Below are 56,732 nucleotides of genomic sequence, written 5' to 3'. Positions count from 1 at the left end.
TCGACCTTGCCATTGAGGTGTGGCGAGCGTGGTGGGATCGGTCGGAATTGGATGCACTCGCTCATCAGGCACCGCTGCACTGACTCGGCGAAGAACTCGCTGCCCCGATCCATCTAGATACGTTGAATCGGAAACGGCATTTCCTCGATGACGCGATCAAGAAAAAGCAACGTATTACGTGCATTTCTGCGCGAATAGACGGCTAGTACACGCAAGCGAGAACACTCGTCGACGGCGGTGTACTGATAGACGCCCCGTGCGATCTTCATCGTGTCCATCTGGACGCAATCGCCCGGAACTGGACGGCTATAACGTTTGGGCTGCGCTGCTCGCCTGGGTCGAATCAATGGCTTCACACGCGCCTGGCACAAGGTCTTGTGAAGGGTCGCGAGGGATAGTTCTCTTGGCTCATGCAATCACAGCTCATTCTGGATCCGCCGCGCGCCTTTGTGCTCGGCACGCAGTCGGAGGATCGTTGCTCGATCGCTCTCAGAAACCTTCTGGTTTGGACTTCGGTGTGGACGGCGGCTTTGGGATTGGAGACCGGCTTCGCCGGCTTACTGATAGCGGCGTAGCCATTTGCGAAGTGTCGGTCGAGAGATGCCACACCGCGCACACACGAGGCCGGCAACGCCGGCCTCGTGATACATGTGCACCCAACGTAATCGCGCGGCGATCTCTCGGTCCATCGTCTCATTTTAGTTGAAACGATGTCTGTGAATCGCACACGTCATGAGACTTTTGCGTGGGAGCGGCCGGCGTTCACCGCGCGCAGGATGCACTCACTCGAACTGCAGGCCAGCATGCCTGCACGCCGCGGCGCTCCGAAAGGCCGGGCAGCGGCCTACAACCTGAAGAACGTGCGTGACCAGGAGCGGGCGATGGTCGAGCAGGCCGAGCGGGCGTATCAGCGCCTGTTCTGCCGCTAGAAACAGACACGACCCGGCAATAAACCCGCCTCAACGCAATGGCCGCCAAGGCAAACCCCATGAAGTCAAAGCAATATCGACCTTCAGGCTTGTCATCCGTCGTGTAGATGAGTCGACGCATGCACGCGGTCAGCGAGGTGCTCGGCGTGGCGCTGATCACCGCCGAGCGCCTCAAAAAGGCATGGCGGAAGTGGGCGCGAGAAAAATCGGCCATCCGGATTTGACCGTGGGCAACCAGACGACAGCTAACGAAACCCGGCTTGGCTCTGGCCAGGCCAAATTCGCGCCTTCCATAGGATGTTCTGTACGTCACCGCAGCCAAGCGCGCGCTTGTGTGGTCAATCAAGCAAAACTGACCCTATGCTGCTAAGCCCTGTATTGACTTATTAGTGACAGATCTGCTTCATATCGGCTTCGGACAAGTCCGTCATACGCTTGACCGTTTCGCGCTCCAAGCCGCTTGCCAGCAGCGTACGCGCAATCTTTAACGCGGCTTCCTTGTGCCCTTCTTCGCGCCCTTCTTCGCGCCCCAACATCCGGCCGCGCTCCAGACCTTTTTGCTCGCCTTTTTGCTCGAGCTTTTGTGCAATCGTCATCAAAACCTCCTCGTGTTGCGGTGAACGGATCGCCAACTCTCGCATAAATCGCTCCGGATCCGTCGTGTCGCCCCACTGCAGCATATAATGCACCAGCGACACCAATTGCTCGTGCGTAGTGTACCCCGCGGTCAACAGAGTTGCCAGTTGCTCCACTAGAGTCGCCAAATCACGTTGCCGGATATGCTTTTGCAGCAACTCCAGCATCGCCATGCGCCGATGCGTGAGAATTTCATCATCCGGAATCACCGTGACATCCACTAACGGAAAGCCTCCCGCATACAGCTGCGACGCCAACTCAGGCGCCTCGAAGCTGTCCAACCACCGCATTGAGTACGGATACGGACTGACTTGCCCGTGATAAAACAGCATCGGAATCACCAGCGGCAACTGGTCATGTCCGGCTTCTAGATGGCGCTGCATGGCGGCTATCGCGTAACGCATGAGTCGAAACGCCATGTGACGTTCCGGCCGGCTTTGATGCTCAATCAGCGCATAGACATACCCCTCGCCCTGCCGGGTCTGCAGCGACCACAGTACATCCGAATAGTAAGCGCGCAGATCTTCTTCCACAAAGCTGCCCGACTCCAGACGCAATGTGTTCAGGTCGCACTGCGCCAACCATGGCGTGGGCAAATGCAGGCTTAAAAAATCCCGCGCAGTGTCCGGATGCGTGAGAAACTGCTTAAAGAGCGCATCGTGCGGCATCATCGTCGATGAACGTTTCATGGCGAGCATGGATCATGAAGTCCGCCTACTTTACCATCGCCCGCGCGTGGCGCCCTCACGGCGGCCCTGCGTCGCAACGATAGACGCTGGCTTCTCGACCCGCTCTTCGGTGCGCATTCTCTTTGTCCTTGCGCGCGTCGAAGGGTTGAGGGAAACAGTCAGCCGACGGTGCCATCGAGCCCGCCACCTTCCGGTGTCCCCTCGAGAGCGCATGACGGTTTAATCTTTTTCTTCACTTGCGTCACGGTATGTATTGGCAAATTGGATCGTTAACGGGAAAAAAAGCCACTCACTCCCTATGGCACCGTGCGCACCAAGAAGGGCGGCTATCAGGGCCTTGAAAATCTCTTATGTAAGGTATACTTTACATGCATGCGCCGCCCAGTGAGCGGCCGGGAGGTTCGCCATGCAATTTTACGAGATAGGATGGGCTGTGGCGAAACGGCGGACAAAACTCGATCTCACTCAGGCGCAACTAGCGAGGCTGGCCGGCTTGTCGCGGTTCACCGTCAATCAGCTTGAGACGGGCATGTGTCGCGCAGCAGCTATACGCGCGTCCTAACCCATGCATAAACGAGCTCTATGCAACCCACAGAAATGGTCCCAATTAGTGCGTGCCTCTAACCCCGTCGGCTCGGGAGCGCACCGAACGCTAACTGAGCAGCTACCAGTTTCGACGCGCACCCGGTTGGCGATAGGGCGGGCGCAGCAAATGTCGGCCTAACAAGATAGCCAGAGCAGTGCAGGAGCGCGAACGGGGCTAACAACGACACACCGGCAGCTGTTTCACCGACCACGAGAACTGCTTCGTCCTGCTGCACTGTCGGTCGCATCGTATTCATCGCTTATGCCTTCCCGTTCAGATAGGCAAAAGCGTCGCCCTCATGACATCTCAGGATCACAGCCGATTAACCCTGCGTGTTTGCCGATGGCATAGTCGATTAAACACGATGTCGGACAAAAGCGTGCTTGCTGCCCATGCAAGATCTCGTGGCTGCGTTAGCGGCTTGGTCTGGCTCGACATCAAGAACCAGCATGACGTTCAGGGTGATCATAGTGTTAGCCTCCCGCACCGCATATCAGCCGCTTAACCTTTTCCATCGCCTTCGTTTTCGCTTTAGTCGAATTCATCGTTTTCCTTACGTTTCTTAAACTGACCGAGCCCCTAGATTTGGAGTCCCGGCGTTAAGTGTTCTGCCGAGTTGATGGGCTGCGCTTGGCGGCTGCCGCCGTTCCCCTGAATTCATCGTCCCGCAACGAAAAGAGTGAAGACTGGCGCCGCGTCAAGGAATCAAGCGTGGGGTGGTGCGGGATTGAGCACAGCAACTGACGCGGCCCCACGCGGCTTGGTGCGGCGCGGGCCCGAGCTACAGTCGCGAAAAATGGACGGCGAACCAGGGGGCAGTAAGTGTCGACAGCAAGTAGCTCACGCGCGAGGCGGAACACCGCGCGGCGAGCGCTTTCTCGCGCAGCAAGCGGCAGCGCCGCGCAGCGACATGCTTCGATGTCGAAACGCAGGGCGACAGCAAAGGGCGCGAGTCCCAAGGGCTAGCGTCGAGGGAAGTCGGTGGGCGGCATCGAGCCGCCTCAACCGCCACGCGCTCCTTCCCCGGACTGAAGGCAGCTTGCCGCGCACCGGGGATCAAACGCCATACCCATCTCGCAGCGCGACACGCAATACCCGTCGCACCGCCCGTGCGAGGCGGATTGCGGTATGGCGGGAAAGCCCCTGCGCGATAGCACAATAGAGCCCGTCGGCCTCGACCACAATGCGCCACTTTGCCAAGTGCCTGCGGTCGGCAAGCCGCCACGGCAAGGCCTGCGGCTCACTGGATGCCGCGCGCCGCGACAGCAGCACAACGCAGCGCCCGCTTGGTGAGACCAAGCAGACGCGACCAATCCGGTGCATCGCGATATAGGTTGGCTCCGACTCCAACCCATACCAAACGATACCTGCTGCGCTGATGCTGAACCGGCTTTCGCTCAGGACCGGTCCCAACCAGCGCAGCAAACATCCGACGATCAACACCTCGCACAGCAACGCTGCAATGCCGAGGTCAAAACGTATGAGGAAGGCGGTGACGGTGGTACCCGCGGCGGCTAGCCCTATTCCCACACTTTTGCGTTCAGAAAGGAAGGCCGGCGGCACGACGAAACGCGCGTGCGCCTGATCCACTGAAATGGCGTAAAAGTCGCGGCCAGCCACGACGTCTCCTAAGTTACCGATATGTCGCTCGGCTAGCACGGTGAAAATTACCCCTTCAGCCATCTCCATCCGATCGACGACTTTACGTCACATTCTACGAATTACGTAGAGAGACGGCAAGTTAAATTCTACGAAAATTGTAGAATGAAACGAAAGGAACCCGCTACGGTCTTGGGCCGACGCTTGCGCAAAGCGAGGCAACGAGCCAACGTACCTCAAGACGAGCTGGGTGTTCAAATCGGGCTGGATGAGGGGACGGCCAGTGCACGCATGAGCCGCTATGAAACGGGCATCCATGCGCCACCGTTTGGTATTGTGGTGAAGTTGGCTCAAGCGTTACAGCTTCCCACCGCGTACTTTTACTGCGAGGAAGACGAACTCGCGGACCTGATAGCGAGTTGGACCCTGCTGACGCACGCTGAACGCGAGCATATTCAGTCGATGATCGAGACGATGCTTGCTGCTAAACGTGACAGGGTATGATGGTTGGCGATTGGTGCAGCATGGCGCGCGGGGCTGGACGAAACGTCAATCGTTTGCCCATACACAGTCGTGTCCACTGTACATGGACTCGCCCCTCACCTTGATGACTTGGTCATGTAACACGCTTAGCACCGCAACCCAGCGCGGCAGCACCAACGTATCCGAGGTATTCAAGCGAGCTTGCATGAAAACTCTCGTTCACACGATGGCACTAGAACCCGCGTTGTGTGAACCCTTATGGCTAAGCTAAGGTGGCGCATCGGCCAGCGCCCCAATGGTAGAAGCCGACGCGCACTCACGTATTTCCAGCGCCTGTCAACGCTGGCGGTCGCTTGATTTACTGCGCCTTGATTTCAAGACTGAGCACTTCAGGATAGGCAACCGTGCGTTTGTGTTCTATACTCGCTTGGCGCGATAATTCCCCTGATAGCAGGATTAGCAAAAACACAATGATTAGACATCCTATCAAAATGGTAAGAATGAAGTAATCAAACTGCGACTCGTCCCGTTGACGGTCCGACCGGTACAGCAGCCAACCAACGGCGATACTGATGCCGATAGGAAAAAGATAAGCGAAAAACATAATATCAATAATATAGGACTTCATAATATTATCCTTATAATAGCTTTCGGATGAATGGGTCACGTACTGTTCCCGTTTGCCGCCAGAGGGCGCGATCAGCGCCCTCTGGCGTGTTAAGGTCACGGGTTTTGCACGTACGTCACCCAGCCCTGTTCGGTTTGGCCGCGATCGCGGGCAGGCGCGCTGTGTGTTAAGGAGCGCCGACGCGCGAGCATCGACATGCCAGCCTCACCGTCCCATTGAGCGCTCAGCACGTAGCCGAGGCGGTGCACGATATCAATGAATATTTGCGCGTTGATGTCCGCCTCCCACAGGGTGCGCAGATATTCGCAGCGCACTTCTCCTGACGCGCGAGGCAAGTCGAACGAAATATCAAGCTGGCCATGACTAAAAAATTGCCATGTCGATCTCCTTTTTGGACACAGCGAGCCCACTCGCGCCATATCGGCACGAGGCAAAACGAAAAAGTAGGAAAGTGTTTAAGCCGCTAGGCGGGTTGCTCGAACAACGGCGTGACGCGTTCGAGCACAGGAGATGACAGCGGCAAGTTCAATGGCCCTTGCCCAGCTTTGGCGCGCATGAGTGCAGCCATGTTGCTGAAGGACGGTGCACAGAACACACACAAACGGGAGAAAGGGAAAAGCATCGCCCGGGAAAAATGCAGACGCCGATATTCGGGCGGACAACCGCCAAGAGATGGGATATTCATGTCTGGTGCCTTGAGTACGGTTTATACTCGCCACCTCCTTTCCACGGGAGGGTGGCGAACCGAACGAGGGTGGAAAACCGGACTCAAGGAAACCGGCCCAGCCGAAGCTGGCCCCGCCCGGCTCGCCATAGACGTGCCAGACGTTACGCAAAAAAAAGCCGCGAATCATAAGATGGCGCGGCTTCTATGCGCCTTGAGTTACCGGATTTCCACACCCGACCGCTGCTGTTTTCAGCGGCAATTGCAGTATAGGATATTCTCTCGACAGGCGGCAACTGAAAATTCAAACTTCCGTTTCCACTCGCCTACTACTGCGGCAGCAGCTGCACTGAGCAGCGGTAATCATTCAGTCCGGCGCATTGGCTCAGGGTTTTTGCTACCGAGCTAGGTCCGTTGTCTCAAGTATTTTGCTATCTGGCAGACGGCTGGCGGGGGCGACTGATGACGAGGCGGCTCAGCATGAGAGCATGACGAGATTCATTGAGGCAGTTGACGATCGGTACCGCGGTTCTGAGCGGAACGAAACGCGGCAGATTCTCGAGGAATTCATTGAATTGACGGGCTATCACCGCAAGCACGCGATCCGAGTGCTGCGCCGAGAGCCGCAGCCGCCGAAGGTGAAGCCAGGCCCGCAGCGACGCTATGACGATCAAATGCGGGCCGCGCTGATCTTGCTATGGGAGGCTTGGTGACCAGATCTGCGGCAAGCGACTGAAGGCGCTCATCCCGACACGGGTCGAGGCGATGACATGGCATGGTCACCTGTCGCTATTCGCTGGATCGCTTCCATGATGTGTTCGAGGTACGCGGACAGGTGCTATTTGTCTTTCTCATACGGGCACTGCCTGAGCCAGAACATCATCTTTGAATTTGATCGAAATAGCGTTCGGTGTCAGAACATCCACCGGCACCCCAAGCAGAGCTTGCAGCTTGTACTGAATTGCGCCGATATCGAGCAGCGATGTATCCGGCGTGGGATCGACAAGGATGTCCAGATCGCTGTCAACCTCGTCTTCGCCACGAGCAACGGAGCCAAATACACGAGGGTTCGTTGCCCGATTAGCGATGACGAGCCTGCGAATCTCCTCGCGATGCCGACCTAATGCTTCGGATGGTTTCACTGGCTTCTCCCAAGCTACGATCATGAAACTAGTCTAGCCTAGTTGCTGGATGACCTTTAGAGAACGGCCGTCACGGTGGAGTTGTACAGCGAAGGTGCGGCGCGCCGCTCAGACGCCCAGTTGTCCAACATCTCGTCGAGCGTGGAGGGCAAAGGCGTCAACCCGTCGCGGGGCAATCCGAGTCTTTTCATCGTGGCCATGGGGTCTTGGGCGTCTGCGGCGCTGCAGCAGCTACCGGCCCGGTTTGTTAACGTTTGCATATGTACGCTCACCTCAGGTTGCGCGTCCTTCCAGGGGTTCAGGAGAGGGACGCCGTTTGGCTTCCTTGGCCCTCTCGAATTTGCTAACGGTAAACCTCGCGTCGGTTACCGATCTGCACTACAAGAACGCATAAAGCGCTATTTTGAATCTTACAAATTACACGGTAATCGCCCACCCGGTAACGCCAAAAGCTACCGAGTGGGCCAGTCAGTATTTTACCGATACTTCGAGGGTCTTCTAGACTGGCTGCCGGCGGTTGATCTGTCGATCGGGCACGCTGCAGCTGAAGCAAAATCACACTGAAGTAGTCGGTCTGCGTGGCACCTCTTGCCAGTGCGTATATGACTGGCTGCCGGCGGTTGATCTGTCGATCGGGCACGCTGCAGCTGAAGCAAAATCACACTGAAGTAGTCGGTCTGCGTGGCACCTCTTGCCAGTGCGTATATTCCGGGAATCCGGGTGTGATGTACTTGCTTCCCAAAATCGTCAGGAAACCTTCAACGCTCCACGCAAGCACGTCGCGCGCGGGCCCTGTAATACGGCGGAGATTCACGTCAAATCAGATAACTGGCGCTCCAGCACGCGACGGGTCTCAGTCCGTGGTTTCTTTCGGCACCCTCACGGCGTCGAAGGAAGCGGCCAGCAGCTCGTCAGGCGAGTCAGGCAACGAACGCGCTCTTCTTTGAGGGGCGGCCAGGCCGCCCCTGCCTCCCCTATACCTTGCCGGTGCATTCTGCCACACCAGGCAGTGGATCGTGTTTGGCGCAGCACGGGCAGCGGCTGATGCCGTAGATGGAGTTGGAAACGAAGCTCCAGCCTGCCGCTTCTGCTGCCTTGCGGATGCAGTCTTCGGGGCCGCAGAACCGCCCCTCAGCGAGGAATTTATTCAGCTTGATTTCTATGAGTTTTTCGCTCGCGTTTTTCCTGAGATTGCCGTGATCGCACGGTCGTAGGCTGTCGAATCAGGGCATCAGGTGGACGGTGCAGCAGCCCCCGCGCGGAGCGGATCAGGATCGCGGGCGCTTAGCGCACCGTCAATGTCCCGGTTGCGTCTTTCGCACGCGGAAGTCAATCGGCGCTAGAAAATGCCGACAAATCCTGTTTTGCGTGTATGCTTCTCGACACCGAGTACAACTCGGTCAGCGCTTTCTTCGGAGACTTCGGCCTTTTCCCAGGAATAGGATCGCCCGCCCGAAGAAAGTCGTACTGAGCACGGACACGTTCTGCGCCAGTTTCGATCTCACGCCATTCATGACATTCTTTAGCTGCCCTTTGGCTTCTTTCAGGTGACGTTCGATAACACATGCGCTTTGATACCACTTGCCGATGTTGACCTTCGACCATACGCCGCTTCCCAAACCAAGCACCGGGACGATGGCACATGACAGTGCCATCCGTGACACTGCGGCATCGGACAGGGTCTCATAAATTAGCATTACTGTAAGTAATAGACTCAGGCCATCCCAATCTGTCGGAGCCGGGGCATCAACCATCCCCTGATAGCGACTTCCTAGAATACTCACCGGCAAGCCGTCCTTGTTTGCGTCATCCACGACCGCCGCCAGTTGCTTGCACAGTGGCGCGCCAAGCCTCACCTATGCGCCGGCGACAACCCGCAACGCCATGACCGGCAGGCCGCCAAAGAAAACCAAAAGCGCAACGATAGGCGCGCCCCGGCCCCAAAACCTCAAGAACGACGCATGACCCTCGGTAATTGTTTTGGAAATGTCATGGCCTAACACGGACTTTCGCATGCAAAAGTCGGGGAATCTGTCCCATAGAAGCAACCTTCGCGTGCGCGCGAGTCGTTCGATTCTAGCGAAAGCTGGCCAATGGATAGAACAGTGTCCGCGGCCGATCCTGGAACGAGATGAACCCATAGCGCCGATAGAACTCCGCCGCGTGATCGTCCTTGGCATCAACGAGCATTACGGCCGCGGAATCTCTGCCATCGCTGCGCGCCGCAAAGCGTTGACCAGCAAGGCTTCGCCCAACCCGGCACCGCGAAACCCCACGTCAACGGCCAAGCGCCCCATGCGAACCGCCGGAATAGATGGATATCGCGGCAGCTTACGCGCAACGTCAAGCGGAAGGTCAGAGAGTGCAGCACTGGCCGCCGCCAGGGTGTAGTACCCAGCTACTTGACCGGCATCGTCAACCGCGACGAAGCACGCCGCGATGCGGCGACGAATGTCCTGCTTAACTTGCTCATGAAAATAGCGATCAAGCGCGGTGGTGCCGAACTCGAACCGCTTTCGGTCGTGCTCGTTAGCAAGCGGAACAATCAGAAACGGCGCTTAACTCATTCGTGATGCACCAACTCATCGTGGCACGCCATTGCCCGCTTGAGCACATCATTGGGCTCAGGCGGAGAAAGAAGTGCGTCGACAAAGCGCTGTTGATCTACCCTCGAAAGTCGGATTATCTCCGCCTCTTCGATAGCGCGTTGCGCCGCGTCTCGCGCGACCGAAATCACAAAATCGCTCATCGAGCGATTTTGGATACCTGCCGCCCGCTTAATCATCGCGTGAAGCTCAGGCTCCATCCGCGCTTCGAATCTAGCCATGATTTAATATCTCCTTACGTAATTGTACGGCAAATTGCCTAGCATAAAAAATCATGTACGGCAATTTTCCGGGTTATCATCGACGAAGTTTCGCACGCGAAAGTGTCGCGCAGCAGCTATCTATACGCGTGTCCTGATCCATACATAAACGAGCCCTATGCAGCCCACAGAAATGGTTCTAATTAGCGCGTACCTGCAATCCTGCCGGCTCGGGAGCGCACCGAAGCGCCGGCCCAAGTGCTGCAAACCAAGGCATGCGCGGTAACCTTGTTCGGGGTGTGGACGATTCTGCATCTGCCAATGCATCACGACGGCACACGACGAGCCGGTACTCTTGCCCAGGCCATGAGCTTGGTCGGAGTCCACTGCCGGTGAGCGCGGTGCGAGGCCGGCATGTGATCGGAATCGGTGGTGAACCCGCCCCTGGCGACGCTCAACAAGTGGATGGCCCGCGCGTGGCGCCGATGCGCAACTGCACGGTGGAGCGCACCAGCCGATGTGGAACGCTGTAATAGTGGCCGTCGAGCTCAACGTGGTAGTCCACATTCACGCGCGCGCTCTTGAAGCGCACGATGACCATGCGGTTGGATGCCAGGGGCTGCAGAGCCGGTTAATCTAAACGCTCGAAGGCCTCACGCCTGTTGCCAGGCGGCTTCTTGAAGGGACGGCAGTTCAGCTCGTGCCGCAGCTCAGCGATTGCCGTGTTCAGTTCGGCCAAGCTAAAGAAGCGGCGATTGCGCAGGCGCGCCAGGATTCAGCGCTCAACCACGAGTACCGTGTTCTCGACCTTCGGTTTGTCCCTCGGGTGAGCAGGCCGAGCTGGCAGTACCGCCACGTGGTAATGGCCGCAGAACTCCTTTACCAGCCGCCCCAGGCCGGGCTCGTAGCGGTCGGGCTGAGCGATCAGGGCGCGCGGCTGGTCTGGCACGATCAGCCTGGGCGTGCCGCCGAAGAACTCCAGCGCGGCAATGAGCGGACGGATCCAGTCCGCCGCCGTTTGTCGCTCAGTGGCACAAGCATAGGTGTAGTTCGATGCCCCCAATAGCGCAACGAAGACCTGTGCAGCGCGGATCTGGCCAGTGACCGCGTCGATGATGGGCACGCTCTGGCCAGCGTAGTCGGCAAACAGCTTGTCGCCGGCGATGTGGGTCTGACGCATTAAGCGCTTCAGGCACGACGCCCACTTGTGGTACGTGACGCAGAAACTTGTATACTTGTACGCCTGCGCGTTGGCCTGGGCGTATTCCTCCCAGAGCAGTTGCAAGGTGACGCCCGGGCGCTTGAGCTCTTGATGGAGGTAGGCAAAGTCAGGCTCCAAGTGCCGAGCCGAGCGGGGCACCGCCGGCTGGTACAGCCTCGCTTCGAGGCTCACGTCATCCAGCCCCTGTACTTCGGCCCAATCAATGCTGGCAACGCGTGCTAGCACGACGATCTTGCCCACTGTCAATTTGGGCACGCCCAAGGCTCGGCCAATCTGGCCGTAGCTCAAACCTGCCTCCAAGTGCAGGCGGAGAACGTTTCATATCTGGCGCATCGTGATCCTGGATGTCGGCATGAGTTGATCCGCAAAAAAGCGATCAGCATATGCCTTGGTCAGATCACTCGCGCTCCCCCTTGGCCGTCCACGATCAGCGTGAAACACTGTCTACGATGGCCTGAAATATGCAGGCTAGTCAATACTTTCCCGATACTTCGGGGGGTTTTCTAGGCTGGCAATACGCTTGTCCATGAAGTCAACGATGCGTCGTGCGACTGGTTTATCGAGCTTACGTAGCTGCCCTTTGGCTGTCTCAGTGTAGTCAATCGTCCAGGCCAAGGTCTCTCCTTACGTCAGCGGCGGAATGCACTTTCTCCTGGCCTTTGCGAGCACGTTCCAACACGTCAGCAGCAAGATAATAGTCCTCCATCTCTGCAATGCCACGATTGATGATTTCACGTAGGTAATACGCCTTCGTTCGCCCAGTATGAGACGCTAGATAGTCAAGTCGTTGCTCGGTTTCAAGAGTAAGACGAACTGAGGTAGACATGTCAAGGACCTCTAAGTAAACACATGTATTTACTGTATCACAACAAACGAAATTACATTAAGGGAACCCGGATTAGGTCAGAATTGACGCCTTCCCTGCTTAAAGTCTGGGGTTCCTACGGCACACCCTGGCATCGAGCCGCTGTATGTCACTTCGGTGGACGGCTGCTGTTGGAGCATTACGTCGGCATCGCGCAGAGATTCGCAGGGTCGTCGTCGCTAATCGGACAACGAATCCTCGCTCGTGTATTTGGCTCTGCTGCTCGTAGCGAAGACAAGGACAGCAGCGATCTGAACATTTTTGTCGATCCGACGCCGGATACTTCGCTGCTCGATATCGGCGCAATTCAGTACAAGCTGCAAGCTCTGCTTGGGGTGCCAGTGGATGCTCTGACGCCAAAGACTATTTCGATCAAATTCAGAGATGATGTTCTGGTCCTGGCAGTGTCCGTATGAGTAAGGACGAATAGCGCCTGTCCGCATACCTCGAACACATCATGGAAGTGATCGAGCGAACTGAGCGCGATTCGGAGAACATGGACAAAACCGTATTCGAAGCAACGGAAAGGGTGCAGGGGGCGATAGTTCGTAATATCGAGATCGTGGGTGAGGCCAGCCACAACCTCCGCAAGCATCATTTCGAGTTTGTAGAAAGGCTTGCTGATCTGCCGTGAGGCAATGCGTGCGAAATGTAAAATACCTTAACGTACGGCTGCTATCGAGTTGACCTCGATGTTGTGCGGAACGTGGCGAAGGGTGATTTGCCGCCGGGTGCAAACCATATCGTAAATGTCGGCGTTCAGGCTTTGCTCGTGCATGCGCTGCATGAGCGTGCGCGTCAGTTTTACGAGCGCTACGGATTTCAGTCCTCAACAGTGCATTCTATGACGTTAATGTTGCGACTACCGCAAGGTAGCCATACGCAAAGGGCCACTGGCGATACGATGTGAACACCGGCGCTTACGCTGGATGGCCGATGCGACGTTGAACCCGTCCAAGCACTCGCCTGTGTTGCGGCGAACGGTGTTTGTCTGTGTTTGATCGCGATTACGCCGAAAATAAGTACGCCGTTGCCCGGCGTTTCAACAGCTCCCGCATTTGCTGCACGTGTGTAAGGGAGCTTGCAACCTGCCCTCCCTCCTCGCTCGTCTTTTCAGATCTCTTGCAGCTTCCCTCAACCGCTTGATGAACAGAATGGCACACCTTTGCGCTGCGCTGTAATCGCCCGCTCACGATGGCGCGTGCAATGTCTAGCATCCGAGTCCCGGCCGCTGATCGCGGCCGCGTTTCGCCAGGGAGATGAAGCAAGGCGCTCGCCCCGTCTTCACCGATTTCGACAGTCAGACCTTTCATTGGATCGACGAATGTCAGACCAGCCGCGTCGTGCAAAGCTTGAGTTAGGCTCCGATGTTCAGCGTCGTGCTGAGTCCGTTGATGGGCTTCGTCGCGACGTTGGCGAGCCTGATAGCTGAAATCGACCGGTTTGCGAAGCAGCGATCGAAGGTATGCAATGGGAGCAACAGCTTTCTTGAGCGAGTGCCAACACGTGTCGACAACATCGGAGAGGCGCTTGCCGCTTTTTCGTGCCTCGACCATGAGTTTGAAGATGAAAAATTTATTAAAGCCCAGCGAAGTGAGGCGTTCGAGGTCTTGGGGCAGGGCGCCTGGTTGTTTCTTTTGAAAAGACTTTGGGTATACCTCCTTATATATAGGACCGTCTGCCACGCTGGCAGACGGTAATTCTGAACTGTGTGCAATATCCGACTGACCGCCGTCGCCCCGCTCTGCACCGATTGCGTTATGAGGCGTGCATGGCGCTTCAACGAAGCCAAGGAGCAGGGCAGCTTTTTGGGTCAGATAGAGATAGGCGCGGCCAAATACCCCCTCTGCCTCGTAGCGTCGCTGCGGGGCGCGGTGAATGAGGCCGGCGGCTTCAAGATCGTCCAGGCTTCGATAGAAGGTGCGCATGGACTGCATGGCGCGGCCAGTCAGAAGCTCGCGGCGGGCGAATATTGCAGCGTACGGACGATGGGAGAGAACGGTTCGTGCGAGAGCCGCGAGGACCGCGCGAGCGCGGGCCGGAAGGCCTTCAATGTGTGAAGCACGGAAAACGGCTCTAAAGGTGACCCACGGCAGGTTCGTTGTGTCGCAGCCGAATTCAGCCAGTGCTTGGTCGTCTGAGACTGAAATTGAAAGGTGACTTGCGTTGGGGTAAGCTTCACCCTCGCAAGCAACTGCAGGTTGCGCGATAGACATGCCCAGCATCCATTTCAAAAAATGGCTGTTTAACGCTTGACTATCGGTCGCGTTCCGCTACACTCGGAGTTGTCAGTGCTCGTCCGGTTCCAGCCGGTGAGTGCAGCGGGCGAGGTTCCAGCCAAGCCCACTTTCGCAAAGGCCTTCGGTTCCAGCCGAAGGCCTTTGTTTTTCTAGGTTAGATAATTCAAGTCGTGTTATCGGACTCCAATAACCTTAAAAATCAAAGACTTAGTTTTCCGTTTCTGCGGACAAAGTCTTAGCCAGCGTCTCTAGGTGCTGCCGAATCGCATCCTGAGCAGCTTGCGCCATTTCTTCCGACTGAAACTCGATCCGCATTACATTTCGCGCTCGCCGAACATCACACCAAGTACTCTTACCTGCCTTGACCTTAAAGGCGCTTGAAGGCGCGGCTGATGATTTGGGAGCGCTGTCTGCCTTAACAAATTTGACAGCCTGTGCTTGATCGAGCTTTCGTTCCGCGAGTCGCTTAACTGCCTCTATCACCCGCTCGCCTTTGCCGGCATCGGTTAGAGCCGCTAGCTCAGCTGCCGCCGTCGCGCCCATGATCGACTGATTTGCGTCTAAGATTGACCGCGCCGCGGCCGGCAATCGGTCAAAGGAAAGCAGCGCGCTCAAATGCGATTGACTAATTCCGGTGCGCTCCGCGACCTCTGTCTGCGTGAGATTAGGGTGCTTTTCATGAAAACGTTTAAGCCCTGCATACTTTTCGTAGTCGGTTAGATCAGACTGCATCAGATTGGCAAAAAACGCTCCGTCATCCGCCTCCAATTCAGTGCTGTCTTCAAGCACGCAACGGATCGTCGGTCTCCCTAATTCACGGAACGCGTCTGTGCGGTGATGCCCAGAGACGATCTCAAAGTCGCCATCTGCTCGTAAGCGCACAGTCACGGGAGTAACAAGTTTGTTGTGGCGCAAGTTCTCGCGCAGCTCCGAAAACTTTGCGGGATCCATGTATCGCCTACGCCCTGGAACTTCATGAAGACGCTCCAGTGGGATCTCCATCGCGCTTGCTGAGACCAGCTGCTCTTCAAGTTCCTTGATTCGAGCCTCAGCCGCTTGAGTCACTGCGCTATCTTTGGCGGCCAACGCGGCCTTTGCTTCGGCAAGTTGCTTGCGCAGTGCTGCGATCTGCATCGTTTGTCCAGGGCCTGTTGTTGGGCCTGGTGGCTTCATTGACGCCGCGACTGCCTCATCTTCTGCTGTCAGCGTGATCGACAGCCCTTTTGACATCCTTTCTTTTAGTGGACTCATCCCTTCACTCCCTTAGCCCACGAGGCGCTGGCCTTTGCATCGACCAAATCGACGAACCGATCAATCGGATTGCGAATCCGTCGCAATGTCTCCAAGCCACCTTCATACTTCTCGAGATCATAAATGGTCTGAAAGTGCATATTTGTGTTGCGCGCGAGGTCAGTTTCAGGAATTTCGACCGGAATTACACGAGCGCCATAAAGGTTTGATATCCACTGCTGAAGCACTCGTGTTGCTGGCTTGTTAGGGGCGACACGGGTTACCAAAACATCCACAAACTCAAAGCGCTTTTTCTCCGCATCGCCAAATTCCTCCATTCCCGTAATGAGATCGGAGAAAAGGTGCCAGAACTGCACCATAGAAGCAAATGAAAGCATGTCCGGAACAACTGGTACGATCACACCATCCGCGGCAAAGACAGCGTTGATGGTCAGGTAGCTCAACGTCGGAGCCGTATCGATGATCACGTAGTCGTACTCTTCAAGTAGCGGCGTAAGGCCCTTGTGAAGGACCTGTTCAAACCGTACGTCGCCTTCTTTTGCCAGATTCGCTCGCGCCGGCAACATAAATTCAGCGTTGAAAAGCTGAGGAGAAGCCGGGATCAGGTCAAGATTTGGCCAATACGTCTTAACAGGCAAAGTACGCATATCGAATGGCTCACCGTCAACGTACGCTTGTATCAGCGGAATAATGGTGTCTTCCGCCTCAATCTCGGCATGTGGGTTGTACCCATATAACGTCGTCGCACTGCCTTGTGGATCGAGATCGATGTGACAAACCCTACGCCCGCGGCGCATCGATAGGCCTTGGGCCAGGAGAGTTGACGTCGTGGTTTTGGTCACGCCTCCCTTAAAATTGGCGACCGTAATGACCTTGCCTCGCCCACTGCGCGGTGTTGGTTGCAGTTCGGCCTTGACCCATTCAATAGTTTCCTCGACCGTGAAAGAGCGCTGGCCACCTGTACGATGCTGCTTGCCTTTGGGAAGAGAGGTGGTCGAAAGCGCATAACTCATGCGCTTGCGGTCGATTCCGCACATCTCTTGAACTCGTGTCGAAGAGACTAGTGGGGCGACTTTGCGAGGCTCAGGCTTCAAAACCTCGTCTCGGATCTTCCGCAGCATTACGGTCGACCTATTGGCGAGGAGCAGGAGATCTTCCGCTGTGGTATCGTCTGGTGCCGACAACAGAACGTCCTCGGCTGGCTGGTTCAGCTGACTTCTAATGCCGGACGCGTCGGAAGGCGTGCCTTTCCCTTCTGCAATTTGTTTCGTCATCGGTCTTTAGCAATATTTTTGGACAGCCATGAGGAAAAAGTCGTGCTGCTGTCGAATTGACCGAAATATAGAACGTGTCCCCAGTAAACGCAAGTTAACTTTCTTAGGGAAGACCTGCCGGCGACGCTCGACGAGCTCGGCCTGAAGCAGCAAACTGACGAAGTAGCGAGCAAAGCAGCGACTTTCCGCCTGCAATAAACCACTTTCGGACGCCCGCGGTCGTTTTGCAGACCAATCGGTCAGGGTTGCAGCGTACCCGTCGTATTATTTTTTTCCCATTTTACATTGTGAGAATAGGCGGAAATGGGCGCATGATTGGCTCATGTTCGAACCGACACCCTTCAAATCACGCCGGAGGTTCTGGGTCTGATTGCCCGGATCGACGAATTCAAAGGTACATGGCGCCCTCTGGGCACGCTTGCGTCAGACCGATCGTTGTTCCTGCGACGAGTGGTGACCATTGAGAGCATCGGCTCGTCAACCCGCATTGAAGGCAGCGGGCTTTTTGACCGGGAAGATGAACGGCACCGGGGCCACTACAAGACAAGTTCCAACAGCGTCGCCGCTTTCGACGAAAATGGCAGGCAGCTCGGCGTCGTGTTCGAAACGGCCACGCCCTTTGACACGCCGCGCCTCATGACCGAACTGGTATCGTGGGTCAGCGACGAGCGCGACAAAGCGCGCCTGCACCCGCTGCTGATCGTTGCCATTTTTGTCGTCGTGTTTTTGAAAATTCATCCATTTCAGGATGGAAATGGGCGGCTCAGTCGCGTGCTGACGACCTTGCTACTGCTTCAGGCTGGCTATGCTTATGTACCGTATAGTTCGCTGGAAAGCGTGATCGAGGCGAACAAAGAGAGCTACTATCTGGCTTTGCGTCAGAGCCAAGGGACAATCCGCAACGATAAGCCGAACTGGCAGCCGTGGCTGTTGTTTTTCCTTTGCTCGTTTGCCGAACAGGTGCGACGGCTTGAGAAGACAGTCGAGCGCGAGAAGATCGTGCTGGCGTGTTTGCCTGCGCTGTCCTTAAAATTGTCGAGTTCGCCCGCGAGCACGGACGAATCACGATGGCCGAGGCGATCAAGCTCACCGGTAGCAGCCGCAATATGTTGAAGCAACACTTTCGCGATCTGGTCGAATGAGGGCATTGGGAGCCGCACGGCAGTGGGCGCGGCGCGTGGTACGGCATGAAATAACGCGCTTGCCATGAGCTGGCATGGCCTTGTGCTCATTGCGAGCCGCGTCAAGTCCGGTGCTCATCTCGCAGTGCAACACGCAACGCCCGTCGCATCGCCCGCGCGAGACGGATTGCGGTATGACGATAAAGCCCCTGCACAATCGCATAATCGAGCTCGTCGGCCTCGACTACGATGCACCACTTCGCCGGGTACCTGGGATCGCAAAGCCGCCGCGGCGAGGCCGGCGGCTCACTGGGTGCTGCGCGTGGCGACAGCAGCATTGCGCGGCGTCCGCTTGGCGAGACCAAGCAAACGCGATCAATTCGATGCATCGCGATATGGATTGGCTCCGATTTCACCCCATACCAAACGATGCCCGCTGGACTAATACTGAACCGGCTTTCGCTCAGGGCCAGCTTCAGCCGACGCAGCCAACACCGGGCGCTCAACATCTCGCACAGCACCACTGCGATGCCCAATTCAAGATGCACGATGAACGCGGTGGTGGTCGTGCCGGCGGCGGCTAGCCATACGCCCATGCTTTTGCTTTCGGAAAAGAAAGCCGGCGGCACGATGAAGCGCATGTGTGCCTGGTCCACTGCATTGACGTGAAATCCTTTCACCACGGTATCCGTTGCCGGGTAGCCCTGCGTCGTGCGGGTAAGGTGTACGTAAGCTTATTTTTTAAATGTAACGTATTCGTTCTTCTGTAAACCGGCCCTTATTCGCACACTGGCGGTTTCGGTTTAACGGGAAGGACAGGTGGCGCAGGACAATGAGTCGCACAGCAAACTCGCGCGAACGATAGGTCAAGCCATCGCGCGACAGCGCAGGCTGTGTGGACTGGTACAGGAACAGCTCTCGGAAGCGGCGGGGTTAGCGCAGGCCTCATCGTCCCAGATGGAGCGCGGCAGGGCGCTGCCCGGTCTTGACCGGCTGGCGCAGCTCGCGCAGTTGCTCGACTGTCGACTCGTGGATTGGGTGGCAGAAGGGGGCACCGGCGCGCTGGACTGCGCTATGCGCATGCACGCAAAGTTGGCGGCGTTATCGCCCTCGCAGCAGGAGGCACTGGAACATCTGCTGGACGAAGCCATTGCGATGATGACTGGCACCCGCTCGGCCGCTCGCAGGCGTGGTCGGAAAGCCGCGAGTTGACATGGCGAGGGTGCTGCGTGGCACCGTATCGCGGTGCGCTACGCTCGCGCGCGTACGCTGCGCTATTCAGAACAAGACTCAGTGTGCTTATCGGCAACACATGGGGCACGTGCACAAAAATGAGCCATGGTAAAACTAAACTCTATGCACGTTCCAGCTACGGACGCGAGCGCCTCCCGTAAAAGCTCACCTCGATGATATGCCACTACAAGTAGACCGGCTGATTTTCAGCCATAGTGGATAGTTTTGCTGTGAGCGCCGGCTGCCCCTTTCAAGCATCAAGCCGCTGCAAACCGCTCAACGCTTGAATCGCGTGGCCGCTGTCCCAGTGAACCCGTGCGCTGTCCAGGAGCACAGGGTACGGCGACAGAGGGGGCCGTCCACCTGAATCCGTTTGCGGGTCGAGGCTAGGGGCTGCCGCAAAATGGACGGCGAATACGGTGGCACGATAAGTCAGCCATACTCGGAACCCGTCTGCGTGAAACAATGGCGATTTAAACACCCTAACCGGGAAACCAATAGCAGCAAGGGAGAGCGCTGTAATAGGGTAATTGTTTCACGGTTTATTAGCGGCAGGGAGGGTGCTTGACAGGTGTATCGACGGCAGTCTGAGGCGCTATTCGGGCAGAACTGCGACGGCACCGTTATTTGTAATATGCGTTACGTAATTTGTAGCATATTGGATGCTGTATCTCCCCGTGTCTTTGGCAAATCTACTTATCGTCACCGGCAAAAGTAGTTGTCGCTAGACAAGAGCGCCTGCAGTGCGACGCACAAGAGCGAGAGTCAACGCTGGCTCAGGCGTGCGCTGATTGCGCCCGCTAACTCGATAAATTGCGGGCCGACACCGCGCGCCTGATTCAAGAACGCGATGCCGCTGTGCGGCGGGTTGAGCAGAATGCGGTGCAGCACCACGCTAAATTGCAGGCGCAACTGGGTGACGCGTGTTAGTAGATCGGCGTCTTTGAAGGCAGCTTGGCGGCGCTGCGTCGCATCAACACCGACACTGAAAAAGCGCGGCGCGCGCAAGCTAAGTCGGCATCGGGTCGGACTGCCGGCCATATTGGGCGGCAATGCCTGGCGACGCATGGGCTAAACCCGTGCGCGAAAAGAAGACTCAGTGACGCAGTCCCCGACACTCGGTAAGGCCTAAGCGAGGCATGGGCGGTAGATGGTGAACTCAATGAGTGCCCTCATGATCCTGTGGCGTAGGTACCGATTACCAAACCAAGAACACCTTGATTGCAAGTTCGGCAATGCGGCTCCTTCAATCGGCGCGTGCTGCACGTGTGGTGCGCCTTTTGACGTGCCTGCCAAAGGGGTCGTAGGCAGTCTGCCCGGCCATCCCTACATCAGCCTGGCCGTCGCGCGCAATACCTATCCTGATCGGGACGCAGGCGTTGGCGTGGATCAAGAAGCATCTGGACGAAGCGCGGCCTCAGTGTCGCTGGCTGTGGATGAAGGCGTGCTGTTCCTGGCGGTAGTGGGAGAGAGCATCGGCACGCGTAGCTTGGGATGGATGGTATCGGACTACATCAAGCGTTTGGGGGCAAGAGCGGTTCGTGTCACCTGTTCCGTTACACAATGCTGATGCTGGAGAACGGAGCGGACATGCGATTCGTACAGGCAATGCTGGGCTACGCGCAGCTGAGTTCCCGTCTGAGGCTCGCCGAGAGGCGGGCTTCCAACTGGGCCGAGTTCAAGTGGGGCTTGATCCTGAAGACTGGAAGCCTTTCGACGATGTGAGCGCAGGGGTACGGGAGATTCGCATCCGGGATGCGAGCGGTATTTATCGGGTAATGTACGTGGCGAAGTTCGAGGAAGCGATCTACGTGTTGCACTGCTTCCAAAAGAAAACACAAGCGACGCCGAAGCCCGACAAAGAGGTCGCAGCGGCTCGCTATCGGGCGATTGTCCGGGAAAGAAAGGGACAAAGATGAGCAAAGTTGATACACGTATCCGGCATGTGACGAAGCCGGGAGCAAACCTGTTTGTAGAACTCGGCTTCGCGCCTGACGAGGCGCAGCGGTATCAAGCCAAGTCGCAAGCGCTCATCAGTCAGACGATGGCGCTCAAAGAGCAACTCATGGGCGAACTCGCGTCGTGGATCGAGGTTCATCACCTCAAGCAAGCGGAGGCTGCGCAGATATTGCATATTACGCGGCCTCGCGTGTCGGACGTGGTCAACAAAAAGGCGGGCAAGTTCACGATCGACACATTAGTAGACATGCTGGCTCGCGTTGGCAAGCCGGTCAAAGTCATGGTGGGCTAAATTTGTTGCGATCAGTGTTAGCGGTAGCGAGCTATCTTTTTAGGCCGTTCTCGATGCTGTATTGAGCGAGGCGCGACGCATAAAAGTCTACGAGACGGAGCTGTCCTCGTTTTGTCCATTGGGTGGTATGGGCGGCGCATCGCGCCAGCGCATTTTGTGACGGGCTGCCGTTTCGCGATGCCGCGTGTCCTCTTTCGCGTGCAGTTATTAGCTCGTATTGGTCAGCGACATGTGACCCAGATTATCCGCGCACCGTGCGCAGCTCGAGGCCGCCATCGGCCTGGTGTGACCCGGTAGTGTGCCTGAGCCAGGGCGCCAACGCACGGTCCAGTTCGTCGGCGCCCTCAGCGAACTCGGGCCCGTGCGTACGCAGCCATGTCGCAGTACGCCTGAATATATCTTTGATCGTGTCATGGAGAGCCGAGCGCGGCAGGCAGCGGCGTTGACCTTTAAAAGGCATGACTAGTGGCGTGGTGTCGGCTTGGTCGGGAAACGAAACAGGCCACATGCTTGGCGATAGCGGGCCAGCACGGCGATCAACTCCGGCAACGCCGGTACGATCCGCGCGCGTTTTCCCTTGCCAACGATCTCGAGCCACTATTAATCGTGCTCCTGCGTGCTCAGACGCTGCGAGGAGTCGCCCATTATTGCGCCGGCGACCTTGGAGATGCGCAGGCCTTGCAGATAGAAAAGCGTTGTCAGCCAACAGCAGCGCGCATAGTACGCTTGCTGTGCCGCCGTCTGCTGGGGCAGCTGCTCGACGAAGCATCTGACTTCTTTCCATAGCGCGAGCGATAGGCAGCGGGTGATGCGTGGTGCCGACCGTCGGCCGCGTTGACGCAGCAGCGCCATCGGGTTGCCGCGCAGGCTGGAGTGGCGCGTGAAGCGACGTACGATCGACGACATGACGCGAGACCACGCGCCGGACGGCGCGATGCAGATGACCTTCGAACCTGCCTGTCATTGACGAGCCCGCGAAGGCACCGCGCGAATGGTTGCCAGCAATACACGAGCCGAAAGACTGTCACGTGGACATACCAACACTAGCGCTGTTGGTCGAGGAAGGCGAAATCTTACCCTTTTAACCACGCAATACGGATACCATTTTCCAACTGCCCTTCTTTACTCTGCGTTGCCTGTGGTTCAGATATGCGCTGTTTTCTGGAATTGAACAAATATGGGCCGCGCGTCACACGTGACTTGAAAGACGGCATATCTTGAAGACTAAAACATATGTGGCCTCGTGGAACGTGCTTAACGTCTGCACGGCTTCGAGACGATAGCGGAAACACGCGTTTTCCGTTGCCTCACAGCTACAGTGTCCAAACTTTGGACGAGGCAAGGATTTACTTCTACCAAATGCGAATGTATCGTGCACGGAAATCAGATGTAACGCACACGAAATGACCTTTTTCAAACAAACAAAAGTTTTTGCCGTGACGAACCACAAGGGTGGTGTCGGCAAGACGACAACAACGATCAACCTAGCTGACGGCTTTGCCAGCAACGGACTTAACGTTCTCGTTGTCGATTTGGATCCGCAGGCGAACGCAAGCCTGCATCTTGGGACGGAGCACCCGAGCACGGTGACGGTGACATCGGCTGAGCTTTTGCTTGGAGGCGTCGATATTCTTCCAAGAGCGGTTCATGAGACCACCCACATCGACGGTGTTTCATTGATTTACGGGTCGCTTGCCCTTGGTAAAGCTGAAGATGAACTGAAGGATCAAACTCCGCGGCCGTGCGAAGAACTTCGTATGAAGTTGGAGCCGGCGGACGGCATCTACGATGTGATCCTGATCGACTGTCCACCAAGCCTCAAGCTGCTCACGAGTAACGCTATAGCCGCCGCTACTCATGTCATTGTTCCGGTTGAGTCAGGCTCCCAGTACGGCCTGTACGGTGCCGAGGACTTGTTAAAGCACATAGAAAAGATTAAGCGCGTCAACCCAACGCTCAAGCTTCTCGGCGCCCTGCTTCTGAAGCACGATGAGCGTCAAACAGTTTGTAAAATGCTCGGGAGCACCGCAGTTAAGACATTCGGACAGATTTTGCCGGTAAAGATTTCGACGAGCACGAAGGTGAATCAGGCGGCAGTCATGCAGCAAAGCTTGCATGCGTTGGACCGCTCGTCAAAGGTGGCGCGCGAGTATCGCCAGCTGTCGAGCGAGCTTATCAAGATGCTCGGTCTCGAGGCGAAAACTGCGGAGGCGTAGATGGTAGTAAAAAATTTGAAGGCGATGCTTGAGGCGAAGGCTGCTGAGAACACCCAGCGGCACCATGAAGCAAGCCATACGAGCGATTTTGACGTGGGTCGTCAGCACATGATGGTTCCGGTCGACAAGATCGAGCCGAATCCGTTCCAGCCGCGTACCGTCTTTAACGAGGCCAAGATACGCGAGCTCGCGACCACAATTAGCGCCGACGGGTTGGGGGAACCGGTGCTACTGCGTCGTAAAGGTGGCGGATACCAGCTTATTGCTGGTGAAAGGCGCTGGCGAGCGGTCAAATTGCTGAACCACCCGACGATCGAGGCGCTTGTCATTGATGCGGACGATGCGAAGACTGCGATACTTGCGCTTGTGGAAAACTTACAGCGCGAGGACTTGGCTGACTTCGAAGTGGCACTCGGAATTAAGCTAGTGATGGATCAGTTTCCTCAGCGATCCAAGCTCGCGGAGTACTTGGGTATCGAGCGGTCGGATCTTTATCGCTATCTAGCGTTTCACGCTCTGCCTGAGTTCGTCCAGGAGCGGTTGCGGGCGAACCCAGCATTGCTCGGTCGCGTGGCGGCTGCGGATATCGTCAAGGTACTGAAGGACGGCGAGAGTGCTCCCGATCTCATTCAGCGGCTCGATCAAGCCATCACCCTTGTGGAGCGAGGACGGCTGGATCAGACTAAGGTCGCCCGTCATATTGCGAGAACGAGCGGTGGTGGTGTCCCGCTAGCTCAAAAAACCCCTTTGATGTCAAATGGCAGTAAAGTTGGAACTTTCGCACGCGATCATAAGAACATTGTGGTTAAGATAGCTGCTGGGGCACTATCTGATGAAAAAGCAGCCGAGCTGAAAAAATTCGTCGTTGAGTTGCTTGGATAGCGAGTCCGGGTTTTAATTTGTCCAAACTTTGGACAGCGCGTTTAGGTGCTATGCGACAGCAGCGCATAGGTAAGGTAGGCTATGCCGGCAGCCGAAGAGCTGTACCAAATGCCAGCATTTCGTCTATCGGTTGCAGCCTTGATCGCAGCATACGGTAAGAGAGCAGAGCGATTGCAGTTCAGAATGAAAACCGAACGCATAGCGGGCCGGTCCGGCTGGCGAAAGCGAACGGCTTAAGCCTCGATGTGACTGATGACTGTCTTGTGCGGGCTGCTGAAAAGGTAGGGGCCGTCGCTCGGGAGCTGTCACAGATGAGCACCAAGCAGCCGGAGAGGGTGGCTGTGACCTGCCTGATTTCTTCGGACCGTTTCAATTCAGGATCAGCAAACCGCTCCATCTTGCCGATGGCGACTATTAAGGGTGTTGGCAGAGGTGGCTGATGTTTTTTCTTCACTCGCTTGCCGCACAGGTGCGACGGCTCGAGAAGAAGGTGGAGCACGAGAAGATTGTGCTGGTGTCTGCCTGCGCTGTCCTTACAAATCGTCGAATTCGCCTGGTAGCACGGACAAATCACAGTGGCCGAGGCGATCAAACTCGCTGGTAGCAGTCGCAATACCTTTAAGCAACACTTCCGCGATTTAGTGGAAAGAAGACATCCGGAGCCGCAGGACGTATCCGTAATTCTGTGTGTGAGGCGTGTTGAAACTCACAGTCCGATGTTGAAGCGCTCGGGGTAGAGCAGCGCGAACTGCGTCATCGCGCTTTTCCAATCATGTCGGGAACCGGTCCATTTGGCAATGACATTGCGCAGCGCCAGCCAGACCAGCTTGAGCGCGGCTTCGTCGCTGGGGAAGTGGCCGCGTGCCTTGATGATCTTGCGCAGCTGCATGTGCAACGACTCAATCGAATTCGTTGTGTAGATGATCTTGCCAATGTCCGGCGCAAAGGCAAAGAAGGGAGTGACCTGCTCCCACGCACGCCGCCACAGGGCGGCGATCGGCGGATATTTGCACCCCCACGGGCCCTCGTCGAACGCTTGGAGCGCCAGCGCCGCGGCTTCGGCCGACGGCGCCCGATACACTTCTTTGAGTTCGGCGGCGACTTGCTTGCGCTCTTTCCAACTCGCAAAGTCCAGCGAATTGCGAATCAAATGAACGATGCAGGTTTGCACTGTCGTCTCGGGAAACACAGTGTTAATCGCCTCGGGAAAACCCTTCAGGCCGTCAACTACGGCGATCAGGATGTCCTGCACACCGCGCAGCTTGAGCTCGTTGACCACGCGCAGCCAGAACTTGGCGCCCTCAGTGTGCTCGATCCAAAGCCCGAGCACATCGCGTGTGCCGTCGCGGCGCACGCCAAGTGCGAGATAAATCGCCTTATTCTTCACCGTCCCTTCGTCGCGCACCTTCACGCGCAGAGCATCAAAGAACACGACTGGATACATCGCTTCAAGGGGCCGTTGCTGCCACTGGCGTACCTCGTCGATTACGGCGTCCGTGACCGTGCTGACAAAGTCAGGCGAGACTTCGATGCCGTACATCTGCTGCAAAAAACCCTGGATTTCGCGCACAGTCATACCGCGTGCATACATCGCGATGATCTTGTCGTCAAATCCAGTAAAACGCCGTTCGCCTTTGGCGATGAGCACCGGGTCGAATGTCCCGTTGCGATCGCGTGCAATATTCAATTCCAGCAGGTCATCGTCGGTCGTGATCCGCTTGCGGCTACTGCCGTTGCGATGGTTTTCGCTTTCCTCAAGCTTGGCTTGGCCTTTCTCGTAGCCCAGGTGATGCGTCAGCTCTGCGCCCAGGGCCCGTTCGAAGATCGCTTTCTTGAGCGCGGCAAACTGCTCGTTGATCGTTGTTCGCTCCAGCGTGCCGGGCACCAGTTGCTTGATCAGCTCCGGGTCTAGGTTCAGCCCGCGACCGGGCTTAATCGTCGATTCTTCTTTTCGCTTGCGAGGCATGTTGGCTCCTTTGCCAATAGTTTATGCCTCACACACAAGAAATCAGATAGGCTCGAGCCGCACGGCAGTGGGCGCGGCGCGTGGTACGGCCTGAAATGGCGCGGCTCGCAATGACTTTCGAGCTCTGCTTGGCTTTCTAAGTTCCGCGTTCGCTCTATTGTGTTCCTCAAAGCCGTACCGGAGGCGCCTAATCAGACCGACGTGGGGCGGCCTCGATAGCGCAGTGCCGAAAAACCACTCGAGCGCATGGTACTGTCTTGCCGTGTCCCCCTTCGTATAGATCGTTGTAAACGTTGAACTGACGTGTCTTAGCTCCGCGTGCACGCTCCCAAATCGCCGCCCGCGTTCAGCAGCACGGTTCGCATGCGTATGGCGTAGCAGTAGACGCTCTGTGGGCTGGCCGCTGCTCCCGGATAGGCGCGCTCGAATCGCCGAGGGCCTACGCAAAGCGCTTCTTGTACAGTAGGACCAGCGCATCTGAAGCGAAGAAGGGGCCTATTCTCAAGTGGCTGACGAGCGGGGTATCGTTCGACGCCGTTTCATGCGTGTAGGGCGCCGGCTGCAGCTGCTGCGAGTCGTCCGGTGCTGCCATTGACCGCGGCGGCATGTGTACGGGCCGTGCATAACGTGCCGCCGACAAATATTTGCCCAATGCCTTACGCAGTTCGCTTGGCGCTCAGTGGTGCCGCGGGTGCGCGCCTAGCGCAGCGGCTGGGCATTTCGATCAGCGGCAAAACGGTCGCGCGTTGACTCAAACGCAACGGCCAGAAGCACGTTGCGATGGCATCGCCGCTTACCATGATTGGCGGTGATAACTGGGAATTTGGATGCGGTCATCGCTATGGCACCCTACTGGTCAATCTAGAGATATGCCGGCCATCGGATTTGCTGCCAGAACGCCATGCAACGGCGGTGGCGAGTTGGCTAAACGGCCACCGAACAGCCCAGTTGGTGTCACGTGATCGCGCTGCCGTCTATGTAATGATCCGGCACAACACGGCTTAGCACTTGACATCGAAGTTGAGTGTTATAGATTGAAGTTAAGGCTTCGTTTTTTGAAGGGTGCATTCGATACAGCCAAGTTTCATGCCGGTGCCACGCGATTACATATTGTTGGTCCATCAGCATGTGCTTAGTATCGTTTTAGTAGTTAATGTTGTACATCGCAGTGTTGATTGGATTGTGTGTTGCGTAGCCCCATAAATCGGAGCAACTAGTCAATTTCGTAAGTACTGCAAAAAATTTTAAGGACCGACGGGCGTACTTTCCCTATCGTGTTATGTAAATCGCTTCATGCGTCAGATGAATGAACGTTACTTTAGTGGCCCAGCATGAGCACTTTTGATGACGCTTTTGAGCAGCTCATTGGCAATGAAGGGGGTTACTCCAATCACCTTCAAGATCCTGGCGGTGAAACCATGTGGGGTATCACCCAACGGATCGCGCTCTCAGGAGGCTATACCGGCCCCATGCAGGATTTGCTGCGTGAGACAGCCAGGCACATTGCCAAGGCGCTTTACTGGGATTCGCTGCGCTGCGACAGCTATGATGCGCGTGTTGCGTTTCAGGTCTTATGCCAATTACAACGGCGGCCCTGTTGTTGTTTGGATGCAGCAAGCCAGCGGCGCGCTCGCCGACGGCAAACTCGGACCAAAAACGATCGCCGTGGTGCAAGCGGTCGCCCCGGAGCTATTTATCCTGCGTTTTGTGGCCGCGCGCCTAGCCTATTTAACCGCGTTGCAAACTTGGCCCAGCTTTGGGCACGGCGGATCGCCACCAATCTGAGGGTAGCCGGAGCTTAATCATGTTACCGATTGTTTTTGCTCTTGCGCAGTTCGCGCCCCAAATCGCACAGTGGATTGGGAGTAGCCGGGCCGAACAGGTCGCGCAGAAAGTGGTCAACATCGCCCAAGCGGTCACCGGCACCAGCACGCCAGAACAAGCGTTGTCCGCAATCCAAATTGCCCCCGAACTTGCTTACCGATTTCAGGAACCGATAGTCGAGAGCCAAGTCGAGCGGCAGCGTATCGCCGTTGAGTTGGAGAAGTCGCACATCCCCGTCAACATCGAGACGGCAAAGGCGAATTCCGCCGACCACGCCAATGCTCGGCGGATGGCGCTAACTGCACAAGGCCGCATCCCATGTGACCTCGCTTATTTATCTACAGGTGCCCTATTTTTTATGACCGGTGCGCACTTCTGGCTGTTATTTTTTAGTATGTCAGTTAAAACGCTCGCCCTTGGCGTACTTGGCAGCATTAAAGGTGTACTGATTGAGATGATTTTGGGTGAAAAAAATTTTTTCTCGGCTCGTCCTCCACGGCAAAAAAGCAGGCCGCAGTGATTACAAGCTTCTCGACCGATCCGGACACTTATGTTACGACTCAAGGGTTAAACTATATGGTAGGCCGTAATTAGACGGCATTGCCACTGTTAATGGGAGTAATCTATGAGGGCTTATTATGCCTAATTCAACGGCAGCGGTACGTGAGAACGTGTTGATGATTAAGGTGCGAATCTATGGGTAACGAACGAACCATCCTTGATAACAAGGGCACACTGACTAAACAGCGCAAACATTATGCTAGTACCAAGTGCAAGTGCGAAGACAAAGATGCATTGCGCGAAATTTTTAATACAGCCATCCTCTACTACGACCTCGTTAGACGTCAAATCCGTACACTGTCTTCTAACGGCACTTTCGCCCACATTAAATTCAATCCTTGGCTGCAAAAAAGGACGTTTAATGCCAATGGTAATGCAAAGCAAAATATGCTGGAAAACAGCGTTGACGAAACGGTGCCAGCACAGCTGGGAGATAATCTATCTCAATATTTATCTCAAATGTCTGGTCGTAGGCACCAGACATTGGCTAGCGAAGCAGCTGGTAAGGAGCTCGAGGCCTGGTATTCTGACGCGACTTTTTACGTTCACAAAAAATTCAACAAAATTTTACAATCAAAATCAGAAAATTTATTTGATAAACCTGAGCAAGATCGCAATCGGAGCATGATTGGCCGAACGCAAACCATTAAAGGAAACGTTAAAAATTTCCAAGTCTTTAAACAAGCTACGGGGATGAACGCTTCGCTAGCTGCAAAATGGTTCAAACCTATTTTACAGACCATGGACGAATTTCAAATCAATACACCGGCGCGTCAAGCAGCCTTTATTGCCCAAACTGGGCATGAGACACTTGGTTTTCGCAGGACCGAGGAGTTCGCCAGCGGCGCTGCCTATGACACCGGAAATAAGGCCATAGAATTAGGCAACACACCGGAAGCAGACCGCGATGGTCAACGTTACAAAGGGCGTGGCTTGCTTCAAATCACCGGTCGCTACAACTATAAGTTGTGCGGTGTAGCGCTGGGTCTAGATTTAATTAATCATCCGGAGTTATTACTTGAGGCTGCCCCTGCAGCCCGCTCGGCTGGCTGGTACTGGGAATACAAAAAATTAAATAGATGGGCGGATAAAGGCGATTTCGTTGGCCTTACGCGTAGAATTAATACTGCCTTGCTTCACCTGGACGATCGGTACAGTCGTTGGATACGGGCTAAGAATGCACTTACGGCGTAATCTAATGAAATGTGAGCCTTTGGCGAAGTCTCCCTGAAAATTGGAGGTAACAGAAAGATGAACCACACCGGGTTTGGTGGAGGCTCCAACTCTTGAGAAAATGGAGCCACGAACAAGAAGCCAAGCAAGTTTTCTCCGGAAGTGCGAGAGCGCGCAGTGCGCTTGGTACGCGAGTAGCGTAGTGAGCACCCGTCGATGTGGGCGGCAGTGGAATCGATTGCACCGATGATCGGCTGCACGCCGCAAACGTTGCTCCATTGGGTCAAGCGTGAGCAGGTCGATCGCGGTGAGTGCGATGGCGTGAGCACCGCCGAGCGCGAGCGTATCAAGGCCCTGGAGCGCGAGGTCAAGGAACTGCGCCTACCAACGAGATTCTCAAGCTGGCCAGTGTGTTTTTCGCGCAGGCGCATCTCGACCGCCGATTCAAGTCCTGAAGGCCTTCGTCGATCGTAAGCGTTGCGTCTTCCTTGCAATTACCCACATCTCAATCGCGGATCCTAATAACTTGGCATCTATGATGACCGGTGTGCGAACGAGATGGCAGGGAACCGAAAGGCAGATAATCAAGCATGGTTTGAGCATGAAGTTGAAGAAAGCGAATTTGCGGACTCGCGGCTACGCAAGCGTTTGGGCAAGCTTTTGATCCAATGGTGGAACGGCATGGGCCAGACGATTCCATTTGCGTGCCAGGACTGGGCTTCAACCAAGGCGGCCTATCGTTTCCTGTGCAACAAGCGTGTCAATGAGCACGATATCCTGAGCGGGCACTTTCAAGCTAGTGCTGAGCGTTTAAGGTCGACACAGGGCCCTGTTCTCATTGTGCAAGATACAACGGCATTCTCGTACCAGCGCGAACGCAACGAACTCATCGGCTACACGGGCAAAACGTCGATCCGGCCGGCAAGGCATGGTCTGCAACAGCCGCTGACACAATGCGGCATCCTGATGCATTCGAGTCTGGCTGTCACAGCGGATGGACTGCCGCTGGGCCTGGCAGCGGTAAAGTTCTGGACGCGCAGCAAGTTCAAGGGTTGCACGGCGCTCAAGCGACATGTCAATCCGACGCGCGTACCGATTGAGCAGAAGGAAAGCTATCGCTGGCGAGAGAACATGCGCCAGTCAACGGCACTGCTGGGTGAGCCTGCCCGTTGCGTTCACATCGGTGATCGGGAAAGCGACATTTATGAGCTGTTTTGTAGCGCATACGATTTATGCACACACTTCCTAGTGCGCACTTGTGTTGATCGCTTGGCCGGCGATGGTCAGCGCACTGTCGCACACGAAATGGAGCAGGTCCAGCTTAAGGGATTGCACCGCGTTAAGCTTCGTGATAGGAAGGTCGGTCCGATGACTGCTACGCTTGAGCTTCGCTACCAGCGAATGACGGTATTACCACCGATTGGCAAGCACAAGCGCTACCCTGCACTGCAGCTGACCGTTATTCACGCCCAAGAGCGCAATGCACCCCGTGGACGAGCTCGCATTGAGTGGAAACTGATTACCGATATGCCTGTCAGATCGCGCGCCGAGGCAGTCGAAAAATTAAACTGGTATGCCATGCGCTGGAAGATCGAGACATTCCATAAGATCCTGAAATCGGGATGCAGGGCAGAAGAGTCAAAGTTGCGTACGGCCGACAGGCTCGCGAACCTGATTGGCATGTTCTGCATCCTGAGTTGGCGCATATTCTGGCTCACTATGATCAGCCGATCTGTCCCGCAGGCGCCGCCCGAGGTGGCATTTACACAGACCGAAATCGAATTGCTTGGACGTGTCGTCCAGGACTCACCTCGTAGCGCGCAAGCGCTGCCGCTATTGCGCAACTTGCTCAAGCGCGCCCGGCTTGGCGGCCATTTGGCCCGCGCTAGCGATCCTGCCCCAGGAAACACCGTCATGTGGCGCGGCATGCGGCGCTTGATCGATATCCAACTCGGGTATGAACTCGCGCTAACAAGATATAGGTAATTGCAAGCTTGAGACGACGCTTACTTTGTTTGCGCAGCCGAAGACTTTCATGATTACGCTTGGCAGCATCGACTATCGACTTACGGTGCAGTGCCGTTGGAGTTGACCCCGTAGTCCCGGACACGACCTCACACTACGGTTGATGAATCCACGGCGCGTCGAAACTCGCGCGCTGAGCGATATTTCAGCGCGCTATGGGGATGCTTCTCGTTGTAATGCTCAAAGGCCATGGCGAGATTGAGCACGGTCGTCGCCGCATCCGATTTTGGCATAAAGGCTACGTAATCGCGCTTCATCGTCTTCACGAAGCTCTCAGCCATGCCGTTACTCTGTGGACTGCACACCGGCGTCGTCTGCGGCTTCAGACCGATTTCGGTTGCGAAGCGGCGCGTTTCGTCGGCCGTATAACCGGAGCCGTTATCGCTCAGCCACTCGATTTCCGAGGGTGCTTGTAGCGCATTGTCAAAGCGGTTTTCGACGGCCGCCAGCATCACATCACGCACCGCGTCGCCACTATAGCCAGCCGTCGTCGCCACCCAGCTTATCGCTTCGCGGTCGCAGCAATCCAGCGCGAACGTTACGCGCAGCACCTGGCCATTGTCGCAACGGAACTCAAAGCCGTCCGAACACCAGCGTTGGTTGCTGCGTTCGACTGCGACCTTGCCATCGTGGCGACGTTGCGCTCGAGGTAACTGCGGCCTTCGTTGCATCAGCAATGCGTGCGTACGCATGACTCGGTACACACGCTTGGCGTTGACCGGTGCCAGGCCGGCGCCACAGCGTTCACGCCGCAGGACGCCCCAGACGCGCCGGTAGCCATAGCTGGGCAACTCGGCTACCACCAGCCGGATTTTCTCGACCAAAGCACCATCGTCCATCCGTCGCCACCGGCGTCCATCCCGCCACTGTGCCGGACGAGACAGTTTCGTCACCACATTGAAGCGCGCCACGCCGAGAACTTCGCAGACCTGCTTCACTGGTCGTCCTCCGGCAGCCAGGGCGAGCGCGCAATCCACTTTTTTGCTCGCCCGTATTCAACTGCCTCGCGCACAATCTCGTTCTCCATGGTCTTCTTGCCCAGCAGTCGTTGCAGTTCCCGAACCTGCTTGAGTGCGTCGGCCAGTTCCGACGCCGGTATAACCTCCTCACCAGCCTTGACCGCCGACAGGCTCCCGTCCTGATACAGTTTGCGCCAGTGAAATAGCTGGTTCGGATTCACGCCGTGTTGGCGCGCGACCATCGAGACCGATTTCCCTGGCTCGAAACTCTCCCGCACCATTGTCAGCTTCTGCTGTGCCGACCAGCGTCGCCGCCGCTCAGGGCCCCTCAACACTTCCATCACTTCCTGCCTGGTGTTAGTCACGAACACAGTCTTATGCCTACCCGCTAGTTTAAGTGGCTGACCGTGTCCGGTGATTCACGGGGCTGCTCCAGCCGTGAAGCGCTTGGTGCTGGCCGGGCATTGGACATCGCGGATTTTGGTGGCCCAATCGTGAGCGCTATTCCGCTCGTGACGGGCGTCGATCTGCTTGCGTAGCACCGCTATCTCGGCTTTGGCAGTGGCTTGTGAGTGCAAGGCGCAAGAACCCTGATGACGTTCCGACACTCGAGGATCTGAGCGTCGGAAGTAAGCTATGCATGTGGTTGTCTCGCCAGCTTTCCCGACGCAGCATCACATGCATCCGGCGATAACCAGAGTGCACGCGTGTTTGCGTGATTCTGCTTGATGCACAGCATAATCGCGTTCGAATCTCGCGCGACTGATAGCTGTACACCGAACGCGACAGCTTTAGTACTTTACAGGCTTGGCGCTGACCTGCGCCAAAGCGTTGCATCCGATCCGTGGTGAGTTCATACAGCCGGGAAGGCGTCAGAGCGTCTTTGACAGCACATCCTGCAGCACGGCTTTGCCCAGCGACAAGTCTGCCACCTGCCGGTTAAGCTTTGCGTTTTCTTCTCCAAGTTGCTTCAGGCGACGCAGCTTCGGCGGGCCCAGGCCCCCATTGATTTTGCAGAAGCCGTGGCTTTTTTACGCACCAGTTCTTACCTTTCTGCTCAATCGTGCGTCCGCCACGCTATCAGCAGTATGAAGCTGGTCAACGGTAAAACGACTTATTTACAACGAGTATCACTGAATATTTTAGTAGACTGTTCAGTCCGTATTGGAATTATTGGCCTAGGCCAGTGTCGTACCAATCTTATATTCTGTAATTTTCATAAGTTAATTAAAAATTCCATTTTTTGTACTTGACGCAATGTCAAGTACTAACTTTAATTAAACGAAATAGGGAAGAACTTTAAAGATGGTCCCTTGAAGCCTTTCCTTGCTTATTGAAAAAATTTCTGGGAACAGCGAGATGAGAAAACGAAAGTGGTCCGCCCGGCAGCGCAGGGCCGTGCTCAACGCGTGGGACGCGGGACGCACGGTTTTAGAGTTGTGTAAGAAGCACGACATCAGCCGAGCGACTTTGTACTTATGGAAGGAAATTTATACCGGTATGTCGGCCGAGGCAATCGAGCGATGGGACAAGCTTGCACGCGAGCGCGCAGTATTTCAGCATCAGCTAAAGTGTGCGAAAGCGGACCGGGCACTATTGCAGGCTGTGCTGCAGACTCTTGAGCTGACGGTGGAGCAAAAATGTAGGCTGGTACGGTGGTCTCGTGCACAGCATCTAAGTAGTGCTACAAGAACATGCGTGCTGCTGCGACTGTCGCGCTCGAAATTGAAGCTTGACGCAATGAACGAAGCGCAGTTTTCGCACGAGAAGAAACAACAATAGTGAAGCTGCCACGCGCTGAAGCGCTACATGTCTTAAAACTTCCCGATTTGGATTGCGTTTCACCACTGCCTACGATACCAGATGTGAGCCGCCGAAAGTAACACCCGACAAGGTTAGGAACTTGAACTGGGTTAGTTGCGGCGAAAATTTGACGGTGTAGGAGGCCGAATGGCGAGCACAGCAGCGGGGATAGCGACGACGTATCCGATCCCGACCTATCGTTTCAAGGTGGTGGTCGGTAGCGAAGAAATGGCGTGCAGTGCGGTGTCGGGGTTAGAACTGGGCGTCGAGACGATCGAGTACAAGGATGGTACCGGTGCGGTCCGACGTATGCCGGGCCAGCGCCAAGCGCTGCATATCACGCTACGGCGCGGAGTGGTGAAAGGTAAAAGCCAACTTTACGATTGGATCAACTCGATTTCGCTGAACCAAGTGGAGAAAAAGGACATGTCCATCAGTTTGACCAGCGAAGCGGGTGATGCGCTATTGGTGACGTGGAATGTCACCGACGCGTTTCCAACAAAGCTTTCGGCGCCACACTTTGATGCGAGTAGCAACGAGGTGGCAATCGAAGAGGTCTCATTGACCGCAGACCGTTTGACAGTCGAATTTCATTAATTGTCGGCACTTGTGGGCGCTGGGAAAGCGGATGCCACATTATGCGACGTACGACCACACATACTTGAGGACAAGGAGATGACGGACCTCAACTATCCAGGCGTTTATATCGAAGAAGATGCTAGCCTCGCGCTGTCGATCGCAGCGGTCTCAACCGCAGTGCCAGTGTTTGCGCACAATAAAGCGCTGATTAAGAAAAAAAAGGCCGTGCGGATCGATTCCTGGCTCGAGTTTATAAAGCTGATTTCTACTCCTGAAGCGCCCGAACCCGGGGATCCGAAGCCCGAGGATCCGAAACCTGAGGGTCCAAAACCTGCGGATTCGAAACCTGAAGATTCAAAATCTGAAGATCCGACATCAGATTTATTATACGTTTCACTTAAAACATATTTTGAAAATGGCGGAGGCTATGCGTACGTATGCCCGACCGATCAATTGACTACGCAAGTGCCGGGCTTGGACGATGTCACGTTGATTGTTGCGGCAGGCCAATGGGATGATACGGGAAAAAGTTTGCAGACGTCCGTAACGCAATTATGCAAGGATGGTAAAGGGCTGTTTGCGCTGCTGGATGGGCCTGTAGGACTCAATACACCGAAAGCAGATATGGCGGACTATCCGTCCCTGTCCTGTGCGGCGGTCTATGGGCCATGGTTGACCGCGAACTGGTTGTCGAAGGATGCAAAAGGCATCCCGCCCAGCGCAGCCGTAGCCGGTGCAGTATGCACCACAGATCGAGAACGCGGCGTGTGGAAGGCGCCAGCTAATATTGGGCTTAAAGGCGGCGTGAAGCCTAAGGAGCGTGTGTCGGACACGGTGCAAGGCGATTATAACAAATACGCTAAGCCGCTTAATTTGATCCGAGCATTTCAAGGTACCGATCCGCTCATTTGGGGCGCCCGCACACTGGCAACCGACACTGACCGTTGGCAATATGTGCCAGTACGGCGGCTGTTTAACGCAGTAGAAAAAGATATTGGCCGCGCGATGCACACCGTAATGTTTGAGCCAAACAGCCAACCCACTTGGGAAAAAGTGCGCGCGGCCATTGATAACTATCTGCACGCGGTGTGGCGCCAGGGCGGCTTGCAAGGATCGAAGCCCGATGAAGCGTATTTCGTACAAATTGGCTTGGGCCTGACGATGACGCAAGACGAGATTAATAATGGCCAGTTGATTGTAAAGATCGGGCTGGCGCCTGTACGGCCCGCGGAATTTATCATCTTACAAATGACGCAGGATCTGGCCAGTGTGCCGGCGTGAGCCCAGCCGATTGGGACAGGCTGCGTTGAGGCTCTGGCACAAGTGTACTTTGCCCCGCTAAACCAGAAAGGAGTGAACATGCCAGTACAAGTCAGTTACCCAGGCGTGTATGTCGAAGAAGACGCCAGTTTGGCTTTCAGTGTGTCATCGGGAGCAACAGCTATTCCCCTGTTTGTCGGCAACTTTTATGGTTTAGAGGCTGAATTTCCTCCGGCCGATTGTGTGGCAGTGAGCGACTGGTTGGCGTTCGAGCGGCAATTCGTGAGCGGCGGCGTGCGGGAGACGGCCATTACACTGCCTTCTTCGACGCCTCCTTCTTCTCTACGCTCAACAGAATCACAAGGGAGTGACGGAAACGCGAAAGCGCCAAGCTGCATTGTTGAATACCAGCCTAATTGGGCAGCGTATGCGGTGCGCCATTATTTTGATAATGGCGGAGGGCTGTGTTATGTGTTTCCCCTTAATAAGCTAAAAGTCGATTTGAAGGAGGCACCGAAGGATTCGACGGAGGCATCGAAGGATTGGACGGAGGCACTGAAGAAGTCGATTCAAGCATGCCCCGACATCACTTTATTGTGTTATTGCGATCGTGTTGATGAGGCTACTAATCGGGTTGATGAGGCTACTGAAAGTCAACAAGTGTATAGGGCACTCAATACGCTGCTGGACAGGCCGGGGGGCTACTTTTTATTGGCGGATAGCAATGACGGTACGCCGCTAGTGGGTGTGACGTCAGAGCAAACCGCGGTGTATTATCCAGCGCTGGAGACTCGCTATCGTCAAACGGTTCAGGCTGATAACCAAATCGTAATAAAAAATTATTCAGATGAAAAAATTAAAAATTTGGATGATTTGCGCAAGCTAGACAACGCAAAAGCGTTGTGCCAGTCCATCGACAAAGCATTGGTTGACAAGATCCAGCCTGAAAAGCCGGTTGTACTGCGTGCCACCCCCGCAGTCGCCGGCTTGTATACGAAAACTGACCGCACGCGCGGCGTGTGGAAAGCGCCCGCTAATGTTGCAGTGGCTGGCGTCGAGCAACTCGTTGAGGTTAAGCGCGAGGGCACTGATTTAAGCACGACGCCCATCCCCATCAGTGATGAAAAGCAAAGTGAACTGCAGAAGCAAGGTATCAACGCGCTGCGCACATTCCAAGGCAAAGGCACGCTGGTGTGGGGGGCTCGTACGCTCGCCTTCACCAGTAAAAAGTGGTGCTACATCCCAGTGCGACGTTTATTCAATGCGGCCGAGCGCGATATGCAGCAGGCGATGCGCGCGGTGATGTTTGAGCCGAATAGCGAACCGACCTGGCAAAAGGTGCGTGTAGCGCTGGACAATTATTTGCACACGCTATGGCGTCTGGGCGCGTTACAGGGTGCAAAGCCGGAGGAAGCGTATCGCGTGCAGGTGGGCCGGGGCCAGACAATGACCCAAGATGATATCAAACAGGGCAAGCTCATTGTGCAAGTCGGTATGGCTGCTGTACGCCCGGCTGAGTTCATTATTTTACAGCTCATGCAATGGCAAGGTGGTAGTTCAACGGCTGCTCGCTAAGCCAACCAATAAACCCTTAGTGAGTTGACCGTTTATGCCGCTTAGCCTGAAAACTTTACCTAACCGAGAATACCTATGCAGGCTCACTCTGAACTTGGCGTAAGTGTGACGCGCACGCCGATTGGCCCTGCAGCGGTTTCGTTACCGACGGCAGTGCCGTTGTTTGTCGGCTATACCGAGAAGGGCGCGCTTACATCTGTGTGCGAGGTCACGTCGCCAGATGATTTCAAGGCGCAACTGGGCGGCCCCGGGCTGTCGCGTGTGCCGCCGTTTGCCCTTTATGACACGGTATGTCATTACTTTGACCAAGGAGGTGGGCGCTGTTATGTGTTGTCGTTAGGGTGTCCTTCAACGTGCACGAAATCATGTACCTGCAGTTCGGCTGCACCAGTCACGCTGAAAGAAGACTTGAACAAGGTGTCCTGGGCGGCTTGTTGGGCACAAGCGCCTCAAGCCACGTTGCTTGCTGTGCCGGATCTCGTGCTAATGGAAGGTTCATGTGACGATGCATGGGTTGAAGCGTGGGAAGTATTGGTTTCTGCACCGGCGCGTGAAGCCCGTGCGTTTGTTTTGCTGGATGGCCCGGATGACCCCGGGCAAGTAAGGCAATGTCTCGATAAGTTCGCAAAATTGGACCTGGGCGATGCGCTGACTCATGCCGCGCTGTACTGGCCGCGCTTGCGAACGAACCGGTCCAGTTCAACAGGCGACGAGCTAATTGTGCCCAGTTCGGGTGCAGTTGCGGCGGTAATCCAGCGCACGGATCGTGAACGCGGGATTTGGAGTGCGCCGGCCAATGTCGCGCTCGCCCGTGTGGTAGGGCCGACGTGTCACGCCATGCCGATGGCGAGCTTTGATGGGATCACGTTGAATCGGATTCGTAGCTTTGCAGCACGGGGAGTGCGGGTGTGGGGATGCCGCACGCTAGCACCGCCGGTGTCGGCAAACAACGTGCAGTCTCCTTGGCAGTACGTACAACTGCGACGCACGATGAGCTATGTTGAGCAACATCTGAGCGATCTAGCACGCTTTGCGGTGTTTGAGCCGAACAACGCGGTAACGTGGCTCAAGCTAAAAAGCGTAGCGCGCGCATGGCTGCGACGCCTGTGGCTGGCAGGCGGCCTCTTTGGCACGCAGGAAAGCGACGCGTTTTGGCTGAAGATTGGCCTACATGAAAGTATGACGGCCGACGAAGCGAATACGGGTCTCATACGTCTCAATGTTGGGTTAGCCCTACAGTACCCGGCAGAATTTATTGAGCTACAGCTGCAACTTCATACTGGAGAGTCCACCGTCAGCAGCTCGGTACAAGCGGTTCCTCACCGTAGTGCGTTGGACTTGAACTCAAAAAAGGCGTGAGATGAATGACCTTGACTTCTTTACCCCGTCGGTTGCTCATCGATTTATCGCGACCGTTTTTATCAGCGCGGTGCCTAGCCCCATGGATATCGCATTTCAACGGATCTCGGGGCTGTCTCGTGAGCTGCAAGTCACGCAGCATCGGCAAGGCGGGGACAACAAAGGCAATGTGCACCTGCCAGAGCAGCTTACGCACGGCACGCTGGTACTTGAGCGTGGCGTGATGCTGCTTACGCCGCTAACGGCCATCTTCAACAGTGTGCTGGGTGAATTTGACAGCCATTACTTAACGGTCGTTGTCATGTTGCTCAACGATGTAAACCTACCGGTGAGCACGTGGACGGCTACGGATGCAATGCCGCTGAAGTGGGAAACCGGTGATTTAGATGCAACGAGCAATACGGTGCTGATCAATCGGTTTGAACTCGCGTACCACGAACTGCTGTTTATGGGGATCAACGCATGATCGAAATTCAAGAACTTGTCATTGAGGCGCATATTAGTGATGACAAATCGAGCGAGCGTGAGCGGGAACGCGAAGCGCGGCTGATTGATCAGGTCACCCGTGAAGTGATGCGCCAACTCAAGCGCGAGCTGCATGATGAACTTAACGAGGCGATCCGCCTGCATTGGGAGAATCAACGATGAGCGTGCTCGACAGTGTGACCGAAGGCGGCTTGGCGCAACTTAAACTTACCGCGTATCTCGACCGTGAACTTAAGCAGGAGGTGGGTAGCCTCGAAGTGATGTACAACCCTGAGTCCCTCGAGCTGACGTATGAAGCCGAGTACGAAGTGCATGAGGCGCTCAACGACCGGACGCTAGCCAATAGTTTTAAAAGCCTGCGCCCTGGACAGCTGAGCGTGCCGCTGCTATTTGACGGTACGTTACCAGTCAACGATGACGAGGTAGGCAAACAGTTGGGGGCACTGCGTACGTTGTGCGGGGTGGTGGATGGCCGTAGCCACGAAACCCGGTTTTTAAAAGTCACGTGGGGTAAGCTCAGTTGGCACGGCGATGGCTATTTTGCAGGACGCATGACTCGTTTGTCGGTACGCTATACGTTGTTTGACCGCAAAGGCGCGCCACTACGTGCGAGCGCGACGCTGGAGCTGCTGGAAGACAAACAGGCGGGTGCGGCCACTAGTGATGGAAGCGCTCGTCCAATGCGTGGCGCCGGCGGGGGCAGTCGACAAGTGCCTAGCGTGGAGCAGCGCTCACTACGGGTTGCAGGTATGGGGCGTGCCAGCGGTGCCAGCGCTCGGGCACTAAACCTTGGAACAGTCCCCGATGGTCCGCTATCGGTGGTGCATGTGCCTGATCGTAGCACGCTGCCGCTCATAGCCGCGCGCTCGCCGGGGCGTCTGCCGATTGACTATTTGGCGCTTGCATACATAAACAATCTAGATACGCTCTCGGCAATCACTCCCGGCGATACGCTGCTGTGGCCTGACAGCAGCCCGGACACCGTGGCGCCAAACGGCCGTGACGTCAACACCACCGGTTCGATCCCGCCGGCCGGGCGCGGAGCACGCGTATGACGACACTCTGGCAAGCCGAGGATGTTGTAGTGCAATGCGCAGGCCAAATCCTCGACACATTCAAGCCGGTGCGTATCGAAACGCGCCGCGCGGTACAGCAGATTCCGTCGGCGACGGTGGTATTTGAGCCAGTTGCCGACGCGAGCGAGCGCTTGTGGAAAGACTGCGCGAAGGCGGCGAAAGCATGCGCGCCCGGCACTGAGCTAAGCATCCGATTCAAGAACGCGGAGCTTTTTACAGGGCTCGTGACTGAGCAGCGCATGGACTGGCGCGAGCGGCAATTGACGGTGCGAGTGAAGCACCCGTTGCAGGCACTGATGAACACTCAGCGCTCGCAGGTGTTCGAGGACAAGAGCGATGCGGACGTGTTGCAGCAGCTGTTGAAGGCGCACAACGTGAAGGTCGGGCAAGTTACGGGGATGAACGCGACGCTGCCGCAATTGGTGCAGTGGGCATGCTCGGACTGGCAGTGGCTGCGCGCGCGCCTTGGCGCTTATGGGGTGTGGCTGATCCCAAAGCGCGATGGCGTAGACATTGGTCCGCCCAAACTGGGCGGCAAGACCCACACAATTTACGCACACCGTTCATCCGATGACGAAGCGGCGGTGCTCGATCTGCAATGGCAGTTTCGTAACGACACACTGGCTGACAGTCTCAGTGTCGCGTATTGGGATGTTACACAGCAGGTGATGTCCAGCGCATTGAAAGCAGCCAAACCGACGCTGGGTAAGGGCGGCCTAGATCCGGCCGCTCTTAAGCCGCTGAGTCAGCTTGCTTGGCAGTTGACGTATTCGGTACCAATGACCTCGACCGAAGCGCAAGCCCTTGCCGATGCTCGGTACCTGGCGCAACTGGCGGCCGGCGTGCAAGTGCACCTGACGGTCCAAAGTTCGCAGGCATCGCTACAGTACGAATTAGGCGATACGTTGATGCTTAGCGGGTTCGACGCCGCATTCGATGGACAAGGCATGATTAGCGAAGTGGGCCATCAGTGGGTTGCGGGCGCGCTGCATACAACCCTTGCTACTGGTGTGCCCGTTCAGCGTACAGTCGATGCGAGCGTGCTGCCCCGCGCGCCGGGGCTCGCAACGGGCGTGGTGCAGCCGCATCAAGTAGATAAGGGCAATTTGGCGCGGCTGCGAGTCAAGCTGCCGGCACTAGGCGACACGCCATTATGGGCGCGGCTGGGCGCGCCGTACGCGAGCAACGGCGTGGGACTATGCTTGTATCCGGAAGCCGGCGACGAAGTGATCCTCGCGTTTATGGATGAAGATCCGCGCTACCCGGTGATTCTGGGCTCGATGCACAATCCCAAAAATACCGCGCCTTATCCACCCAGTGATGAAAACGCGAAGAAAGGGCTGGTGCTGGGCCAACACGACGCGCAGCAAGGATGGTTATTTGATGTACAGCAAAAGTCGCTAAAGCTGCAAAATGGCAAGGATAGCATCACGATAAAGGACGACACAGGTGTGACACTCAACAGTGAAAAGGATGTTTCGGTCACTGCGCAAAAGGTCGCCCTTAATAGCAAACAATCGATGACGTTCAATAGTGACCAAGGTGCCACAGTGGTGGCGACGCAAACGCAGATTAAAGCAAAACAGCAGTTGGCGTTGCAAGGTGCGGCGGGCGTCACGGTTAAGGGGGCCAAAGTGGATTTAACCCGTTAGCGCTCGCTTGGCCAGCAACAATCGGTCTGCCGTGCAGCGGGCACAGTGAAGGAGGTGAGTGATGGCAAATACATTGACAGGATTGTATGGATCCGGTTGGAAATTTCCAGTTACATTTAATGAGCAAGGGCCGGAGACGGTGGCGGATAAAGAAAACATCGAGCAAAGCCTGGAAATTCTACTGCGCACCCAGCCAGGTGAACGGATTATGCGGCCAGATTATGGGTGCGACTTGCAGCCGGCGGTGTTTCAAAACATTAATGCAGCGCTACTTGCACAGTTGCGCACGGAAATTGTGCAAGCGGTGCTGCGCCACGAGCCGCGCGTGACACTCGACGATCTGGTAATCACGCAGCTTGAGCAGCTGCCGTCCACGCTGCAGGTGCAGCTTGTGTATCACTTACCGGGCACCGATGCGGTTGAGACCGTAGACGTGCGTTTGGACTGGGGGGATGCACTGGGGAGCAAACAATGAGTGACTGGATTGTGGTGGACAATGATCCGGTAATGTTCGAGCCGATGTTTGGCAACCGAGTGGTGACGGTTATAGGCCCGGTGGTAATCCGTGGCACGGGAGGCGCCACAATCGACGGGCGCCGGATCTGCATTGTCGGGGATGAGAAAAAAGTACAGGCGCAAGCTACGTATATCGCGGGTCCATTCGTCGGCGGGCAAGGGAGGGTGATGATTCTGCAGCTGCTGCCCAATCAGCAAGCGCCGCTTTGCACAACAGGTGCGCCAATGATTATTAAGGGGCAACAGTTTAGTGCCCGCTTCATACCGACCGTGCCAGCGACAAACTCGTCGGGCGCACCAGATCCAATGATGCCCAGTATTGGTAAGGGCCGATTTATCACGACGCAGTTATTGGCGAGGGCGCAGTAAACGAGCCATAACGAGCTTCAAATAGGGCAAGCAATGATGACGGATCCGATCGAGCAAGAGCAACATTTTGTGCTAGATGCACGTGACATCGCGTGGCATCTGCGTCGCTGGCAAAGTGAGACGGCTAAATGTCCCTTTAAAGGCGAACTGACTTGGGATAAGGTATGGTTTCCTCAAGGCGTCGAGTCATTGATTCGTGCGCTGCAAGATGGCACAAAACTGGAACCGCACCAAGCATTTTTGATCGCGTTTTTAGAGACGCTTAAAACGCCGCAGGCGCTGCTAAACACGTTTGCTGCACGGCATCGCGACTTGTATTACCGTCAAGCACTCGGGCTCACAGAGCGGCCAGCGCGTCCCGACCGGGTGGCCGTGTCGATGCAGCTTGCGCCGCAATGGCGCGAGCGGCTTGTGGCCGCCGGCACGTTGCTTGATGGCGGTCAGGATCATGAACATACGCCGCAATACTACGCATTGGACCAGGATTTACTAGCCAATGCCGGGCAATTAACCGATTTGCGCTGGTGTCAGCCGGCCCCGAATGTGCCGGGGGCTTCGGCGGGACTTGCACGCGTGGTAATGAGCGAACAGCAGCCGTGGCCCAACGCTGGCGTGCGGCTGTTTGCCACTCAGGACAGCGAGGCCGCGAGTACGAACGCAGAGTATCCGATTGCCACCGGGCGGGTACTCAGTTTGGCCGCGCTGGCGCTTGCCGGAGGGGTACGCACGTTGACGCTGACATTTGACGAGGCGGTCGCAGTGAACCAGCTGCAAGCGTCGGTCAGCGGCCGCGGCAAATGGCTGGCGCTAAATAATATAGATGCGGCAAGCGAGCCGGGTACCACTGCCGTGTTCCAACTGGGCGCTGACGCACCGGCCGTCGAAGCGTCGCCTGGGCTGGACGGCTGGCCGGGCGAGGGGCCGTTTCTAAAGCTGCTGCACATGAGTGCGCAACCGGTACCAGCCATCGAGAAGATCGAGATTGCGGTGTCGCAGCCGGCCGATGTGCGTTTCAGTACCGATGAAGGTTTGGCGAAGCTGACTGAAAAAAATTATCCGTTTGGCCAGTCACCAGTAATCGGCAGTGGTGTGTACCTAGCCGCGCCCGATTGGGGCCGCTGGTGCGGTAAGAAGATCACGATGACGCTTATGCTGGAGTGGCTGGATTTACCTAACGTCTCGTTTGAGAAATGGTATGAAAACTACGGTGTGACGCTCAAAAACGAATCGTTCAAAATTCGGGCGTCGCTCGGACAGCAAACTACAACGGATTACAGTCCAGAACCGCTCGCTATCTTCGATACTAAACAAGGCGAAGCAAATCTAGAGGCGCCACAAGCGAAGCCGCTCGAATGGGAGTTCGATGCGCCGGCGCACGCATTACCCGATAGCTTAGACCCGCGAGACGGACCATATCTACGCCTCGAGTTGGCTGAGCACGATTTTTTGCACCAGGCGTACTGGACACATATGATGAATCCGCCAACTGATGGCACGTCGCAGCAAGTGTGGAATGCACCCTATACACCGCAACTGAAGCGTGCACAGTTGAGCTACCGGACTACCTATTCACTGAGCAAAGCAGACGCCCAGTTCGTGTTGACGCCTTTTGGATATGTGCATGACGATGACGCACAACCGGTGACGGCCCGCACCTTATTCTTAGGTTTTACTGGATTAAAGCCTGGCCAGGACTTAGATCTGTGGTGGCAGCTTAAAAGTCCCCAGGGGCAGGCACTGCACTGGAGTTATTTGAGGCAAGACAACGTGTGGTGCACGCTGGATTCGCAGGTGCGCGACACGACTGAAGGTTTTTCGCAGAGCGGCCTGTGGCATGTGGTATTGCCGCACGATGCGAGCACCACTGCCAGCGCAATGCCTCGCGGCCGTTACTGGTTAGCTTGCCGCTTCGAGGGCATAAATCCATTATTGAGTGATCCGAGTGCGTCGTCGGATATGCCGTTGCTCGTGGGGCTGTGTGTGAACGCAGTCACGGCCACCCGTATAAGTGGTGTGGACCCATTGCGAGTGGCGGGCAGCGTCACGCGCACAGTGCAAGGACTCGACGGTATTCAAGGTGTGATTCAGCGGTGGAATTCAGAAGGTGGCCAAACGCCGGAGACAACATCCGATTTTTATCGACGCGCTGCCAAGCGCTTAAGTCATCGTGATCGCGCGCTGACTTGGCGCGACATTAAGCGCTTGCTGTTGGATCGATTTCCGGCGCTCTATGAGGTGCGCGTGGTGGATACGGTCGCTAAGCAACAATTGGTGGTGGTACCCAAGCCCGGTGAGCAGGACAACGGCGATCCGCTTAAGCCGATGTTGAACACAACGCGGCTCAAGGCGATGCAAGACGATATCCTAGGACGGGCTTCGCCGTGGCTAAATATAGAGCTATGCAATCCGGGGTACCGGGACATACTGGTTGATTACACACTGGTGTTTCGCGATGGACTGAACCCTGAGTATAGCTACGCACAGGTCAAGAAATCGCTGAGCCGTCGCTACATGCCATGGGGAGAAGCGGCTAGCACGCATCCCGTCACATTGGGCGATACGCTCGATTACTACCAATTGTTTGCTGAGTTGCAGCAGCTGCCGTGGGTGACATCTGTCACCGACCTCAAAATTGACGGAGGTGATAAATCGATCGCGGCGGATGGCATAGAGGTGCTGATTCTTAAGTTTCCTGAGCCAGAACGCGCTACGGTGCAGGCACCCGTTTAATCGACGACCTGCCCCGCCGAGGCGCGTGACGCTGCACAAACTTCTTCTACGGTCCCCCGAGTCTAAATATGGATGTCACCGATAGTATGACAACGCCTCCAACCAACTTTGATTTAAGCGATCCAAGCCTACGAGAGACGATTCACTTCGAGACTTTGTGGGCGCGTGCGCGTGCCGCGATCGACAATGCCGCATCCCAATGGACGGACTACGGTGATCACGATCCGGGCATTACGTTATTGCAGGCCGTCACCTACGGGATAGCGGATTTGGCATACCGCCACACGCATCCGCTGGTCGACCTGCTGACCCCACCATCTAACGACGGCCATGTGTTTCCGGATGAGTTTGGCCCAGGTTGTGCACTGGCCTGTTACCCGATCACTGCTGATGACTATCGGCGTATGATCCTTGATTTATATAGCAGTTACAAGAAAAAATTTTACTTTCGCAACGTGCATTGGGTAAAGGAAACGCCGGACGAGTGTTATACATACTGGTATAACTCAGCTATCCGGCAGTTCCAATTTGGTGAACCTCTTGATGACGCAAAGAAACTGCATTTACTGGGAGGCTATCGCGTCTGGTTGGAGCCGCAGCGCGGGATCAATCTTAAAGAGTCGGATCAAAAGAAACTGGCTAAGTTCCTGCGTCGCCACCGCAACTTGTGCGAGCAAGTACGCGCAATCGACTATTTGCAGCCCAAGTCGGTTGTAGTGGTGATCGAGGCAGATTTGGATGATGATTGCCAAGAGCCGGCACGAGTGATGGCCGAGGTGTTCGCGCAGGCGGAGGACTGGCTGCGTCCGGGCCCAACGCGAGCCAGCACGCAGGCGTTGCGGGAACGAGGAGCGGGGACGGAGGCAATCTATAATGGGCCGCAGCTGGCCAACGGTTGGATCACGTCGTTGCCGCCGGCACGGGATCCGGCGCAGGTCATAAAGCTCGATCTGCGTGGGCTGCCGCAGCGCTTATTGGCCATCGATGGACTAACACGGATTCGTGTATTGAGCTGGGATGATGCGCCAGATAGGGCGAAGACCACCAATCCATGGATCCGCGAGGTCGAAGCCGGACATTACCCGCTCATCTACGGCGAATCGCCTGATGAGATGCTGAGCAGTACTACATCGCCGGTAAAACTTTATAAACGCGGCCAGCGGTTGACGCCGTTGGCGCAAGACATCGCCGCGCACATGCCGAGCGAGCCGCGCTATGCTGAAAAGCTGCAAGGTAAAGTGGTTGGTCAGCCTCGCAAGCTCGATGAAGCGATTAACATTGCGTCGTTGTTGCCGCCATGTTACGGTCTGCAAGACGAGGTGGACGAGGACTGCAATCCCAAGCATGTCAATCTCGACAAGCAACAGGTGCGACTGTGCAGGTTTTTAAAACCGTTTGAGCAATGGCTGACTGATGGCGCAAGGCAGCTTGGCGCGTTGCCAACGACGCTAGGTTTTGTGCGCAAACAGCAAACCGACGAAGCTGATTATTTCCGGAGTGAAGAGCGCGAGCTTGCAATTATTGATTACCTGATGGGGTACTTTGGCAGCGCACGTGCGCCGCGCGTGTTCGCCGGAGACGATTTTATACCGACTCAGCAACGCGCGCTCTCTGAATGGGCGCAGTTGGGCTATCAACGGGCCCATGTTCAAGTCGATCAGGTTTCGGCGCTGGTCAAGCGCATTGGCGCGCGCCTGGGCATAGGCGCGGCGTTGTTTGATGCAAAACCTGATTTGTCTAAACTGCCGATTTATCTTATTGAATATCGTGCGTTGCTGCCAGAGATATCTAATCCTAAATTTACTGCTGCCAAACCCACCGCGGCGAGCGCTACTGATAAGACGCTCGAGTTGGTCTTCAAAGACACCGAGAAGGACCATCTTCCACGCGCCGGGCAAATGGTCCTCATCGACGTGGGTGGCGACAAGCCATTTAAGATTAAATGGGCGCTTGTCACGCAGACCAATCTGGATGCGCGTAGCCTGACACTGGATCTGGAGCGAAACAGCGTTTTGCAGCAAAAAGTGCAGCGCATTGAAGAGAACATTGACACCGTGCGATGCAGCGGTTGCCAGATTTGGCTGCATGGTATGGACTATAAGCTGCAGTATGCAGCCGATCAAAGCGCGTTGCAGCCTAGCGAAAAACGCCTGTGGATGGAATTGAGCGTTAATTCATTTAAAGAGGGCGAAAAACTAAGCTTTGCGCCTAGGAGCCAGAGTCAGCAAATTGGGCTGCGTGAGTTGGTGTGGACCGGGGAAGTGAAATCGGTGGATGTGGCCAATGGGTTTCTGGTGGTAGATGGCGGCGGTCATCTATGGCCGGACGATCAAGACACTCACTCGACGCGTTGGTATCGGACGCATGAGAGGAATCCAGAGCATGAGAGGGACCCAGAGCATGAGAAAGATCCAGAGCTTGACTTGTTCTCTTTCAAAGTGGGGGTGGTGCTCAATCGCACGCGGTGGCTCAGTCCAGAGGCCATTGCAGTTGATCGGCCCAATGACGTGATTCGCTGGGTCGAGCAGATTGTGTACGAAGAAATGCCTGCGCATGTGAACTCGCAGATTCACTGGCTCGATCAGTCGACATTTGTCAACTTTGGGAACGACTATGCGGTCTGGCAAGCGCAAGCGAGTGACGTGCCATTGGGTGATAAGACCTATGCGTTGCTCGAGATGTTGGCGCTAGGACGGTTGCCGGACACCGAAAGTATCGGGATTGGTGTCTCTCACGTAATTACTGCAGCCGAGTTGCAGGACCCCGCATTGGTGGATGCGGCTAACCATCAGTGGACCACTGAGGAGATGGTGCGCAGCGCCGAGGTACTGTACGTGCCGCGCCCAACGGATGGCGTGGACGTGCTGCATGTGGCCACCGACGACGATATGGCCAATCTCGATCTTATCGATCCAGCCACGCAAGCCTGGCACGAGTTGGCCAGCGTCAAAGCCGCACAAATCGTTTATGTGCCGCGGTTGAACTCATCAAACCAGCCGCGCCGGCCCGATTCGCCGCCCTCCAATATAGGTTCGTGACGATTTATGCAACGGTGCACGCTTATTCACCTTTAGTCACCTTATTACACTGTGGAGAGATATCTCATGCGCGCAAACAACATTGCTCGGCCGCTGGTCCAGCCTACGCAAAGTGTCAAAGCGTTGAAGGAACGTTTCAGCGCTGGCAAGGTGCCGGCCCAGCAGGACTACTACGATCTAATCACGTTGGCGTCAACCGCCTATGCGCTTGTGGGCGGTGACGGCTCCAAGCCGGGCGCTGGGCTCGCGCTTGACGAACACAATGCGTTGTCGCTGCAGCTTAGTACGGCTGAGGGCGAAGGCGGATTGACGCTTGAGCCCAGCGGCGTGGGCGTGGCACTGGATCCTGCTGGCGGCCTACGACTTAATGAAGGCCAGCTCGGCATTGAGCCAACGCATCTGCTGTCGGTTGAGTCCTTCAGTAGTTTAAGCCAGGATGAGCTGCGGCAGATCTACTGGTTGCTGGCTAAGGCCGGTTTACGCCATAGTTGACCAACTGCTTTTTCAAGTATGCCATCTGTGCGGGCGGCAATTAGCTTGATCACAGGAGTCTCTGATGCCTCACTTTTCTGATCGTCATACGCAACACACATCCGTCGTGCCCCAGCCGAGCCAACCTCTAGAGACGCTAGCCAAGCACTTCAGCGCTGGCCACATCCCGAGTCAGCAGGATTTCCACGACGTGATCGATATGGCCGCGGCCACCTATACGCTCATCGACTCGGGCCGTGGCCCCGGTGATGGACTTGAGCTCGATGATCACAATACTTTGCGCGTTCAAACAGGGGAGGGCGTGCGGGTCAGCGAAAACGGCGTTAGCTTGGCGGTGGAGCCAAACGGTGCCCTGCAGTTTAACGAAGCGCGGCAACTGACGCTGGATCGGCATAAGGTCCTATCAGTCGAAGCAGTAAAAGCGTTACCGGAGGCAGATCGAGCGGCGATCTGGCAGGAGCTTAAGTCGGCCACCCCGCCGGCGAACGGCGGCGTGCGCGCATCCGCCGCGTCGCTGGCGCCGCTGTCTAGGCGCACGGCCATTGCGTCGGCAATCGCGCGTAAGTTGCCGCAGTCCGAGCAGGCACTTAACGTCCTCCAATCGCACTTCGCGTCTGGACACATTCCCACTGAAGATGACTTTCACGACTTGATCACACTGGCGTCAGCCAGCTACCTGTTGGCGGGCAGCGATAACGGCGTTGGAGCAGGCCTCATGCTAGACGAGACTGGCAGGCTTGCGGTGCAAGCGAGCCCTGGGGCGGGGATACACGCCGATGAGCACGGCGTGCGTCTGGCACTTGAGCAGAACGGCGGACTGCAGTGGGGTACTACACAGCAGTTACAGCTGGACGTAACTCATGTGGTGTCACTCGCGGCGCTCCAGTCACTGCCAAATGAGGCGCGCTATAAGATTTATCAGCTATTAATGGACGCGGTATTGTATGAGAATTTTGGCCGGGAGCAAAGCTGGGCGGCACATACTGTCGGCGACGATGAGGTTTTTTCTCGCCGCACAGTGGCGGCGGTCAGCGCGGATGGCCGCACGATCGCGTATAAGACGACAAACAAGCGCAACGCCCCGGTGGTCCGGGTGTATCGTCGCACGCATTGGTCAGAGACACCAGAGACGACGGTGGACATCGATATTCCCCTGGAGTGGGGAGACGCTCTGCATGGGTTTTACATTGCGGTCAGTGAGAGGGGGCAAATGATCGCAATTTCCCAAACTGATCCTCCATTTTGCTGCGTCTACGAGATCGATGACCATTTGAACGCTACGAAGATGCACGACTTTTATCAGGGACCATTGCTGGTGGTCAGTATCATTGAGGGGTACATCAGATTAATAACTGTCATTCCTAACGGGGACAACTCATCAATCTATGTATTTACATACGATATAGTTGACTGGAAATTATCAACTCCTTTGGAAAAAGATTTTTTTATTTTCGATGCAAAACTCAGTTCAGACCAAAACTTTATTCTGGTAATAAGGATAAGTGACGTTTATGTATACGACATGCGCATCAGGTTCGAGGCGACTATTCCAGCACCCCACAGCAGGATCGGGGCGACTATTCCAGCACCCAATGGTAAATTTCATGGAGATGCTTGTGCAACTTTATCCAAGGATGGGTCGCAAGTGATTGTAGGTACACGCACGAGCGATGGGGTTTCTCATGCGTCCATTTACACACTCAATGCTACCCGCGATACATGGAAATTAACCGATACCCTCGATGGACCAAGTTCGGCGCAGCCTGATAGAGAGAGACGGACAGTGAACGTGTGCACCAACGATCGCGGAGATATTGCGATTGGTCAAAGCACCGATGACGTGCACGAAGTGTACGTGTACTACCGTGGCACCGCGGGCTGGAGCGAAGCTCACAGATTGACGGCAAATACGCCAGCATCGCGTTACGGCGCCCGAGTCGATATGAGCGCGGATGGTTCGGTGCTGCTGGTGATGGCTGAAGATCGGGTGTATGTGTACAGTCGCACGCGATTGATAACGTAAAGCGCTAACCGTCATGCGTGCATCTCCGTTTGTGCAAACAATCCGCTTGCGCCTGCGTACAGATTGTGCCGTGCAGGGTGAACAATTGATGTGTCGTGCGCATGCGCTGTGCCATCAAGTGGTGTTCGACGATATCGGGTCTGTGCTCACACAAGCGGCACCTGTCCGCCTCAATCAGCTGATACTATCGCTCGGGCGGTTGCCCGGCCCCGCGTGGGAAAGCGTATTTTGCGAACGACTGCATGCACAGTTGCTGCAGCAGCTGCAGCTTTTATATCGCAACGATTCAGGATTGGCACTGCAAGGATCGGAAGCTGCCGCGTGCCGCGCAACCGATCAAAAAAGGAGCGGTAATGAGCTGCTTACCGCTCAAGCTCCTTCGCGCCTTGGTTCTACACCGCCCGCTCGTACACCTGCTGTGGCACTGGCTGATCAGTGGCGTTGGGCCACACAATGCCTGATGGCCCCAAAGCTTGCACACTGGACGACCACATTAAGTCCTGCCGCGCGACAGCGGATCGTGCACGCGCTTAGCGACGGGTGTCCCAACAGCACACAGGTTGCTAAGGCAGGCGTTAGTATGGAGGCAGCGAATATGGTGAATGCTGGCGCTCACGCTCCCCCCGATCAAGATGCGCTCCTTCAAGTGCTACCACTCAGTGCGTTGGTGTTTTTTCAGCAGCACCCTGCCTTGCCAGTGTCACCGATTGATAAAGCGGTGACTGTCAGTGAACAGATGGCCAGGTGCTGGCTGGCGCCTCGGTTGGTGATGCCACTGCGCCCAGCGATAGAGCGCTGGCTTAAAAGCATTTGCCCGGCGCCGACCTGGCAGGCTTATATCGCGCACTATATGCTGGTAGTGCCCGAACCAGAACCACCCGTTAGCGCCGGTCGACACGAGGGCACCATGCAAACCATGCAAGCTAGACTCCAGCCGCTGAAAGCCCGTTCCATCAATCCAGCTTTCTCACCGGAGCATGTCGTGCAGCCGCAGACGGATAAATCTAGTCAGCGGGCCAGCCGCCGCATACAAGTGCAGCGTTTGGCTCATACTGCAGACACACCTTTGAAGCAAAGTCGCGATCGCGACACTGCAATTCAGCCAACAGCCATCCCGCGTGCACTCGACGCTTCGGTGCCGTGGCTCATTCCCGATGCAGGGCTCGCCATACTTTGGCCGTTGCTGCCAAACTTGCTGCATCAACTAGGTATCGAGCTACGCCGGGCCGATCAAGTAACATGCTACCAGGCAGTATATAGCTTGAAAACGTTGATTTGGGAAGACGCTGATCTGGCGCCCGAGTCGCCGTTGCTGCAGCTGCTGTGCGCATTGCCGCCCGAGGTGCCGAGTTACGCAGCGCACTCTGACGTGCGGCTCACGCCGGAGCAGCACGCGAAACTGGACGCCTGGCTCGCAAGATTACCCAGTCGCATACCAGGCTGGCAGCGCTTAAGCGTGACCGATATACGCACCTTATTTTTGCAGCGCCCGGGTACGCTCATCTCGACGCCTAGCGCGTGGCAAGTCGAACTGCAACGGGACGCAAGTGACTGGTTGCTGATGCAGCTGCCTTGGCCGATCGAATCAGTCATGTACCCATGGCTCGAGATGCCGTTACGTGTGAATTGGTGCGTTCCGTCTCGGATTTAGGAGAGTAACGTTGCGATGGCCAATGTCAATCCTGTGGCTGATTTGCACCCGTTACACGGGCTTGCCCAGGGCGCCGTTCACTTCATCTTGTGCGCTCATTGGAACCCACGCCACCTATATCAACATAAAGCGAATCGACTGTGTACTTGAACACTTAAAGGCCGGTCGGCTTGTTTGGCCAGCCTAACTTTAGGGCATTCACTATGGCCACGCCTCCTGCAATTCAGTCCGACACCACCTTAATCGAGCTAAACACCGCGATCGCAGATGCATTGCAACCCTATCTGCCAAGCGATGTCGCCATCCGCTTTACACTGCCCAACGCTGGCGAAAACCCGGATATACCGACTGTCAGTGTGTTTTTATACGATATTCAAGAGGACTTGCAACTGCGCACTACGCAAGGCCGACAATACGATCCTGGGTCAGGACAACTGCTACCAGGCACAGCCCAGATGCGTTGCTGTTATCTCATTACTTACTGGGATTCGTCGCACAGCTCAAGTTCAGATGCTCCCGATGCGGGAGCAGCCAGCCAAGCAATGGTGATAATGAATTATGTGCTAAACGGCCTATTGAACAACCGGTTATTGCCCGCGCTGCCAGGTGCCTACACGCGAGTGCTGCCGCCGTCCGAGGGGTTGAACAGCCTCGGCAATTTTTGGCAGTCAATGGGCAACAAACCCCGCTTGTGCTTCAGTTATGCAGCGACGGTGCCAATTCGCCTAACCGATCCCCAAGTCAAAATCGCACCCGTCTTATCGGTATCTCATCAGGTGGAGCAATATTCAGGGGTCGATTGGCGCGATCAAGCTGCTCAAGCTCTCAAGGCTGCTTTGGTTATGGCGCTGATACAAGCCCACACTAGCGCTTGGAACGCTGAAGATCGCGCGCAATTGGACAAAATCACTTTAAGTTGCCAGCCTGCTGAGCGCTTGATTACAAGGGAGGCGATCAGTGTGACACCCCAGCACCTGCTTGTGACGCTGTCAGGTATGGTGACGGCAGCCAATAAAGTTCGCATCGCACAGGTAATCGAGCGCTGGATATCAAGCGCCACGCCGGTCGCCACGCTTGCAGGTTATGCGTTGAGCGTGGACAAAGTTGACAATCAGCTGACTACGCCAGAGCAATAGTTGTGTGTGCGACGCAATGAATGAAAATTATTCGGGAAAATTTCATATTATATCGGAATTTAAAAATAACATAATTAATTGGCTATTTTGAGCATACTGCTTACATTGGCAATTTGAAGGGCTGTATTGCTATGGTCGATGAAGAAGCTTTGTTATTGTAGAGAGCGTGCTAGGGTCCGTCAGTGTTTCTGTTTCTTGTCCTTGCACGCTGTAAATTCCCTAGCGCTGGTTGATGAGCGCCACGCTGGTTGTCACGCTCAACAGTTGCCCCTAAACGTCGATAAGACCGTCTTTTAACGGATCACGCTCACCGCGCTTTAACAACGCGAACGAATAAGACGGCTTAATCTGTTGATAGGAAGTGTTGAAGATGAAAGAACCGCCTTCCGTGGCGGGCACGCGCGCCGCCGCTACGCTTGACATCTTGCCGCACATCGAGCGGCTTGATTTGTTACTACAACGCCAGCTGCATTGGCAAGGGCAAGACCCGGACGATCGGTTGGGCTTGCGCGAGCTGTTCGTTTCATCCGATGAGGTCGACGCACGGCTGAGCGCTCCGCATGGCCAGCCTGCGTGGTTGGACGAACCGGTAAACCCTGTCATCGAAGGGCCAATCCCCGCATGCCCGTGCGGACGCCTCGCCGACGTGGTAACTCGTTACGGTCTTGGCTCACTAGAGCGAGATTTACTGCTGCTTAGTCTTATGCCTCAAATTGATGAGCGCTACGGGGCGTTATTCGCGTTTTGGCAAGCCAATGACGCGCTTCGCTGGCCAACGCTGGGCAGTGGCCTACGTTTGCTGTGCCCAAACGGCCGCACACGCGTCGTCGAACAGGCACGGCTTAGCGCCCATTCACCGCTTTTTACCCTTGCGCTGGTTAAACAAAAGGCGCCGGACGAGATTCCAGCGGAATTGTGTATCGCTCCGAGCATATATCATTATTTGCTAGGCGTGGACACGCGTGCGGCGGTGCCTTGCGCTGATTGGCTTACGCCCGTGAACAAAGCGTTTGACGCTCAGTGGATTGCTACACTGGCAGCTGGCTGGCACGCGCCTAACACTGTTAGCCCGATCGTGCTGCTGCACGATGACGTCAACGGCGATGCATCGACCGCGGCCACGGCTGCCGCAGCGAGCGCACAACGTCTGGCCTTGCGCCTTAACCTAGCGACGTTACCCGAGAATGACGAAGACGCGCGCACCACAATCATTGCGGCGCTGCGCGAAGTCCGCTTGCACAATGCTTGCTTGATTCTCGACGCACTGCCGATGTTGCGCACCACGCGCAAAGGTATCGCTGCTGAGCTGGGCACTCGCCTTGATTCCCATCCCGGGCCCGTTGTGATTTTGGGGGGCACGCACATCGATTGGCTCGGTACGCGGCCTCATGTGGTGCATCAGCTGCCCGAACGCTCGGTCGCCGAAATCCGCGAGTGGTTGCAAACAGCGCTCAACGATACTTATCCTCACCACGGGCTTACTGCGTCCGAAGTGACCTCGCTTGCGCAACGCTACCGACCGTCGCCGACAATGCTCGCGACTACCCTTTGTGAAGCGGAGCTGTACCGGCAGCAGCGGGGAACGGACGCTCGCCTGGAGCGTGTCGATCTCGCGCGCGCCTTTGGCCTGCGTGCGCAGCGCGACTTCGGTGATTTGGCGCAACGCAAAACGCCAGCGCGGACCTTTGACGATTTAATTCTTACGGACGACGTGCAACAGCAGTTGCATGAAGTCTTGGCCGCAATCAACCAGCGCGAGATG

At 55.9% G+C, this 56,732-nt stretch carries 54 protein-coding genes and 6 pseudogenes (2 of these 60 cut by a window edge); 36 read left to right on the top strand and 24 right to left on the bottom strand.

The annotated features are described in order from the left end of the window. Positions 1–689: pseudogene (locus tag B0B13_RS16880) on the bottom strand (IS481 family transposase) (it extends 346 nt beyond the left edge of the window). A gap of 36 nt (positions 690–725) precedes the next feature. Between B0B13_RS16880 and B0B13_RS16875 the strand changes: the two are divergent. Further along, positions 726–992, top strand: a pseudogene (locus B0B13_RS16875) (IS110 family RNA-guided transposase); the annotation flags it as partial. A gap of 323 nt (positions 993–1,315) precedes the next feature. Here B0B13_RS16875 and B0B13_RS00605 read toward each other — a convergent pair. Continuing rightward, positions 1,316–2,254, bottom strand: coding sequence for an Rpn family recombination-promoting nuclease/putative transposase (locus B0B13_RS00605; RefSeq protein WP_076793789.1), 939 nt, complete (start codon positions 2,252–2,254; stop codon positions 1,316–1,318). Between the two features lie 406 nt (positions 2,255–2,660). Here B0B13_RS00605 and B0B13_RS00600 point away from each other — a divergent pair, with 406 nt between their 5' ends. Continuing rightward, complete coding sequence (locus tag B0B13_RS00600; protein WP_083703562.1) at positions 2,661–2,816, top strand: helix-turn-helix transcriptional regulator; 156 nt, start codon at positions 2,661–2,663, stop codon at positions 2,814–2,816. A 1,080-nt stretch (positions 2,817–3,896) separates the two neighbouring features. Here B0B13_RS00600 and B0B13_RS00595 read toward each other — a convergent pair. Beyond that, positions 3,897–4,523 carry a hypothetical protein gene (locus tag B0B13_RS00595; RefSeq protein WP_139337253.1) on the bottom strand — a complete coding sequence of 209 codons (627 nt, stop codon included), beginning with the start codon at positions 4,521–4,523 and terminating at the stop codon, positions 3,897–3,899. Positions 4,524–4,604: 81 nt separating this feature from the next. On the opposite strand from B0B13_RS00595, the gene B0B13_RS00590 reads away from it, so the two are divergent. Further along, entirely contained in the window at positions 4,605–4,943 is a 339-nt protein-coding gene (locus B0B13_RS00590) for a helix-turn-helix domain-containing protein (RefSeq protein ID WP_076793786.1), read from the top strand. A gap of 45 nt (positions 4,944–4,988) precedes the next feature. Here B0B13_RS00590 and B0B13_RS18130 read toward each other — a convergent pair whose 3' ends face one another. The 3 genes from B0B13_RS18130 to B0B13_RS00580 form a co-directional block, all read right to left on the bottom strand. After that, positions 4,989–5,129, bottom strand: a complete 141-nt coding sequence (locus B0B13_RS18130) for a hypothetical protein (protein WP_170872318.1) — start codon at positions 5,127–5,129, stop codon at positions 4,989–4,991. A 151-nt stretch (positions 5,130–5,280) separates the two neighbouring features. Next, on the bottom strand, positions 5,281–5,550 hold the full coding sequence (locus tag B0B13_RS00585) for a hypothetical protein (RefSeq protein ID WP_076793784.1): 270 nt from the start codon (positions 5,548–5,550) through the stop codon (positions 5,281–5,283). Between the two features lie 95 nt (positions 5,551–5,645). Next, positions 5,646–5,885, bottom strand: coding sequence for a hypothetical protein (locus tag B0B13_RS00580; protein ID WP_237573884.1), 240 nt, complete (start codon positions 5,883–5,885; stop codon positions 5,646–5,648). An 817-nt stretch (positions 5,886–6,702) separates the two neighbouring features. On the opposite strand from B0B13_RS00580, the gene B0B13_RS00575 reads away from it, so the two are divergent. Beyond that, positions 6,703–6,927 carry a hypothetical protein gene (locus B0B13_RS00575; protein WP_237573882.1) on the top strand — a complete coding sequence of 75 codons (225 nt, stop codon included), beginning with the start codon at positions 6,703–6,705 and terminating at the stop codon, positions 6,925–6,927. A gap of 138 nt (positions 6,928–7,065) precedes the next feature. Here B0B13_RS00575 and B0B13_RS00570 read toward each other — a convergent pair whose 3' ends face one another. From B0B13_RS00570 to relB, 9 genes and pseudogenes are all read right to left on the bottom strand, one after another. After that, positions 7,066–7,356, bottom strand: coding sequence for a nucleotidyltransferase family protein (locus B0B13_RS00570; RefSeq protein WP_076793940.1), 291 nt, complete (start codon positions 7,354–7,356; stop codon positions 7,066–7,068). 56 nt (positions 7,357–7,412) lie between these two features. Beyond that, positions 7,413–7,547, bottom strand: coding sequence for a hypothetical protein (locus tag B0B13_RS18810; protein ID WP_255785456.1), 135 nt, complete (start codon positions 7,545–7,547; stop codon positions 7,413–7,415). Positions 7,548–7,699: 152 nt separating this feature from the next. Beyond that, positions 7,700–7,915 (bottom strand): type II toxin-antitoxin system RelE family toxin, encoded by a 216-nt coding sequence (locus B0B13_RS00565; RefSeq protein WP_076793938.1) that lies wholly within the window; start codon positions 7,913–7,915, stop codon positions 7,700–7,702. An 841-nt stretch (positions 7,916–8,756) separates the two neighbouring features. Next, positions 8,757–9,170 carry a hypothetical protein gene (locus B0B13_RS00560; RefSeq protein ID WP_139337251.1) on the bottom strand — a complete coding sequence of 138 codons (414 nt, stop codon included), beginning with the start codon at positions 9,168–9,170 and terminating at the stop codon, positions 8,757–8,759. Between the two features lie 262 nt (positions 9,171–9,432). Beyond that, a pseudogene (locus B0B13_RS00555) lies at positions 9,433–9,905 on the bottom strand (GNAT family N-acetyltransferase). 14 nt (positions 9,906–9,919) lie between these two features. Next, entirely contained in the window at positions 9,920–10,183 is a 264-nt protein-coding gene (locus B0B13_RS00550) for a type II toxin-antitoxin system TacA family antitoxin (RefSeq protein ID WP_076793779.1), read from the bottom strand. A gap of 433 nt (positions 10,184–10,616) precedes the next feature. Further along, positions 10,617–10,763, bottom strand: a complete 147-nt coding sequence (locus B0B13_RS18805; protein WP_237573881.1) for a Mu transposase domain-containing protein — start codon at positions 10,761–10,763, stop codon at positions 10,617–10,619. A 174-nt stretch (positions 10,764–10,937) separates the two neighbouring features. Further along, entirely contained in the window at positions 10,938–11,672 is a 735-nt protein-coding gene (gene istA, locus B0B13_RS18800) for an IS21 family transposase (protein WP_237573880.1), read from the bottom strand. A 310-nt stretch (positions 11,673–11,982) separates the two neighbouring features. After that, the gene (gene relB / locus B0B13_RS19880) at positions 11,983–12,210 is read right to left on the bottom strand and encodes a type II toxin-antitoxin system RelB family antitoxin (protein WP_076793778.1); all 228 of its coding nucleotides are present in this window, start codon (positions 12,208–12,210) and stop codon (positions 11,983–11,985) included. A gap of 83 nt (positions 12,211–12,293) precedes the next feature. On the opposite strand from relB, the gene B0B13_RS00530 reads away from it, so the two are divergent. Beyond that, positions 12,294–12,665: a nucleotidyltransferase family protein gene (locus B0B13_RS00530; RefSeq protein WP_338910086.1), complete on the top strand. Its 372-nt coding sequence runs from the start codon at positions 12,294–12,296 to the stop codon at positions 12,663–12,665. 41 nt (positions 12,666–12,706) lie between these two features. After that, the gene (locus tag B0B13_RS17400) at positions 12,707–12,883 is read left to right on the top strand and encodes a HepT-like ribonuclease domain-containing protein (RefSeq protein WP_139337250.1); all 177 of its coding nucleotides are present in this window, start codon (positions 12,707–12,709) and stop codon (positions 12,881–12,883) included. Between the two features lie 373 nt (positions 12,884–13,256). Here the strand turns inward: B0B13_RS17400 and B0B13_RS00520 are convergent, their stop codons facing one another. The 3 genes from B0B13_RS00520 to B0B13_RS00510 all read right to left on the bottom strand — a co-directional run bounded on the left by B0B13_RS00520 (position 13,257) and on the right by B0B13_RS00510 (position 17,014). Then, positions 13,257–14,474, bottom strand: a complete 1,218-nt coding sequence (locus tag B0B13_RS00520; RefSeq protein WP_237573886.1) for a Replication protein O — start codon at positions 14,472–14,474, stop codon at positions 13,257–13,259. A gap of 222 nt (positions 14,475–14,696) precedes the next feature. Beyond that, positions 14,697–15,740, bottom strand: a complete 1,044-nt coding sequence (locus tag B0B13_RS00515; protein ID WP_076793775.1) for a ParB/RepB/Spo0J family partition protein — start codon at positions 15,738–15,740, stop codon at positions 14,697–14,699. Continuing rightward, positions 15,737–17,014: a ParA family protein gene (locus tag B0B13_RS00510; RefSeq protein ID WP_083703561.1), complete on the bottom strand. Its 1,278-nt coding sequence runs from the start codon at positions 17,012–17,014 to the stop codon at positions 15,737–15,739. Before B0B13_RS00510 ends, B0B13_RS00515 begins: the two co-directional genes overlap by 4 nt. Before the next feature lie 315 nt (positions 17,015–17,329). Between B0B13_RS00510 and B0B13_RS00505 the strand changes: the two genes are divergently transcribed. Beyond that, positions 17,330–18,127: a Fic family protein gene (locus B0B13_RS00505; RefSeq protein WP_237573879.1), complete on the top strand. Its 798-nt coding sequence runs from the start codon at positions 17,330–17,332 to the stop codon at positions 18,125–18,127. A 130-nt stretch (positions 18,128–18,257) separates the two neighbouring features. Here B0B13_RS00505 and B0B13_RS00500 read toward each other — a convergent pair whose 3' ends face one another. Next, on the bottom strand, positions 18,258–18,815 hold the full coding sequence (locus tag B0B13_RS00500; protein WP_212667331.1) for a hypothetical protein: 558 nt from the start codon (positions 18,813–18,815) through the stop codon (positions 18,258–18,260). Positions 18,816–18,954: 139 nt separating this feature from the next. Here B0B13_RS00500 and B0B13_RS00495 point away from each other — a divergent pair, with 139 nt between their 5' ends. Next, positions 18,955–19,347 carry a helix-turn-helix domain-containing protein gene (locus B0B13_RS00495; RefSeq protein ID WP_076793773.1) on the top strand — a complete coding sequence of 131 codons (393 nt, stop codon included), beginning with the start codon at positions 18,955–18,957 and terminating at the stop codon, positions 19,345–19,347. A gap of 786 nt (positions 19,348–20,133) precedes the next feature. On the opposite strand, the gene B0B13_RS00490 is transcribed toward B0B13_RS00495, so the two are convergent. Beyond that, the gene (locus tag B0B13_RS00490; RefSeq protein WP_076793771.1) at positions 20,134–20,436 is read right to left on the bottom strand and encodes a hypothetical protein; all 303 of its coding nucleotides are present in this window, start codon (positions 20,434–20,436) and stop codon (positions 20,134–20,136) included. Between the two features lie 106 nt (positions 20,437–20,542). Between B0B13_RS00490 and B0B13_RS18590 the strand changes: the two genes are divergently transcribed. Genes B0B13_RS18590 through B0B13_RS00480 form a run of 3 tightly spaced genes read left to right on the top strand, consistent with a single transcriptional unit; the run spans position 20,543 to position 21,619 of the window. Further along, positions 20,543–20,938: a hypothetical protein gene (locus B0B13_RS18590; protein WP_212667330.1), complete on the top strand. Its 396-nt coding sequence runs from the start codon at positions 20,543–20,545 to the stop codon at positions 20,936–20,938. A 25-nt stretch (positions 20,939–20,963) separates the two neighbouring features. Continuing rightward, positions 20,964–21,287 carry a type II toxin-antitoxin system RelE/ParE family toxin gene (locus B0B13_RS00485; protein ID WP_076793934.1) on the top strand — a complete coding sequence of 108 codons (324 nt, stop codon included), beginning with the start codon at positions 20,964–20,966 and terminating at the stop codon, positions 21,285–21,287. Then, the gene (locus B0B13_RS00480; RefSeq protein ID WP_076793770.1) at positions 21,284–21,619 is read left to right on the top strand and encodes a helix-turn-helix domain-containing protein; all 336 of its coding nucleotides are present in this window, start codon (positions 21,284–21,286) and stop codon (positions 21,617–21,619) included. Before B0B13_RS00485 ends, B0B13_RS00480 begins: the two co-directional genes overlap by 4 nt. Positions 21,620–22,219: 600 nt before the next feature. Here B0B13_RS00480 and B0B13_RS18795 read toward each other — a convergent pair. Continuing rightward, the gene (locus B0B13_RS18795) at positions 22,220–22,525 is read right to left on the bottom strand and encodes a hypothetical protein (protein ID WP_076793767.1); all 306 of its coding nucleotides are present in this window, start codon (positions 22,523–22,525) and stop codon (positions 22,220–22,222) included. A 497-nt stretch (positions 22,526–23,022) separates the two neighbouring features. Here B0B13_RS18795 and B0B13_RS00465 point away from each other — a divergent pair, with 497 nt between their 5' ends. Both B0B13_RS00465 and B0B13_RS00460 read left to right on the top strand, forming a co-directional pair. Beyond that, a complete protein-coding gene (locus tag B0B13_RS00465) occupies positions 23,023–23,835 on the top strand; it encodes a ParA family protein (RefSeq protein ID WP_076793765.1) in 813 nt (270 codons plus the stop codon). Beyond that, positions 23,836–24,717, top strand: a complete 882-nt coding sequence (locus B0B13_RS00460; RefSeq protein ID WP_076793764.1) for a ParB/RepB/Spo0J family partition protein — start codon at positions 23,836–23,838, stop codon at positions 24,715–24,717. 706 nt (positions 24,718–25,423) lie between these two features. Here B0B13_RS00460 and B0B13_RS00455 read toward each other — a convergent pair. Further along, a complete protein-coding gene (locus B0B13_RS00455; RefSeq protein WP_076793762.1) occupies positions 25,424–26,683 on the bottom strand; it encodes an IS256 family transposase in 1,260 nt (419 codons plus the stop codon). Positions 26,684–28,014: 1,331 nt separating this feature from the next. Between B0B13_RS00455 and B0B13_RS00445 the strand changes: the two are divergent. The 5 genes and pseudogenes from B0B13_RS00445 (at position 28,015) to B0B13_RS00425 (ending at position 32,227) form a co-directional block, all read left to right on the top strand. Beyond that, a pseudogene (locus tag B0B13_RS00445) lies at positions 28,015–28,468 on the top strand (glycoside hydrolase family 108 protein). Between the two features lie 19 nt (positions 28,469–28,487). Further along, the gene (locus B0B13_RS00440) at positions 28,488–29,027 is read left to right on the top strand and encodes a hypothetical protein (RefSeq protein WP_237573875.1); all 540 of its coding nucleotides are present in this window, start codon (positions 28,488–28,490) and stop codon (positions 29,025–29,027) included. A 176-nt stretch (positions 29,028–29,203) separates the two neighbouring features. Further along, on the top strand, positions 29,204–30,262 hold the full coding sequence (locus tag B0B13_RS18585; RefSeq protein WP_212667329.1) for a glycoside hydrolase family 19 protein: 1,059 nt from the start codon (positions 29,204–29,206) through the stop codon (positions 30,260–30,262). A 141-nt stretch (positions 30,263–30,403) separates the two neighbouring features. Then, positions 30,404–30,719 (top strand): annotated as a pseudogene (locus tag B0B13_RS00430) (IS3 family transposase); the annotation flags it as partial. A gap of 80 nt (positions 30,720–30,799) precedes the next feature. Beyond that, positions 30,800–32,227, top strand: coding sequence for an IS4 family transposase (locus B0B13_RS00425; protein ID WP_076793759.1), 1,428 nt, complete (start codon positions 30,800–30,802; stop codon positions 32,225–32,227). A gap of 128 nt (positions 32,228–32,355) precedes the next feature. Here B0B13_RS00425 and B0B13_RS00420 read toward each other — a convergent pair. Further along, positions 32,356–33,566, bottom strand: a protein-coding gene (locus B0B13_RS00420) for an IS3 family transposase (protein ID WP_139337248.1) whose coding sequence is annotated in 2 segments (ribosomal slippage) — positions 32,356–33,242 and positions 33,242–33,566 — 1,212 coding nt in all. Because the reading frame shifts where the segments join, the coding sequence is not laid out codon by codon here. 301 nt (positions 33,567–33,867) lie between these two features. Beyond that, a pseudogene (locus B0B13_RS18785) lies at positions 33,868–34,229 on the bottom strand (IS3 family transposase); the annotation flags it as partial. A gap of 355 nt (positions 34,230–34,584) precedes the next feature. On the opposite strand from B0B13_RS18785, the gene B0B13_RS00400 reads away from it, so the two are divergent. The 18 genes from B0B13_RS00400 to B0B13_RS00315 form a co-directional block, all read left to right on the top strand. Beyond that, the gene (locus B0B13_RS00400; protein WP_076793754.1) at positions 34,585–35,007 is read left to right on the top strand and encodes a transposase; all 423 of its coding nucleotides are present in this window, start codon (positions 34,585–34,587) and stop codon (positions 35,005–35,007) included. Between the two features lie 168 nt (positions 35,008–35,175). Continuing rightward, on the top strand, positions 35,176–35,625 hold the full coding sequence (locus B0B13_RS00395; RefSeq protein ID WP_076793752.1) for a phage tail protein: 450 nt from the start codon (positions 35,176–35,178) through the stop codon (positions 35,623–35,625). Positions 35,626–35,703: 78 nt separating this feature from the next. Continuing rightward, entirely contained in the window at positions 35,704–36,888 is a 1,185-nt protein-coding gene (locus B0B13_RS00390) for a phage tail sheath family protein (RefSeq protein WP_076793932.1), read from the top strand. Positions 36,889–36,966: 78 nt separating this feature from the next. Continuing rightward, complete coding sequence (locus tag B0B13_RS00385; RefSeq protein ID WP_076793750.1) at positions 36,967–38,442, top strand: phage tail sheath family protein; 1,476 nt, start codon at positions 36,967–36,969, stop codon at positions 38,440–38,442. A gap of 75 nt (positions 38,443–38,517) precedes the next feature. Continuing rightward, positions 38,518–39,801 carry a phage tail sheath C-terminal domain-containing protein gene (locus tag B0B13_RS00380; protein WP_076793748.1) on the top strand — a complete coding sequence of 428 codons (1,284 nt, stop codon included), beginning with the start codon at positions 38,518–38,520 and terminating at the stop codon, positions 39,799–39,801. A gap of 1 nt (position 39,802) precedes the next feature. After that, the gene (locus B0B13_RS00375; RefSeq protein WP_076793747.1) at positions 39,803–40,267 is read left to right on the top strand and encodes a phage tail protein; all 465 of its coding nucleotides are present in this window, start codon (positions 39,803–39,805) and stop codon (positions 40,265–40,267) included. Then, on the top strand, positions 40,264–40,449 hold the full coding sequence (locus B0B13_RS00370; protein WP_076793745.1) for a DUF5908 family protein: 186 nt from the start codon (positions 40,264–40,266) through the stop codon (positions 40,447–40,449). The genes B0B13_RS00375 and B0B13_RS00370 overlap by 4 nt, the downstream gene beginning before the upstream one ends. Next, positions 40,446–41,342 carry a CIS tube protein gene (locus B0B13_RS00365; RefSeq protein ID WP_076793744.1) on the top strand — a complete coding sequence of 299 codons (897 nt, stop codon included), beginning with the start codon at positions 40,446–40,448 and terminating at the stop codon, positions 41,340–41,342. Before B0B13_RS00370 ends, B0B13_RS00365 begins: the two co-directional genes overlap by 4 nt. Continuing rightward, positions 41,339–43,015 carry a phage baseplate assembly protein V gene (locus tag B0B13_RS00360; RefSeq protein WP_076793742.1) on the top strand — a complete coding sequence of 559 codons (1,677 nt, stop codon included), beginning with the start codon at positions 41,339–41,341 and terminating at the stop codon, positions 43,013–43,015. The genes B0B13_RS00365 and B0B13_RS00360 overlap by 4 nt, the downstream gene beginning before the upstream one ends. 61 nt (positions 43,016–43,076) lie before the next feature. Further along, on the top strand, positions 43,077–43,490 hold the full coding sequence (locus tag B0B13_RS00355; RefSeq protein WP_076793740.1) for a GPW/gp25 family protein: 414 nt from the start codon (positions 43,077–43,079) through the stop codon (positions 43,488–43,490). Continuing rightward, entirely contained in the window at positions 43,487–43,900 is a 414-nt protein-coding gene (locus tag B0B13_RS00350; protein WP_076793739.1) for a contractile injection system spike tip protein, read from the top strand. Before B0B13_RS00355 ends, B0B13_RS00350 begins: the two co-directional genes overlap by 4 nt. A 33-nt stretch (positions 43,901–43,933) precedes the next feature. Beyond that, on the top strand, positions 43,934–46,630 hold the full coding sequence (locus B0B13_RS00345) for a baseplate J/gp47 family protein (RefSeq protein WP_076793737.1): 2,697 nt from the start codon (positions 43,934–43,936) through the stop codon (positions 46,628–46,630). Between the two features lie 86 nt (positions 46,631–46,716). Further along, complete coding sequence (locus tag B0B13_RS00340; RefSeq protein WP_139337247.1) at positions 46,717–49,668, top strand: baseplate wedge protein; 2,952 nt, start codon at positions 46,717–46,719, stop codon at positions 49,666–49,668. 66 nt (positions 49,669–49,734) lie between these two features. Continuing rightward, complete coding sequence (locus B0B13_RS00335) at positions 49,735–50,160, top strand: hypothetical protein (protein ID WP_076793734.1); 426 nt, start codon at positions 49,735–49,737, stop codon at positions 50,158–50,160. A gap of 64 nt (positions 50,161–50,224) precedes the next feature. Continuing rightward, entirely contained in the window at positions 50,225–52,183 is a 1,959-nt protein-coding gene (locus B0B13_RS00330; protein ID WP_139337246.1) for a hypothetical protein, read from the top strand. Positions 52,184–52,196: 13 nt separating this feature from the next. Next, entirely contained in the window at positions 52,197–53,834 is a 1,638-nt protein-coding gene (locus B0B13_RS18780; protein WP_076793731.1) for a contractile injection system tape measure protein, read from the top strand. 203 nt (positions 53,835–54,037) lie between these two features. Then, a complete protein-coding gene (locus B0B13_RS00320; protein ID WP_076793730.1) occupies positions 54,038–54,970 on the top strand; it encodes a Pvc16 family protein in 933 nt (310 codons plus the stop codon). A 370-nt stretch (positions 54,971–55,340) separates the two neighbouring features. Continuing rightward, positions 55,341–56,732 carry the 5' portion of an ATP-binding protein gene (locus tag B0B13_RS00315; RefSeq protein WP_076793728.1) on the top strand. The gene runs 684 nt beyond the window's last position, so 1,392 of the gene's 2,076 nt are visible here — the first part of the coding sequence; its start codon is at positions 55,341–55,343; its stop codon lies beyond the right edge, outside the window.

Origin of the sequence: Burkholderia sp. b14 (assembly GCF_900156195.1) — a bacterium.
Taxonomy (GTDB): domain Bacteria; phylum Pseudomonadota; class Gammaproteobacteria; order Burkholderiales; family Burkholderiaceae; genus Mycetohabitans.
This window is presented reverse-complemented; position numbering and strand designations above follow the sequence as displayed.

What these genes read in the sequence shown, in the direction of transcription:
- B0B13_RS00600 (WP_083703562.1), top strand. Translation starts at nt 2,661, where the DNA reads ATGCAATTTTACGAGATAGGATGGGCTGTGGCGAAACGGCGGACAAAA.
- B0B13_RS18585 (WP_212667329.1), top strand. Translation starts at nt 29,204, where the DNA reads ATGGGTAACGAACGAACCATCCTTGATAACAAGGGCACACTGACTAAA.
- B0B13_RS00575 (WP_237573882.1), top strand. Translation starts at nt 6,703, where the DNA reads ATGACGAGATTCATTGAGGCAGTTGACGATCGGTACCGCGGTTCTGAG.
- B0B13_RS00465 (WP_076793765.1), top strand. Translation starts at nt 23,023, where the DNA reads ATGACCTTTTTCAAACAAACAAAAGTTTTTGCCGTGACGAACCACAAG.
- B0B13_RS00440 (WP_237573875.1), top strand. Translation starts at nt 28,488, where the DNA reads ATGTTACCGATTGTTTTTGCTCTTGCGCAGTTCGCGCCCCAAATCGCA.
- B0B13_RS17400 (WP_139337250.1), top strand. Translation starts at nt 12,707, where the DNA reads ATGGAAGTGATCGAGCGAACTGAGCGCGATTCGGAGAACATGGACAAA.
- B0B13_RS00365 (WP_076793744.1), top strand. Translation starts at nt 40,446, where the DNA reads ATGAGCGTGCTCGACAGTGTGACCGAAGGCGGCTTGGCGCAACTTAAA.
- B0B13_RS18795 (WP_076793767.1), bottom strand. Translation starts at nt 22,525, where the DNA reads ATGTCGTCGATCGTACGTCGCTTCACGCGCCACTCCAGCCTGCGCGGC.
- B0B13_RS18810 (WP_255785456.1), bottom strand. Translation starts at nt 7,547, where the DNA reads ATGAAAAGACTCGGATTGCCCCGCGACGGGTTGACGCCTTTGCCCTCC.
- B0B13_RS00510 (WP_083703561.1), bottom strand. Translation starts at nt 17,014, where the DNA reads ATGACGAAACAAATTGCAGAAGGGAAAGGCACGCCTTCCGACGCGTCC.
- B0B13_RS18805 (WP_237573881.1), bottom strand. Translation starts at nt 10,763, where the DNA reads ATGGTCATCGTGCGCTTCAAGAGCGCGCGCGTGAATGTGGACTACCAC.
- B0B13_RS00375 (WP_076793747.1), top strand. Translation starts at nt 39,803, where the DNA reads ATGAATGACCTTGACTTCTTTACCCCGTCGGTTGCTCATCGATTTATC.
- B0B13_RS00490 (WP_076793771.1), bottom strand. Translation starts at nt 20,436, where the DNA reads ATGCGTCGCCAGGCATTGCCGCCCAATATGGCCGGCAGTCCGACCCGA.
- B0B13_RS00455 (WP_076793762.1), bottom strand. Translation starts at nt 26,683, where the DNA reads ATGCCTCGCAAGCGAAAAGAAGAATCGACGATTAAGCCCGGTCGCGGG.
- B0B13_RS00515 (WP_076793775.1), bottom strand. Translation starts at nt 15,740, where the DNA reads ATGAGTCCACTAAAAGAAAGGATGTCAAAAGGGCTGTCGATCACGCTG.
- B0B13_RS00400 (WP_076793754.1), top strand. Translation starts at nt 34,585, where the DNA reads ATGAGAAAACGAAAGTGGTCCGCCCGGCAGCGCAGGGCCGTGCTCAAC.
- B0B13_RS00390 (WP_076793932.1), top strand. Translation starts at nt 35,704, where the DNA reads ATGACGGACCTCAACTATCCAGGCGTTTATATCGAAGAAGATGCTAGC.
- B0B13_RS00425 (WP_076793759.1), top strand. Translation starts at nt 30,800, where the DNA reads ATGGCAGGGAACCGAAAGGCAGATAATCAAGCATGGTTTGAGCATGAA.
- B0B13_RS00550 (WP_076793779.1), bottom strand. Translation starts at nt 10,183, where the DNA reads ATGGCTAGATTCGAAGCGCGGATGGAGCCTGAGCTTCACGCGATGATT.
- B0B13_RS18130 (WP_170872318.1), bottom strand. Translation starts at nt 5,129, where the DNA reads ATGCAAGCTCGCTTGAATACCTCGGATACGTTGGTGCTGCCGCGCTGG.
- B0B13_RS18780 (WP_076793731.1), top strand. Translation starts at nt 52,197, where the DNA reads ATGCGTGCATCTCCGTTTGTGCAAACAATCCGCTTGCGCCTGCGTACA.
- B0B13_RS00480 (WP_076793770.1), top strand. Translation starts at nt 21,284, where the DNA reads ATGAGCAAAGTTGATACACGTATCCGGCATGTGACGAAGCCGGGAGCA.
- B0B13_RS00585 (WP_076793784.1), bottom strand. Translation starts at nt 5,550, where the DNA reads ATGAAGTCCTATATTATTGATATTATGTTTTTCGCTTATCTTTTTCCT.
- B0B13_RS00380 (WP_076793748.1), top strand. Translation starts at nt 38,518, where the DNA reads ATGCAGGCTCACTCTGAACTTGGCGTAAGTGTGACGCGCACGCCGATT.
- B0B13_RS00330 (WP_139337246.1), top strand. Translation starts at nt 50,225, where the DNA reads ATGCCTCACTTTTCTGATCGTCATACGCAACACACATCCGTCGTGCCC.
- B0B13_RS00350 (WP_076793739.1), top strand. Translation starts at nt 43,487, where the DNA reads ATGAGTGACTGGATTGTGGTGGACAATGATCCGGTAATGTTCGAGCCG.
- B0B13_RS00320 (WP_076793730.1), top strand. Translation starts at nt 54,038, where the DNA reads ATGGCCACGCCTCCTGCAATTCAGTCCGACACCACCTTAATCGAGCTA.
- relB (WP_076793778.1), bottom strand. Translation starts at nt 12,210, where the DNA reads ATGTCTACCTCAGTTCGTCTTACTCTTGAAACCGAGCAACGACTTGAC.
- B0B13_RS00335 (WP_076793734.1), top strand. Translation starts at nt 49,735, where the DNA reads ATGCGCGCAAACAACATTGCTCGGCCGCTGGTCCAGCCTACGCAAAGT.
- B0B13_RS00590 (WP_076793786.1), top strand. Translation starts at nt 4,605, where the DNA reads ATGAAACGAAAGGAACCCGCTACGGTCTTGGGCCGACGCTTGCGCAAA.
- B0B13_RS00520 (WP_237573886.1), bottom strand. Translation starts at nt 14,474, where the DNA reads ATGCTGGGCATGTCTATCGCGCAACCTGCAGTTGCTTGCGAGGGTGAA.
- B0B13_RS18590 (WP_212667330.1), top strand. Translation starts at nt 20,543, where the DNA reads ATGATCCTGTGGCGTAGGTACCGATTACCAAACCAAGAACACCTTGAT.
- B0B13_RS00340 (WP_139337247.1), top strand. Translation starts at nt 46,717, where the DNA reads ATGACAACGCCTCCAACCAACTTTGATTTAAGCGATCCAAGCCTACGA.
- B0B13_RS00345 (WP_076793737.1), top strand. Translation starts at nt 43,934, where the DNA reads ATGATGACGGATCCGATCGAGCAAGAGCAACATTTTGTGCTAGATGCA.
- B0B13_RS00395 (WP_076793752.1), top strand. Translation starts at nt 35,176, where the DNA reads ATGGCGAGCACAGCAGCGGGGATAGCGACGACGTATCCGATCCCGACC.
- B0B13_RS00605 (WP_076793789.1), bottom strand. Translation starts at nt 2,254, where the DNA reads ATGAAACGTTCATCGACGATGATGCCGCACGATGCGCTCTTTAAGCAG.
- B0B13_RS00385 (WP_076793750.1), top strand. Translation starts at nt 36,967, where the DNA reads ATGCCAGTACAAGTCAGTTACCCAGGCGTGTATGTCGAAGAAGACGCC.
- B0B13_RS00595 (WP_139337253.1), bottom strand. Translation starts at nt 4,523, where the DNA reads ATGGCTGAAGGGGTAATTTTCACCGTGCTAGCCGAGCGACATATCGGT.
- B0B13_RS00370 (WP_076793745.1), top strand. Translation starts at nt 40,264, where the DNA reads ATGATCGAAATTCAAGAACTTGTCATTGAGGCGCATATTAGTGATGAC.
- B0B13_RS00355 (WP_076793740.1), top strand. Translation starts at nt 43,077, where the DNA reads ATGGCAAATACATTGACAGGATTGTATGGATCCGGTTGGAAATTTCCA.
- B0B13_RS00360 (WP_076793742.1), top strand. Translation starts at nt 41,339, where the DNA reads ATGACGACACTCTGGCAAGCCGAGGATGTTGTAGTGCAATGCGCAGGC.
- B0B13_RS00460 (WP_076793764.1), top strand. Translation starts at nt 23,836, where the DNA reads ATGGTAGTAAAAAATTTGAAGGCGATGCTTGAGGCGAAGGCTGCTGAG.